Annotated in this window: 56 protein-coding genes, 1 tRNA gene and 1 pseudogene (2 of these 58 only partly in view); 29 read left to right on the top strand and 29 right to left on the bottom strand. The window is 64.0% G+C overall.

Annotation, left to right across the window (positions count from 1 at the left end):
- On the top strand, positions 1-569 hold the 3' portion of the coding sequence (locus EWF95_RS10585) for a M20/M25/M40 family metallo-hydrolase (protein ID WP_142444050.1). Its footprint begins 496 nt before the window's first position; only the last 569 of its 1,065 coding nucleotides appear in the window; its start codon lies beyond the left edge, outside the window; it ends in the stop codon at positions 567-569.
- Between the two features lie 24 nt (positions 570-593).
- On the opposite strand, the gene mce is transcribed toward EWF95_RS10585, so the two are convergent.
- The 4 genes from mce to EWF95_RS10565 form a co-directional block, all read right to left on the bottom strand.
- Positions 594-977 (bottom strand): methylmalonyl-CoA epimerase, encoded by a 384-nt coding sequence (gene mce / locus EWF95_RS10580; protein ID WP_142444049.1) that lies wholly within the window; start codon positions 975-977, stop codon positions 594-596.
- A gap of 88 nt (positions 978-1,065) precedes the next feature.
- The gene (locus EWF95_RS10575; RefSeq protein ID WP_142444048.1) at positions 1,066-2,103 is read right to left on the bottom strand and encodes a PAS domain-containing sensor histidine kinase; all 1,038 of its coding nucleotides are present in this window, start codon (positions 2,101-2,103) and stop codon (positions 1,066-1,068) included.
- Between the two features lie 406 nt (positions 2,104-2,509).
- Positions 2,510-3,643 carry a sensor histidine kinase gene (locus tag EWF95_RS10570; protein WP_142444047.1) on the bottom strand — a complete coding sequence of 378 codons (1,134 nt, stop codon included), beginning with the start codon at positions 3,641-3,643 and terminating at the stop codon, positions 2,510-2,512.
- Between the two features lie 70 nt (positions 3,644-3,713).
- Positions 3,714-5,390: an acyl-CoA mutase large subunit family protein gene (locus tag EWF95_RS10565; RefSeq protein ID WP_142444046.1), complete on the bottom strand. Its 1,677-nt coding sequence runs from the start codon at positions 5,388-5,390 to the stop codon at positions 3,714-3,716.
- A 97-nt stretch (positions 5,391-5,487) separates the two neighbouring features.
- Between EWF95_RS10565 and EWF95_RS10560 the strand changes: the two genes are divergently transcribed.
- The 6 genes from EWF95_RS10560 (at position 5,488) to EWF95_RS10535 (ending at position 8,765) form a co-directional block, all read left to right on the top strand.
- A complete protein-coding gene (locus EWF95_RS10560; protein ID WP_142444045.1) occupies positions 5,488-5,898 on the top strand; it encodes a nascent polypeptide-associated complex protein in 411 nt (136 codons plus the stop codon).
- Positions 5,895-6,620 carry a methyltransferase domain-containing protein gene (locus EWF95_RS10555; protein ID WP_142444044.1) on the top strand — a complete coding sequence of 242 codons (726 nt, stop codon included), beginning with the start codon at positions 5,895-5,897 and terminating at the stop codon, positions 6,618-6,620. The genes EWF95_RS10560 and EWF95_RS10555 overlap by 4 nt, the downstream gene beginning before the upstream one ends.
- Positions 6,621-6,682: 62 nt before the next feature.
- A complete protein-coding gene (locus EWF95_RS10550; protein WP_142444043.1) occupies positions 6,683-6,901 on the top strand; it encodes a hypothetical protein in 219 nt (72 codons plus the stop codon).
- A gap of 6 nt (positions 6,902-6,907) precedes the next feature.
- Entirely contained in the window at positions 6,908-7,351 is a 444-nt protein-coding gene (locus EWF95_RS10545) for a hypothetical protein (RefSeq protein WP_142444042.1), read from the top strand.
- 30 nt (positions 7,352-7,381) lie between these two features.
- On the top strand, positions 7,382-8,497 hold the full coding sequence (locus EWF95_RS10540; RefSeq protein ID WP_142444041.1) for an aminotransferase class V-fold PLP-dependent enzyme: 1,116 nt from the start codon (positions 7,382-7,384) through the stop codon (positions 8,495-8,497).
- On the top strand, positions 8,490-8,765 hold the full coding sequence (locus EWF95_RS10535; protein WP_142444040.1) for a hypothetical protein: 276 nt from the start codon (positions 8,490-8,492) through the stop codon (positions 8,763-8,765). The genes EWF95_RS10540 and EWF95_RS10535 overlap by 8 nt, the downstream gene beginning before the upstream one ends.
- Positions 8,766-8,784: 19 nt before the next feature.
- Here EWF95_RS10535 and EWF95_RS10530 read toward each other — a convergent pair whose 3' ends face one another.
- The 5 genes from EWF95_RS10530 to EWF95_RS10510 all read right to left on the bottom strand — a co-directional run bounded on the left by EWF95_RS10530 (position 8,785) and on the right by EWF95_RS10510 (position 17,904).
- The gene (locus EWF95_RS10530; RefSeq protein ID WP_142444039.1) at positions 8,785-11,835 is read right to left on the bottom strand and encodes an FAD-binding and (Fe-S)-binding domain-containing protein; all 3,051 of its coding nucleotides are present in this window, start codon (positions 11,833-11,835) and stop codon (positions 8,785-8,787) included.
- 69 nt (positions 11,836-11,904) lie between these two features.
- A complete protein-coding gene (locus tag EWF95_RS10525) occupies positions 11,905-13,644 on the bottom strand; it encodes an L-lactate permease (protein WP_142444038.1) in 1,740 nt (579 codons plus the stop codon).
- A 333-nt stretch (positions 13,645-13,977) separates the two neighbouring features.
- Positions 13,978-16,371 carry a sensor histidine kinase gene (locus tag EWF95_RS10520; RefSeq protein WP_142444037.1) on the bottom strand — a complete coding sequence of 798 codons (2,394 nt, stop codon included), beginning with the start codon at positions 16,369-16,371 and terminating at the stop codon, positions 13,978-13,980.
- A 122-nt stretch (positions 16,372-16,493) separates the two neighbouring features.
- A complete protein-coding gene (locus tag EWF95_RS10515; RefSeq protein WP_142444036.1) occupies positions 16,494-16,679 on the bottom strand; it encodes a hypothetical protein in 186 nt (61 codons plus the stop codon).
- 64 nt (positions 16,680-16,743) lie between these two features.
- The gene (locus tag EWF95_RS10510) at positions 16,744-17,904 is read right to left on the bottom strand and encodes a Gfo/Idh/MocA family protein (RefSeq protein WP_142444035.1); all 1,161 of its coding nucleotides are present in this window, start codon (positions 17,902-17,904) and stop codon (positions 16,744-16,746) included.
- Positions 17,905-18,093: 189 nt separating this feature from the next.
- On the opposite strand from EWF95_RS10510, the gene EWF95_RS10505 reads away from it, so the two are divergent.
- A complete protein-coding gene (locus EWF95_RS10505) occupies positions 18,094-19,734 on the top strand; it encodes a hypothetical protein (protein WP_142444034.1) in 1,641 nt (546 codons plus the stop codon).
- Positions 19,735-19,799: 65 nt separating this feature from the next.
- On the opposite strand, the gene EWF95_RS10500 is transcribed toward EWF95_RS10505, so the two are convergent.
- The 3 genes from EWF95_RS10500 to EWF95_RS10490 all read right to left on the bottom strand — a co-directional run bounded on the left by EWF95_RS10500 (position 19,800) and on the right by EWF95_RS10490 (position 25,242).
- Positions 19,800-20,873: a Gfo/Idh/MocA family protein gene (locus tag EWF95_RS10500; RefSeq protein ID WP_142444033.1), complete on the bottom strand. Its 1,074-nt coding sequence runs from the start codon at positions 20,871-20,873 to the stop codon at positions 19,800-19,802.
- Between the two features lie 48 nt (positions 20,874-20,921).
- Positions 20,922-23,468 (bottom strand): dihydropteroate synthase, encoded by a 2,547-nt coding sequence (gene folP, locus EWF95_RS10495; protein WP_142444032.1) that lies wholly within the window; start codon positions 23,466-23,468, stop codon positions 20,922-20,924.
- Positions 23,469-23,652: 184 nt separating this feature from the next.
- A complete protein-coding gene (locus tag EWF95_RS10490; protein WP_142444031.1) occupies positions 23,653-25,242 on the bottom strand; it encodes a GMC family oxidoreductase in 1,590 nt (529 codons plus the stop codon).
- A gap of 150 nt (positions 25,243-25,392) precedes the next feature.
- Between EWF95_RS10490 and EWF95_RS10485 the strand changes: the two genes are divergently transcribed.
- Positions 25,393-26,274, top strand: coding sequence for a helix-turn-helix transcriptional regulator (locus EWF95_RS10485; protein ID WP_142444030.1), 882 nt, complete (start codon positions 25,393-25,395; stop codon positions 26,272-26,274).
- A gap of 135 nt (positions 26,275-26,409) precedes the next feature.
- On the opposite strand, the gene EWF95_RS10480 is transcribed toward EWF95_RS10485, so the two are convergent.
- The 4 genes from EWF95_RS10480 to gnd all read right to left on the bottom strand — a co-directional run bounded on the left by EWF95_RS10480 (position 26,410) and on the right by gnd (position 28,973).
- Positions 26,410-26,901, bottom strand: a complete 492-nt coding sequence (locus EWF95_RS10480; protein WP_142444029.1) for a dihydrofolate reductase — start codon at positions 26,899-26,901, stop codon at positions 26,410-26,412.
- 44 nt (positions 26,902-26,945) lie between these two features.
- Positions 26,946-27,215: a helix-turn-helix domain-containing protein gene (locus EWF95_RS10475; protein ID WP_142444028.1), complete on the bottom strand. Its 270-nt coding sequence runs from the start codon at positions 27,213-27,215 to the stop codon at positions 26,946-26,948.
- Between the two features lie 159 nt (positions 27,216-27,374).
- Positions 27,375-27,956 (bottom strand): 2Fe-2S iron-sulfur cluster-binding protein, encoded by a 582-nt coding sequence (locus EWF95_RS10470; protein ID WP_142444027.1) that lies wholly within the window; start codon positions 27,954-27,956, stop codon positions 27,375-27,377.
- A 111-nt stretch (positions 27,957-28,067) separates the two neighbouring features.
- Positions 28,068-28,973: a phosphogluconate dehydrogenase (NAD(+)-dependent, decarboxylating) gene (gene gnd / locus EWF95_RS10465; RefSeq protein WP_142444026.1), complete on the bottom strand. Its 906-nt coding sequence runs from the start codon at positions 28,971-28,973 to the stop codon at positions 28,068-28,070.
- A gap of 142 nt (positions 28,974-29,115) precedes the next feature.
- Between gnd and EWF95_RS10460 the strand changes: the two genes are divergently transcribed.
- The 4 genes from EWF95_RS10460 (at position 29,116) to EWF95_RS10445 (ending at position 33,303) form a co-directional block, all read left to right on the top strand.
- A complete protein-coding gene (locus tag EWF95_RS10460; RefSeq protein WP_142444025.1) occupies positions 29,116-30,369 on the top strand; it encodes a DHH family phosphoesterase in 1,254 nt (417 codons plus the stop codon).
- A gap of 97 nt (positions 30,370-30,466) precedes the next feature.
- Complete coding sequence (locus tag EWF95_RS10455) at positions 30,467-30,853, top strand: hypothetical protein (protein ID WP_142444024.1); 387 nt, start codon at positions 30,467-30,469, stop codon at positions 30,851-30,853.
- A 79-nt stretch (positions 30,854-30,932) separates the two neighbouring features.
- Positions 30,933-32,030 carry a biotin synthase BioB gene (gene bioB / locus EWF95_RS10450; RefSeq protein WP_142444023.1) on the top strand — a complete coding sequence of 366 codons (1,098 nt, stop codon included), beginning with the start codon at positions 30,933-30,935 and terminating at the stop codon, positions 32,028-32,030.
- 133 nt (positions 32,031-32,163) lie between these two features.
- Entirely contained in the window at positions 32,164-33,303 is a 1,140-nt protein-coding gene (locus tag EWF95_RS10445; RefSeq protein WP_142444022.1) for a bactofilin family protein, read from the top strand.
- A gap of 5 nt (positions 33,304-33,308) precedes the next feature.
- On the opposite strand, the pseudogene EWF95_RS10440 reads toward EWF95_RS10445, so the two are convergent.
- The 4 genes and pseudogenes from EWF95_RS10440 to EWF95_RS10425 form a co-directional block, all read right to left on the bottom strand.
- Positions 33,309-34,094: pseudogene (locus EWF95_RS10440) on the bottom strand (enoyl-CoA hydratase/isomerase family protein); the annotation flags it as partial.
- An 87-nt stretch (positions 34,095-34,181) separates the two neighbouring features.
- Positions 34,182-34,814, bottom strand: a complete 633-nt coding sequence (gene msrA / locus EWF95_RS10435) for a peptide-methionine (S)-S-oxide reductase MsrA (protein WP_142444020.1) — start codon at positions 34,812-34,814, stop codon at positions 34,182-34,184.
- Between the two features lie 8 nt (positions 34,815-34,822).
- Positions 34,823-35,230: a peptide-methionine (R)-S-oxide reductase MsrB gene (gene msrB, locus EWF95_RS10430; RefSeq protein ID WP_142444019.1), complete on the bottom strand. Its 408-nt coding sequence runs from the start codon at positions 35,228-35,230 to the stop codon at positions 34,823-34,825.
- Between the two features lie 102 nt (positions 35,231-35,332).
- Positions 35,333-36,121: a helix-turn-helix transcriptional regulator gene (locus EWF95_RS10425; protein WP_142444018.1), complete on the bottom strand. Its 789-nt coding sequence runs from the start codon at positions 36,119-36,121 to the stop codon at positions 35,333-35,335.
- A gap of 412 nt (positions 36,122-36,533) precedes the next feature.
- Here EWF95_RS10425 and EWF95_RS10420 point away from each other — a divergent pair, with 412 nt between their 5' ends.
- Positions 36,534-37,151, top strand: coding sequence for a histidine phosphatase family protein (locus tag EWF95_RS10420; RefSeq protein WP_142444017.1), 618 nt, complete (start codon positions 36,534-36,536; stop codon positions 37,149-37,151).
- Positions 37,152-37,185: 34 nt separating this feature from the next.
- Here EWF95_RS10420 and EWF95_RS10415 read toward each other — a convergent pair whose 3' ends face one another.
- On the bottom strand, positions 37,186-37,629 hold the full coding sequence (locus EWF95_RS10415; RefSeq protein ID WP_142444016.1) for a hypothetical protein: 444 nt from the start codon (positions 37,627-37,629) through the stop codon (positions 37,186-37,188).
- 11 nt (positions 37,630-37,640) lie between these two features.
- The gene (locus EWF95_RS13600; protein WP_185911767.1) at positions 37,641-37,790 is read right to left on the bottom strand and encodes a hypothetical protein; all 150 of its coding nucleotides are present in this window, start codon (positions 37,788-37,790) and stop codon (positions 37,641-37,643) included.
- Positions 37,791-37,938: 148 nt separating this feature from the next.
- Here EWF95_RS13600 and sdhC point away from each other — a divergent pair, with 148 nt between their 5' ends.
- The 6 genes from sdhC to EWF95_RS10385 all read left to right on the top strand — a co-directional run bounded on the left by sdhC (position 37,939) and on the right by EWF95_RS10385 (position 44,216).
- A complete protein-coding gene (sdhC, locus tag EWF95_RS10410) occupies positions 37,939-38,331 on the top strand; it encodes a succinate dehydrogenase, cytochrome b556 subunit (protein WP_142444015.1) in 393 nt (130 codons plus the stop codon).
- Position 38,332: 1 nt separating this feature from the next.
- Complete coding sequence (locus tag EWF95_RS10405) at positions 38,333-38,704, top strand: succinate dehydrogenase (RefSeq protein ID WP_142444014.1); 372 nt, start codon at positions 38,333-38,335, stop codon at positions 38,702-38,704.
- 1 nt (position 38,705) lies between these two features.
- Entirely contained in the window at positions 38,706-39,605 is a 900-nt protein-coding gene (locus EWF95_RS10400; protein ID WP_142444013.1) for a succinate dehydrogenase/fumarate reductase iron-sulfur subunit, read from the top strand.
- 762 nt (positions 39,606-40,367) lie between these two features.
- Positions 40,368-42,209, top strand: coding sequence for an FAD-binding protein (locus EWF95_RS10395; protein ID WP_142444012.1), 1,842 nt, complete (start codon positions 40,368-40,370; stop codon positions 42,207-42,209).
- A gap of 81 nt (positions 42,210-42,290) precedes the next feature.
- Complete coding sequence (locus EWF95_RS10390; RefSeq protein WP_142444011.1) at positions 42,291-43,139, top strand: translation initiation factor eIF-2B; 849 nt, start codon at positions 42,291-42,293, stop codon at positions 43,137-43,139.
- An 81-nt stretch (positions 43,140-43,220) separates the two neighbouring features.
- Entirely contained in the window at positions 43,221-44,216 is a 996-nt protein-coding gene (locus EWF95_RS10385) for a PrsW family intramembrane metalloprotease (protein WP_142444010.1), read from the top strand.
- Between the two features lies 1 nt (position 44,217).
- On the opposite strand, the gene EWF95_RS10380 is transcribed toward EWF95_RS10385, so the two are convergent.
- Positions 44,218-44,568 carry a cell division protein SepF gene (locus tag EWF95_RS10380; protein ID WP_142444009.1) on the bottom strand — a complete coding sequence of 117 codons (351 nt, stop codon included), beginning with the start codon at positions 44,566-44,568 and terminating at the stop codon, positions 44,218-44,220.
- 110 nt (positions 44,569-44,678) lie between these two features.
- Between EWF95_RS10380 and EWF95_RS10375 the strand changes: the two genes are divergently transcribed.
- Positions 44,679-45,404, top strand: coding sequence for a DUF1028 domain-containing protein (locus EWF95_RS10375; RefSeq protein ID WP_142444008.1), 726 nt, complete (start codon positions 44,679-44,681; stop codon positions 45,402-45,404).
- 32 nt (positions 45,405-45,436) lie between these two features.
- On the opposite strand, the gene EWF95_RS10370 is transcribed toward EWF95_RS10375, so the two are convergent.
- Together EWF95_RS10370 and EWF95_RS10365 are read right to left on the bottom strand one after the other, a co-directional pair.
- Positions 45,437-45,916 carry an RNA-binding protein gene (locus EWF95_RS10370; protein WP_142444007.1) on the bottom strand — a complete coding sequence of 160 codons (480 nt, stop codon included), beginning with the start codon at positions 45,914-45,916 and terminating at the stop codon, positions 45,437-45,439.
- A gap of 125 nt (positions 45,917-46,041) precedes the next feature.
- Positions 46,042-46,368 (bottom strand): nuclear transport factor 2 family protein, encoded by a 327-nt coding sequence (locus EWF95_RS10365; protein ID WP_142444006.1) that lies wholly within the window; start codon positions 46,366-46,368, stop codon positions 46,042-46,044.
- Positions 46,369-46,465: 97 nt separating this feature from the next.
- Here EWF95_RS10365 and EWF95_RS10360 point away from each other — a divergent pair, with 97 nt between their 5' ends.
- On the top strand, positions 46,466-46,975 hold the full coding sequence (locus EWF95_RS10360) for a DUF367 family protein (protein ID WP_142444005.1): 510 nt from the start codon (positions 46,466-46,468) through the stop codon (positions 46,973-46,975).
- Here the strand turns inward: EWF95_RS10360 and EWF95_RS10355 are convergent.
- Positions 46,972-47,337, bottom strand: a complete 366-nt coding sequence (locus tag EWF95_RS10355) for a DUF5518 domain-containing protein (protein WP_142444004.1) — start codon at positions 47,335-47,337, stop codon at positions 46,972-46,974. The two genes, EWF95_RS10360 and EWF95_RS10355, sit on opposite strands and share 4 nt — an antisense overlap.
- Before the next feature lie 165 nt (positions 47,338-47,502).
- On the opposite strand from EWF95_RS10355, the gene EWF95_RS10350 reads away from it, so the two are divergent.
- The 3 genes from EWF95_RS10350 (at position 47,503) to EWF95_RS10340 (ending at position 51,875) form a co-directional block, all read left to right on the top strand.
- Positions 47,503-49,896 (top strand): heavy metal translocating P-type ATPase, encoded by a 2,394-nt coding sequence (locus tag EWF95_RS10350; protein ID WP_142444003.1) that lies wholly within the window; start codon positions 47,503-47,505, stop codon positions 49,894-49,896.
- A 197-nt stretch (positions 49,897-50,093) separates the two neighbouring features.
- Positions 50,094-50,582 carry an FKBP-type peptidyl-prolyl cis-trans isomerase gene (locus EWF95_RS10345; RefSeq protein ID WP_142444002.1) on the top strand — a complete coding sequence of 163 codons (489 nt, stop codon included), beginning with the start codon at positions 50,094-50,096 and terminating at the stop codon, positions 50,580-50,582.
- 69 nt (positions 50,583-50,651) lie between these two features.
- Positions 50,652-51,875 carry a HEAT repeat domain-containing protein gene (locus tag EWF95_RS10340; protein ID WP_142444001.1) on the top strand — a complete coding sequence of 408 codons (1,224 nt, stop codon included), beginning with the start codon at positions 50,652-50,654 and terminating at the stop codon, positions 51,873-51,875.
- A gap of 42 nt (positions 51,876-51,917) precedes the next feature.
- Here EWF95_RS10340 and EWF95_RS10335 read toward each other — a convergent pair whose 3' ends face one another.
- Both EWF95_RS10335 and EWF95_RS10330 read right to left on the bottom strand, forming a co-directional pair.
- Positions 51,918-52,157, bottom strand: a complete 240-nt coding sequence (locus EWF95_RS10335) for a hypothetical protein (protein WP_142444000.1) — start codon at positions 52,155-52,157, stop codon at positions 51,918-51,920.
- A gap of 165 nt (positions 52,158-52,322) precedes the next feature.
- Positions 52,323-52,394, bottom strand: a tRNA-Ala gene (locus EWF95_RS10330).
- Positions 52,395-52,645: 251 nt separating this feature from the next.
- Here EWF95_RS10330 and EWF95_RS10325 point away from each other — a divergent pair.
- From EWF95_RS10325 to EWF95_RS10310, 4 genes are read left to right on the top strand one after another with little or no spacing between them, the layout of a single operon-like run.
- Entirely contained in the window at positions 52,646-53,110 is a 465-nt protein-coding gene (locus EWF95_RS10325) for a 30S ribosomal protein S15 (protein WP_142443999.1), read from the top strand.
- A gap of 9 nt (positions 53,111-53,119) precedes the next feature.
- A complete protein-coding gene (locus tag EWF95_RS10320; RefSeq protein WP_142443998.1) occupies positions 53,120-54,361 on the top strand; it encodes an exonuclease RecJ in 1,242 nt (413 codons plus the stop codon).
- Positions 54,354-54,725: a KEOPS complex subunit Pcc1 gene (locus EWF95_RS13775; protein ID WP_142443997.1), complete on the top strand. Its 372-nt coding sequence runs from the start codon at positions 54,354-54,356 to the stop codon at positions 54,723-54,725. Before EWF95_RS10320 ends, EWF95_RS13775 begins: the two co-directional genes overlap by 8 nt.
- Positions 54,722-55,372: a 30S ribosomal protein S3ae gene (locus EWF95_RS10310; RefSeq protein ID WP_142443996.1), complete on the top strand. Its 651-nt coding sequence runs from the start codon at positions 54,722-54,724 to the stop codon at positions 55,370-55,372. Before EWF95_RS13775 ends, EWF95_RS10310 begins: the two co-directional genes overlap by 4 nt.
- A gap of 46 nt (positions 55,373-55,418) precedes the next feature.
- On the opposite strand, the gene EWF95_RS10305 is transcribed toward EWF95_RS10310, so the two are convergent.
- Positions 55,419-55,771: the 3' portion of a plastocyanin/azurin family copper-binding protein gene (locus EWF95_RS10305; RefSeq protein WP_142443995.1), read on the bottom strand. It continues 73 nt past the right edge of the window; the window shows 353 of its 426 coding nt (coding positions 74-426); its start codon lies beyond the right edge, outside the window — the gene reads right to left on this strand; it ends in the stop codon at positions 55,419-55,421.

Raw genomic sequence — 55,771 nt, 5'->3', positions numbered from 1 at the left:
TCCAAGGGAGCCGACTCACCGCCCGCGGGATGGACAACCGGATCGGCACCTGGAGCGCGGCCGAAGGGCTGCGCCGGGCGGTCGAGGCCGATGTCGACGCGACGATCTATGCGGTCAGCACGGTTCAGGAGGAGGTCGGCATCAAAGGTGCCCAGATGGTCGGCTTCGATCTCGATCCCGACGCCGCGATCGCTGTCGACGTGACGCATGCGACCGACAACCCCGACGTGCCGGGCGACAAGCAGGGGCCCGTCGAGTTGGGCGAGGGGCCGGTCGTCTCCCGCGGCAGCGCGAACCATCCCCGCGTCGTCGAGCTCGCCCGCGAGGCCGCCGAAGCCGACGATATCGAGGTTCAGCTACAGGCCACCGGCACCCGAACCGGCACCGACGCCGACGGCTTCTACACGAGCCGGGGCGGTATCCCCGCGCTCAACATCGGGCTGCCGAACCGGTATATGCACACGCCGGTTGAGGTGATCGACACCGAGGATCTCGATGCGGTCGCCGAGCTCCTCGGCGCGATCGCGGCCCGCGCCGGCGATATCGACTCTTTCGCGGTCGATATCTGAACTCGATCGGTTGGTGGGAGGGGGTCAGTCGGCGACAAACTCGATCAACACACCGCCGGTCGAGGCGGGATGGAGAAAGGCGACCTCATGGCCCCACGCGCCGGGGCGGGGCTCGTCGTCGATGCGGTCGATCCCCTGCTCGGCGGCCCGCGTGAGGGCGGCCTCGATATCGGCGGTGCTGAGCGCGAGGTGGTGGATCCCGGGGCCGTGGCTGTTGAGATAGCGCGCGATCGAGCCGTCATCGCGTGGTTCTAAGAGCTCAAAATAACCAGATTCGAGGTCGAGAAAGCGGATCTCCATCCCATCGAACCGCTCCTCGTGGACGATCGATGCGTCGAACAGCGCGGCGTAGCGATCGGCGAGCCCGGCGGCATCGTCGGTGGCGATCCCGGCGTGGTGGAACTCCATACGCGGCGTTGCGGCGATAGCTGCATAAAATCGGGCGGTCGACGGTGTGGCTGCGGAGCTGTCGACCCCGAGCTTACGCGCTGGTCAGTTACGCGCTGATCAGCGCCCGATCGAACTCAACACAGACCGTCGTGCCGCCGCTGGCTGGCGTCTCGATCGTTAGCTCTGCCCCGTAGCGATCCGTGATCCACCGCACCAACCAGAGGCCAAGCCCGCTGCCGTGGTGGAGTGGCGTAATATCCTGATTGCCGGTGACGACATCCCGTTCGGTCGCCGGGATTCCCGGCCCGTTGTCGGTGACGATCAGCTCAGCGGTGGCGTCGTCGACGACCGCGGCCGTCACCGTCACCGTTGGATCGGCGGCTGTGTTGTGTCTGGCCGCGTTGTCAACGAGGCTTTCGACGAGCACCCGGAGGCTGGCGTCGGCCGCAACGAGCAGGGCTGTCGGGCAGTCGGTCGTGATCGTTGTGTTCGGAAACTCCTCGCCACAGGCCGTGACGGTTCGGTCAACGATGCCTGTGATATCGATCGGCTCCAAGGTCGGTGACTCACCGAGAACGCGGTCGACGGTTTTGGCCTCCTCGCTGAGCCGGGCCAACCCCTGTGCGGTCTCGGTGATCGACGCGGCGGCTGCCTGGATCTCGTCGCTGTCGGCCGCCTCGCTGATCTTCTCGGCTTGGCCGGCGATCACGTTTACGTCGTTGCGGAGATTGTGTCTGAGGACGCGCTGGAGCACGTCGAGATGGCGTTCTCGACGGAGTTCGGCGGTCACATCGGTGTAGATGGCGAACCCGTGGCCGTCTTCGATCGGCACGCTCCGGTAGACGAACTGGCGGCGACCGTCGGCGGTCACCCGTTCGACGACCGCGGCGTTTGTCTCGCCGGCGGCCGTCTGTTGGTCAAACTGTTCGGCCTCCTCTCGGCGGTCAGTTGGAACGATAAGATCGTTGAGCGAGACGCCGCTCAGCGAGTCTGTGCCGTGGCCGAATGTCTCGGCGAACGTCGCGTTGGCCTGGATAATTACCGGATCGCTGTCGACCAGCTCGAACTCAACGACGGCCTCGTTGAGCTCGTTAAACAGTCGTTCGAAGCGGTTCGTGCCATCGGTTCGTGGATAGTTGTTCACTGTCTCCCTCCTCTCATTGTCATCATCTCGGCAACCATGTCGGCTGATTCGGGTCAGCCGTCTATTGCGACGCGCGGGTAATAAAACGACACTAATAGTGAGGAAACCGGTACGAATGTACTACTACTGCGAAAAAAGTTTGTTATTACTGAACAAAAATTCCGACAAGGGGATCCTCGTTTGGGTTTGTGGGGTTGGCCGCCCCCACAGCTGATCGGCCGACGGCTACTTCGGCCCTCTCTTTTGTTTGTGACCCGATATCATCGCTGCCGGCGGGGAGTAATCGATGATGTCGGCGGCATCTGTAGTGGTGGTGTTTGTGTGGCGAGAATCGGTGGCGACATCGGTGGGGCGAGGATCGGTGACGACATCGATAGGGCAAGGCTCACAGGTGCCGCCGGCATGATCACCCTCTCGTCGAGGTCACGATATCAGCCGACTCGGTGTCGGGCAGCTCGGAGCGAATGATCGTCCGCTGTTGGAGCTTCGCAAACCCTTGGTCGCCGTCCTCAAGCCCCTCGGCGGCCCGAAACCCGAGTGTCGCCCGCGTCCCCTGGGTGGCTGTGCGTTGTGTGATATCGAAGGTGGCATTGATGCTGTCGGTGATCCACTTCACAAGCCAGAGCCCGACCCCGCTGCTGTGGTTCAGTTTTGATTCGGTCGCCTCGGAGATCGCCTTAGCCTCGCCTTGGGGGATCCCTTGCCCGTTGTCGACAACCGTGAGATCGATCTTCGAGCCCTCTGCCCGCTCCTCGGTCGTGAGCGTGATCACGGTCTCCTCGTCGGCCGCTGTCGTGTGTTCGATGGCGTTTTCGATCAGCTCCGCGATGGCATCACGGACGAGGGAGTTGCCGGCGATGACGTAGTCGCCGACGTTGACGCGAAACGTGACAGCCGGATGGGCCGCGTGGTACTCCTCGATGACGCGGGCCGTTGTCTCGCGGAGATTCACCCGCCGGAGTCGGTTGTTCGAATCGGTGAGCCGGGCGTCGATCTCCCGCATCTTTTCGCCCAGCGACAGCAGCTTGTCGGCGACTGCCGCGACCTCGTCGATCGCCGACTGATCGGCGTGTTCACACTGCTGTCGGATAATCTCTAGATAGCCGCTGACGATCTCCATGTCGTTGCGGAGATTGTGTCTCAGGACGCGGGTTATCACCTCCCGCCGCTGGGCGGCGAAATGTTCGTGTGTCACGTTTCTCCCCGTAAAGATCGGCCCTGTCTCAGCCGTGAAATGGCCCGCCGGATAGACCGCAAACTCGAAGAGACACCACTCGTCGGCCGACAGCTGCACCCGTGCGGTCGTCTCTGTGGGGTCGCCGCCTTCGGCTGCGGCCTCGATGCAATCTGCGATCTCCGTGATATCCTCCCGGTAGACGCGTCTCGTGAGTTTCTCTTTGTTCTCGGCGACCGCCCGCAGCGGGGAGTCATCATCGGACGCACACAGGACGAGATCGCTGGTCTCAGTGACAACCTCGCCGGCCACGTCTGCTCGCTCCCTCACAAACAGCTCACACAACGTTTCGGCGTCACCGTCCATTGATCTGTATATCTGATCACCGACCGTCTAAAAAATTTGTCTGATCACAATCGTGGCCGGCACAGTGGTTTCAGACACCAGGCTGATACTCGCCGAACTCATCGCGGAACACGTCGCAGATCTCTTGGACTGTCGCGTAGGCCTTGACGGCCTCGATCACCGGCGGCAACACGTTGTCGTCGCCAGCGGCCGCCGCGGCCACCGCGTCGAGTGCGTCCGCAACGGCGTCGTCGTCGCGGTCGGCCTTGACCTCCTCCAGTTGGTCGATCTGTCGCTGTTCGTCCTCCTCGTCGACTGATTCGAGATCCATCTCGGGATCGTCGTCGACCTCGAACTCGTTGACGCCGACGATGACCCGCTCGCCGGCCTCGATCTCCTGTTGGCGCTCGAAGGCCACATCCTGGATCTCCTGTTGGATGTATCCCGCATCCACCGCGCGCAGCATCCCGCCGCGGTCGTCGATATCGTCGATGATTTCTCTGGCCTCGGCTTCGACCTCATCGGTCAGCGATTCGACGTAGTAGCTCCCGGCCAGCGGGTCGATGGTATCGGCGACGCCGGACTCGTGGGCGAGGATCTGCTGTGTCCGTAACGCTGTCCGCACCGACTGCTCGGTCGGCAACGAGAGGGCCTCGTCCTTGCCGTTCGTATGCAAGCTCTGGGTGCCGCCCAGCACGGCTGCAAGTGCCTGATAGCCGACGCGAACAACGTTGTTCTCGATCTGTTGGGCGGTCAGCGTCGACCCACCGGTCTGGGTGTGGAATTTGAGCTGTTTGGATTTCGAGTTCTCGGCACCGAACTGTTCGTCCATGATTCGCGCCCAAAGCCGACGAGCAGCCCGGAACTTTGCGACCTCCTCGAAGATGTTGTTGTGAGCGTTGAAAAAGAAGGAGAGCTGCGGGGCGAACTCGTCGACATCTTGACCCGCTTCGATGGCGGCCTCGACGTACTCGATCCCGTTGGCGAGCGTGAAGGCGATCTCTTGGGCCGCCGTCGAGCCAGCTTCGCGGATGTGGTAGCCGGAGATCGAGATCGTGTTGAAGTTCGGCACCTCTTCGGCTGCGAACCCGAAGGTGTCGGTGATGAGTCGCATCGAGGGTTCCGGGGGGTAGATGAAGAGATTGCGGGCGATGTACTCCTTCATGATGTCGTTCTGGATCGTCCCGCGCAGCTCCGCGCGGTCGACGCCCTGCTTGTCGCCGACGGCGATATACATCGCCAGCAGCACGACTGCGGGGGCGTTGATCGTCATGCTCGTCGAAACTTCGTCGAGCGGAATCCCCTCAAAGACGGTCTCGAAATCAGCGAGCGTATCGATGGCGACGCCGGCCTTGCCGACCTCGCCGGCCGCCATTGACGCGTCGGAGTCGTAGCCCATCTGCGTCGGAAGATCGAACGCCATCGACAATCCCGAGGAGCCCTGATCGATCAGGTAGTTGAATCGCTCGTTGGTCTCGCTGGCGGTACCCATCCCGGCGTACTGCCGCATCGTCCACAACCGCCCGCGGTGCATCGTCGAGTAGACGCCCCGTGTGTAGGGTTCCTCGCCCGGAAAGCCGATGTCCTCGGCGTAGTCGAGATCCGCGATGTCGTCAGGTGTGTAGAGCCGCTTGACCTGCTGGCCACCCGTATCAGTAGTAAACGTCTCCTCGCGCTCGCCGAACCGATCCAGCGTCGGGCCGGCCGTCTCGGCCTCCCACTCGGCTTTCGCCTCGCGGATCGCCTCCAAATCCTCCTCGTCGAACATGGCTGTGGCCGACGGTCGGCACCGTCAAAAGCGTGACTCCGCCGACGGCGCGTACCGCTTCGCCATGCTTTTGCTGCCGCCGGCTGAACGACGAGGTATGTTTGGAGGCGGCGGTATGAACCCACGGAAGATGCAACAGATGATGGAACAGATGGGGATCGACGTGACCGAGATCGACGCCGAGTCGGTCACGATCACGACGAGCGACGGCGACCAGCTTGTCTTTGACGCCCCGGAGATCACCCGGATGGACGCCCAGGGCACCCAGACCTACCAGATCGTCGGCGAGCCGACCCAACAGGAGGCGGCCGGCGCGGCTGGTGCGGTCGAAAGCGGCGACGCGGACGCTGCCGACGGCAGCGACGCCAGCGACGACGGTGACGACGAGATCCCGGAATCCGATATCAAGCTCGTCGCCTCCCAGACCGGTGTCTCGCCGAGCGAGGCCCGCGAAGCCCTCGAAGCCGAGGGCGGCGAACCCGCCGCAGCGATCAGCCGCCTGGAGTGATCCTCCTCGTTCACGGCGACCGAGAGTACCTCCGAGAGCCGGGCGACGAACTCCACACCGATCTCGGCGTCGTCGAGATCCCTGAAGACGTGGAGTCCGGCGACACCCTTGAGACCCATCTCGGCGAGGAATTCCGCGCCCGTGAGCTCCGCGGCCCGGATCTGTTCAATCATCTCGAACGCACCGGCGCGCCGATGATGCCCAGAGATATCGGCCTTGTCGTCGGCCACACCGGCGCGGCCGCCGGCGACCGCGTCCTCGACGCCGGCACCGGAACGGGCATCCTCGCCGCGTATCTCGGTCGCCTCGGAGCCGACGTGACGACCTACGAGCAGGACGCCGAGTTCGCCGATGTGGCCCGCGAGAACATGGACGTTGCTGGCGTCGCCGACACGGTCGATGTCCGCACCGGCGATATCACCGAGGAGATCGACGACCTCGCTGCTGGCGAGCCGTTCGATCTGCTCACCCTCGACACCGCGGACGCCCCTGAAGTCGTTGCCGACGCGGCGGAGTTGCTCGCCTACGGCGGCTACGTGGTGGTCTATTCTCCCTTCGTCGAGAACGCTCGTGCGAGTGCTGAGGCCGCCGAGGCCGCCGGGTTCGCCGATATCGAGACGGTCGAAACGATTCAGCGCGAGTTGCAGATCGACGACCGCGGCACCCGGCCGTCGACGGCCGGCGTCGGTCACACCGGGTATCTCACGTTTGCGCGGAAATAGGGCCGAAATTCAAGCGGGTCGGCGGTAGGTTCTTCCGGCTTCCGACCATCAATACGGACACAATGTCAACTGACTCCGACACCGAGATCGACGAGACACAGACCTGGCCCGAACTCGCCATCGGGCTCTACGAACGGCTGACCGGCCGCGGGGCCGAGATCACCTACGAGTTCGAGGATATGGAGGTCGATGTCCCCGACAAGGTCGGCGAGGACGCCGACCACGCCCGCTGGCGGCTCGACGGCACCCTCACCGTGCGGACGAGCCAACACGACGACTGACACGCCGTGAGCGACCCCGACTCGACGGCCGACACCCCCCGCGATTCAGCCCCCCGCCAACTCGTTGTCGGCGTTGACCTCACCCTCCACTCGCCGGCCGGTGAGATCACCGTCCAAACAGCCGACGGCCGACTCGTCGTCGACGCCGACAGCCTCGCCGCCGTCCGCGCGCTGTACGGCCTCCGTGGCAACGTTCGCGCGACGGCCAGCAACTGGCTACCGAAACTTGATGCCATCGCCGACGAGACGCCGCTGGTGTTCAACTCTCCCGCAGAGATCCGCGTTCGCGGCCGGCCGGTCGCCCGCTACACGCCCGGTCGTGCGTCCAGCCGTCTCGGCCGACTGCTATCGATCGGCCCGATTCAGCCCGCTCCGGGTGGCCTGCTGGGCGCGATCGGTAGCGACCTCCGTGAGCGAATCGGTCGCTGGATCGGCTCGCGCGGCCTGTAGGCATAAACCGACGGCGGCCAATTGCGGGGTATGACGCCACGCGAACTCCGGGCCGACGTGCCGGCCTTCGACGACGCGGCCTATCTCAACTTCGGCGCGCATGGCCCCAGCCCGCGCTCGGTTGTCGAGGCCGCCAGCGACTGCCTCGCCGACCACGAGTACGACTCCGGGAAGAACGACCCCTACGAGGTCGCCTTCGGCGCGGCCGACCGCGCCCGCGAGCGGATCGCCGAGCTGATCGGTGCTGACCCCGAGGAGGTCGCGCTCACCGAGAGTACGACCGACGGGATCAACCGTATCGCCAACGCGGTCGAGTTCGAACCCGGCGATGTCGTTGTCCGCACCGACCTCGAACACCCGGCCGGAATTCTGCCGTGGCAACAACTCAAACGCGAGGGCGTCGAGGTGCGCATCCTCGAAACCGAACAGGGTCGGGTCGACCGCGACGCCTACACCGACGCGGTCGCCGACGCCCGACTGGTTTGTTTCAGCGCGCTGACGTGGACGCACGGCACGCGACTCCCGGTCGGCGATCTCGTCGATATCGCCGACGATGCCGGCGCGTTCACGCTCGTCGACGCGGTGCAGGTGCCGGGCCAGCAAGAAATAGACGTTCACGAGTGGGGCGCGGACGCCGTCGCCGCGGCCGGCCACAAGTGGCTGCTCGGGCCGTGGGGCGCGGGCTTTCTCTACGTCGACCGCGAGACCGCTGAGTCGCTCGTCCCGAGTGCCGTTGGCTACCGGAGCGTGACCGATCCGACGGCTGACGATCTCGACTACGCGCCCGGCGCGACACGCTTCGAGGTCGGCACCACCTCGCCCGCGCCACACGCCGGCCTGATCGAGGCTATCGACCGCATCGAAGCCATCGGAATCGACGAAATCGAATCCCGGATCGAAACGCTGACCGACCGACTGAAGGCGGGGATCGACGACGAGCGGCTGTTGAGTCCGGCCGACTGCGAGTCCGGGCTGGTGACGGTCGCGGTCGACGATCCCGAGGCCGTTGTCGAGCGATGTGCGGAGCAAAACGTCGTCATCCGGTCGCTGCCGTATCCCGAGGCCGTGCGCGTCTCGGTGCACGCGGTCTCGACGGCCGACGAAATCAATTCGGTGCTGGACTGCATTGGAGTCGACAATGAGTGACGAAACCCGTGTCTGGCTCGTCGAACGCACCTACTCCGACGACGAGCAAAACCTGATCATCCTCACGTACGCGACGCCCGACGGCCGACAGGACTTCCGGAAGGAGCGCGCGCTGACGAGTTTTAGCGGCGACCACCGCGAGACGAAGGTCAGTCTCGCGGTCGATCCCGACAATCTCAGCAGCGTTGACGACGCCGACACGCGGGATCGCTATGCGACAGAGGCGACGCGGATGGCCGACGAATACGAGCCAGACGACACGCTGTAGCGGACAGTCGCAGTTCGGGCTACTCGACGAGCGCGTCCGCCACTTTCTCGATTGGGTGCGGCGGTTTGCCGTCGTACCGGTCGGTGTCGCCGAGTTGCGAGCGACAGGAGGTGCCCGGTGCGACGACCGTCTCGGCCGGCGCGTCGTCGACAGCATCGAACAGCAGCCGCCCGATCGCTTGGCTCATCGAGTAATGTTCGGCCTCGTAGCCGAAGGAGCCGGCCATCCCACAGCAGGTGGTGTCGAGCACGTCGACCGCGTACCCTGCCCGCCGAAGGACGCCGACCGCGTGGTGTTCTCGGCTGGCGGCGGTCTGATGGCAGTGGCCGTGGTATGACAGCGTTTCGTCGCCATCGGTGTCGATAGCGTCGTCCAGCCGGAAGGTGTCGATATACTCCAGCACGCTGTAGGTGTTGTCGGCGACCGCTTCGACATCCTCGCCGGAAAGCAGGTCGAGATAGTCCTCCTGATACATCACCGCGTCGCTGGGTTCGACGCTGACGAGATCCCAGCCGTCAGCGACTCGATCGGCTAACACTTCGACGTTGGCCTCGGCGGTCGCCTGCGACTGATCGAGCAACCCTTTCGAGTGCGCCGGGCGGCCACTGTCAGTGACTTCATCCGCGATTGCGACGTGGGTGCCGGCGGCTTCGAGTACTCGAACCGCGGCTTTGCCGACCTCGGGCTGAGTGTAGTTGGTGTACGGATCAGCGATCAGCAACGCCTTCCGGTCGGCCTCGCGTTCGCTGACGGCCGGCGTCCGACTGCGATCCCACTGCTGGAGGCTAGTGCGGCTGAACGTCGGCAACTCGCGTTCGCGGGCGATGCCGAGCGTCTTCTCGGCGAGAACCCCCGAACCGGGGAGTTTCGTCGCCCAGTTCGACACCGGCGCGAACGTACTGCCGAGACTGTACAGCGTTTCGACGTTGGCGAAGAGTTTGTCGCGGAGCCCGACGCCCTCGCGCTGGTGGCGTTCGTGGGCGACCTCGGTTTTCAGCTTCGCCATATCGACGCCGCTGGGGCAGTCTCGCTTGCAGCCCTTACAGCCGATACAGAGATCCAGCACCTCGTGGCTGAACTCTTCGCTGAACACGTCGTCCGGGAGCTCACCGCTCATCGCCCGGCGGAGCATGTTTGCCCGCCCGCGAGTCGAGGTGATCTCCTCGTTTTCGGTCGCCCGATAGGTCGGACACATCACCGAGCCCGTCGTGTCTTGGTGGCCGGTACAGCCCGCACAGCCGTGACAGAGTTCGGCCATCCCCTGAAAACCGTTTTCGTTGTCCCAGTTCAGCGTCGGCTCGAAGCCGGCGTCGAACTCGTAATCGGCGTCGTATCGGAGATTCTCGGTCGGGTCAGCGTCGCCGCTGACGTTGCCGGGGTTGAGAAGGTCATCGGGGTCGAAGGCAGCTTTGAGTCGCTGGAACAGTGACCAGATTTCGCTCCCGTAGAGTTTCCTGTTCCATGTCGTTCGCGCACGCCCGTCGCCGTGTTCGCCCGAGACCGAGCCGCCGTACTCGATGACGAGGTCGGTCACGTCGTCGCAGATCTCGTGCATCGTTTCGATTCCCTCGTCGGCTTTGAGATCGAGCAGCGGACGGATGTGGAGCACGCCCGGCCCGGCGTGGGCGTAATACGATGCAAAGGTGTCGTACTCCTCGAAGAGCGTCTGGATGTCGGCGACGTACTCCGGGAGGTTCTCAGCGGGGACGGCGGTGTCCTCGATGAACGGCCAGTGTTTCGCGTCACTCGTCCGCGACAGCAAAATCGGGAGGCCAGCCTTCCGCATCTTCCAGAATTTGGTCTGGCGGTCGGCGTCGTAGGCCTCCAAGGCGTCGACGGCGTGGGTGTCGTCCGTTGTTCGGCCACCGGCTCCCTCGCTCGGTTCGACCGCCGCATCGACACCCGGTAGGCGGTCAGCCAGCAGGTCGGCGACCTTCCGTTTTCCGTCGGCCATCGAGTCAGCGTAGAACTCGACGAGCAGCGTCGAATCTGTGCAGTCAGGGAGGATATCGACCACGTCGGCGAACTCCGGGCGGTCGGCGGCGAGATCGAGGAACACATCATCCATCACTTCGACGGCTGCGGGGTCGTGTTCCAAGATCGGAGCCACGTCCTCCATCGCGTCGAGTACGTCGTCGTAGGTCAGCATCACGACCGCGGTTTCGTTGGGGATCGGCTCCAGGGAGACGGTGGCTTCGGTGACGATCCCAAGCGTCCCTTCGCTACCGGCCAGCAGCCGGCCGACGTTGACCGCGCCGTGTTCCTCGGCATCCTCGATGAGTTTGTCGAGGTTGTAGCCCGAGACGTTGCGCATGAGATCCGGATAGCGGGCCTCGATCTCCTCGCGGTGGTTGCGGAGGATGTCGCTGACGACGGCGTAGACCTGGTCTTCGATGCTCGGCTCATCGGCTCCCGCAGCGGCCTCAGCGCGTTCGTGGAGTTCGTTGAGGGACATCCAGTCGAACGTCGCCACCGTGCCGTCAGCAAGGACGGCCTCGCAGGCTTCGAGATAGCCGTCGGCCTTCTCGTATTTCAGCGAGTGTGCGCCCGTCGAGTTGTTGCCGATACAGCCACCGAGCACGCTCTTGTCGCCCCACGCGGGATCAGGGGCGTACTTCAGGCCGTGGGGTTCCAGTTTGTCGTTCAGTCGCGCGAGGGTGATACCCGGCTTGGCGGTCGCGGTTTCGGCGTCAGGGTCGATGTCAACGACGGCGTCCATCTCCTTTTTGAAATCAAGGACAACCGCCTCGTTGACCGTTTGGCCGGCGAGGCTGGTGCCGCCGCCGCGCGGGAGGACTGGGATGTCGTTGTCGGCACAGTACGCCATGACAGCCTGCACGTCGGCCGTGGAGGTCGGGACGACGACGCCGATCGGGAGTTGTTGGTACGCGCTGGCGTCGGTCGCATACAGATTTCGCGTGTAGCTGTCGAAGCGCACCTCGCCGTCGACACGGGCTTTGAGGTCGGTGACGAGCCCCGGGTCTTCGATCTCGTCGCTCCGGTAGTCGTAATCGGTTCGCGGATCGGCGGCCGGATCGAGTGCGTCGTCGGGTGGAATTGGTTTGCTCATGATAGATGTTGGGTAGCGGTTGGGATAGCTGATGAATGAATCTGTGGTTGAGGGGGTCGCTCCGGGCGGTCAGAACAGCGTCGGGAACAGGACGTACACCCCCAGCGTCGTCAGCAGCCCGCCGCCGATGAGATAGTAGACGAGCGGAACGAGATTCAGCCGAATCACGCGGCCGACCGCACCGACCATGCCGACGGTCGCCAGCGCGGCGATCACGTTGTGAATGGCGACGATGTTCCCGATCGCGCCGCCGATCGATTGGGCGGCGACGAGGATCGTCGTCGGTAGCCCCAGCGTGGTTGCAACCTCGAATTGGAAGGCGGTGAAGGTGATGTTGCTGACCGTGATCGAGCCGGCGACGAACGCGCCGATCATCCCGACCGTCGGCGCGATCATGGGGTAGGCGGCCCCGAACGTCGCGGCCGTTCCCTCCGCGAGGACGACGATCATGCTGCCATCGACCGGTGCGGTTCCGTGGGCATCGGTGTCGAGCATGATCTCGACCATGGCGATGACGAACATCAACACGACCGCGGGGGAGACGATCTTCCCGCCGGCCTCCCGCCACGCGCTGACGACCTGCCCGCGATCCATCCCGAACAGCGGGATCGCCAGCAGCGCGCTCACCAGCAGCCACGTTCCGGGAACGTACGCCCAGCTGATTGCTCCCTCCAACCCGGTATCAAAGATGTCCCAGCTGATCGCAAGGATCGGCCCCTGTTGGAGGAACGACGCGACCGGATCGATAACGCGGGTAGCGATCAACAGTCCCGCGAGGATGATGTACGGCGACCACGCCCGCAGCAACCCCATCGAATGGCTGTCGGCGGACGCGTCGGCGATACCCTCGTCGTCGACCGTGTTGGTGGTGGCTGCGTCGGCAGTGGCCGTTTCCCCGCCGGGTTCGATATCGCCGACCCAGTGGTCGGGCCAGTCGTCACGCGGCGGGAACGCCCAGTCGTCGCTCGGTTCGAGATAGCCGGCGTTCAGCAGCCCGACGACGACCGCGCCGCCGATCATCGGGGCGAACAATGAGGGCAGCTCTGGCCCGATGAAGACGGCTGTCGCAACGTAGGGGATCGCAAAGGCGACGCCGGCGACGAGCGTCAGCGGAAGCACGCTTCGAACCGGCGCGAGCGTTCGCTCCTCGCCAAAGAAGTAGACGACCATCCCGACGGCGAGTGTCGGCATCAGAGCCCCGAGCAGTCCGTTGAAGATCGCGGCATAGATCGCTGCCTCCGCGGCGTACTGGGCGACCGTCAGTCCGGTGCCGTCGGCGATCTGGCCCTCGACGGCTGACAGCGGCTGTTGGTAGCCGACGAGGATCGGGGTGCCGACCGCGCCGAAGACGGTGGCGACCGCATGGCCGATCAGGGCCGTCACGACCGCCGCCAACGCCGGGAAGCCGAGCGCGAGCAACAGCGGCGCGACGACGGCCGGCGGCGTCCCGAAGCCGGCGACACCCTCTAAAAACGTCGCCAAAAAGAACGCCAGCAACACGATCTGTACCCGGCGGTCGTCGCTGATCTCAGCGAAGCTGGCGTTGATCCGGTCGACCGCGCCCGATCGCATGAGCGTGTACAACAACACCAGCGCGCCGAAGACGATCCAGAGGATCTCGATGGCGGCCATCACCCCCGAGACGCTCGCCGCCGCCACAAACAGCGGCGGCATCTCCCAGACGAGCAGGGCGATCCCGACGGCGGCCAGCCACGCGATCGGCATCACCCGCGTTGCCGACCACAGCGCGCCGACCAACAGGACGGCAATGATGACCAGCGGCGTCACCGCCAGCAGCGTCGTCGTCATCCGCCTGTCGCTCCCGTTGTGGAGCCATCCCCGGATCGCTGATAGGGTGTCCCCGGTCGATCACCGCGGTCTACGCTGTGGAGTCCTCCGGTGATGCATGCTCTGTGCCGCCTGCTCGCTCGGGAATACAGCCCCGTCATGTGGTAGAAGTTATCATATATTTACATAAAGGCTGTTCGTGAGTACCATCGCTGTGGGATCGTCGATAGTTATTTGTAGCTAAACCATAATTTATAATGCTACAATACGTTATCTACCTAAGAAATCTTTGTGTGGCTACTCGCCTTCGACGGTGTCAGCGTCGATATCCTCGGTACCCCACCTTTCGACACCTCACGTCTCGGTTCCGTCCGATTGTGCGCGATGGAGGCTGATCCGGGCGGTCGTCCCGTTTTTTGCCTCGAAGGACAGCCGCCCATCGGAGTAGGCGACGATCCGGTCGATCAGCCACAGCCCGACGCCGCTTGCGTGGTTGAGCGCTGATTCCTCGGCCTGATCGATGACCGCGAGCTCGTTTCGGGGAATCCCCGGCCCGTCGTCGGCGACGGTGATCACGGCCTGTTCGTCGTCGGTCGTGGCTGTCACCCGGATCGTGCCGCCGTCGGCAACGCCGTGGTCGATCGCGTTCTCGATGAGGTGGGCGATCGCTGTCGACAGCTTCGGGTGGGCGACGACGCTTGGTGTGGGATCGATGTCGACGGCGATCTCGACGCTGTCCGGCGGCTCCGGGGCTGCCGCGATGGCATCCTCGATGACGCGTTCGACCGACACCTCTTGGCGTTGTCCGCGGCTCTGGACGACCGACCGCATCGTCCGGGCGTTTTCGGCGGTCGCTTCGAGCCGCTCGGCGTGGGCCAACATCTGCTCGGTCAGCGAGTCGTCATCGCAGGTTTCGGCGATCTGTTGGATCCGGGATTTGATCACGCTGAGATCCGTCCGGAGATTGTGCCGCAGGACACGATCGATCACCGCCTCCAGCAGGCGGAGCTCCCGTCGGTTTTCGATCAGCTCGATCGAGGTTTCGAGACTCGAAGCGAGCGTTTCGGCGATCTTTCGGTCGGCGACGGTGATATTCTGGGGGCGCATCGCCGCCGGGATCAACACGCCAAAGTCGCCGATCGGTGTGATGACCTCAGACCGGATCACGCTGTCGGCGTTGTAGACTTCCGGGTGGTCTTGCACGTCCGACACCAGCCGCGTTTCGCCCGCGGCGAACGCCTCCCACGCGATGCTGTTGCCGGGCTCGAAGGTCGGATGCTCGCCGATGATCTCGGCGGCGCGCCCGGTTGAACCGATCGGGATGAGCTGTTCGGTGGCGGGATCGGACGCCCAGATCCCCGCCGTCGGAAAGTTGGTCGCCGTCGGCAGCCTGTCGACGACCGTCTCAACCATCTCCGAGACGGTGTCGGCCCTGACGGCGTCCTGCATGATCGACTGGATCGCCTCCAGACTCGCCGCCCGCTCCGTTCGCGTCAGCGCGATGCGGCCGAACGCCGCCAGCAGCTGGCCCACTTGGAGCGCGGTGTCGTCGAAGGCCGCGGGCTGATCGTCGCCGATGATGACCACGCCGTGGTCGCCCAGCGGGAGCAACAGCGCGCTCTCGACGGCTCCATCCGCACACCGAAGCGATCGATCGGCCGCCGACAGCGATTCGATCTGAGTGTGTGTCCCGCCGTAGGTTTCCCATAGGATCTCCCCGTCGCTGTCGGTCGAAAACACCGGCTCGTCGGCGGTTGTCGCCGCCGGCTGTAGCGTGTCGGTCGCCCGATCGTAGCGGTGGATCTCCGCGACCGTCGCATCGAGCACCGAGACGGCTGTCTCGACCGTTCGCTCGCGGGCTGTCGCCTGATCGCCGCTGGTGAGGATCGCCTCCGATCGCTCGTAGAGCGATTCCAACAGCCGCCGCTGGTGTCGCTCCTCGGTGATATCGACATAGAGGAGAAACACCTCCTGTCCGGCCGCGGTGGTGACCGGCACGCCTCGGAGGAGAAACTCACCCGCACCGGTCGTCGTCCGCCGCCGCACCGCCTCGGTCACAGGGTGGCCGTCGCGGAGTCGGGCCTCAATCTCGCGTGTCAGCTCGGTGTCGCTGTCGGCGGTCGGCTCGGTCGGCTCGACCCCCGGCTCCGCGGCCGTCGCCGAGCCGAAGGTTTTGGTGAACGGCTCGTTGCTGCGGCTGATCTCACAGCCGGTTTCGGTGATGACGACGCTGACCATCGGCTCGGTGATCGTGGTGAAAAGCCCCTCAAACCGGCGGCGGGCGTCGCTCAGCGTTGTCTTGACCTGTTTGGTGGTACACGCCGTTGCCAGCTGCTCGTTGAGCGGTGCCAACCCGTTCCGTACCGACTCATCGAGCGGCTCGCCACGACGACCGAGTAGCAACACGCCGAAGTCGGGAAGCTCGAACAGGTGGTAGTGGCCGTCGTTGTCGTCGTCGTCGTCGACCGCCCCGACTATCGGCAGCGGCTCGCGGCTCGCGTTGTCGTCGGTCGCCCACCCCCGCAGCCGGCGTTCGGCAGCTGCATACAGCGGATCGTCCGTGCCGACCGCCCCGCCGAGTCGCCGATACTCGCCTGCCTCGTTTCGCTCAAACACCGCGCCAACCGAACACGACAGCTCATCAAGATATGCCGACAGCGCTGTCGACGCCGTCGCTTCGAGCGTCTCCGCTGGGGTGATCGCAAGCGACAGCTCATACAGCGTTTCGATCCGTTCGGTTGGTTCCATGTTCAGTGCTTCGCAGTTCGCTGTTCGGTGCGTCCCAGTTCCCTATTCAGTGCTTCGCAGTTCGCTGTTCAGTCTTCCCACCACGTTGCTCACGCGGCCGGTGACGTGTGGTCGTGCGGTCGCTACCGCCACGTCCATTTGCGGCCACGAACGGCGCGGACGGCGATAAAGCCGATGACGACCATCGAAACGAAGGTGATCGCGCTTTGGCCGTCAAGAAAATCCATGCCGACCAGCACGGCCGCCATGATCGCACCCATGCCGACGGTGAGAACGAGTTCAAGGCCGTTGACGCTACTCTCTGCCATACCGAGGTGGATACGGCCGATTCGAAAAGCCGTTTCGGTTACCGGCCTGTGCTGTGGCGATCCGTTACTCACCCGCTGTGGGATCGGTGTCGTCGACCGCAACCCAGCTCCCGCGGTCGGCAGCCCCCTCGATGGCGTCGAGCACGCGCTGGACGGCGTAGCCGTCGGCGAATGACGCGAACGACGCGGGTGTCCCGTCGACGACGGCGGCCAGGAACTCGCTGCTCTCGTGGACGAAGGTGTGTTCCCAGCCGAGGACGTGGCCCGGCGGCCACCAGTTGCCGGCGTAGGGGTCGCTCTCGTCGGTGATGAGAACGGTCTCGTAGCCGCGGCTGTCGCCGGTCAGCACTTCAAGTTCATTGAGCCGCTCTAAGGAAAACCGAAGACTCCCCTCGGTGCCGTGGATCTCGATGGTGTGGTCGTTCTTGTGGCCGGCGGCAACGCGGGAGGCCTCGAACGTCCCGACTGCACCGCTCTCGAAGGTCGCCTGCGCCGAAAAGGCGTCGTCGACGGTGACCGGTCGGTACTCCTCGACCGTTTCGCCATCATCGTCGTACACCGGTCGCTCGTCGGTAAACGTCTGAAGTTGGCCGGCGACGCGTTCGATCCGGCCGGCGTGATCGCCGACGAGAAACCGCGCGAGGTCGACGGTGTGGGCACCGAGATCGCCCAGCGCGCCCGACCCCGCGCTGTCGGCGTCCATCCGCCACGTCCACGGCGCGTCGGGGTCGACAAGCCAGTCCTGTAGGTAGCGACCGCGGAACTGCCGAATATCGCCGAGGTCGCCGCGGTCGATCAGCCGCTTTGCGTACTGGATCGCGGGCACGAACCGGTAGTTGAACCCACAGCAGGCGGGCACAGCCGCGTCGGCTGCGGCCTCGACCATCGCCTCGGCGTCGGCCAGCGTCGCCGCCAGCGGCTTCTCACAGAGCATCGCCGTGTCGGATTCCAGCGCGGCGATCGAGGGCTCGGCGTGGAGATGGTTCGGCGCGAGATTGTAGAGCACGTCCACGTCGTCGACGACGGCGCGCCAGTCGGTCGCGGTGTGGGCGAAGCCGAGTCTGTCGGCGGCCTCGCCCAACGCGGCCTCGTCGCGGCCGACGAGCGTGTGCCGCTCGACGGCGGGTGCGTCGGGGAAAAACATCGGCAGTCGTGCGAGGGCGTTGGCGTGGGCCCGCCCCATGAACCCGTAGCCGATCATCCCGACCGAGAGTGGGTCAGTCATAGCGTCCTCCGTGGTCGGGCTTCTGGACTCTCAGAAGTGTATTGCATACCGCACTCAACAACGGGGTGTCGAATAATGATTGGCCTCCGATCGACACAGTCGGGACAGCCCCCAATCCGTTCGAATATGCGAGTTTAGTGGTAGTACCACTCATATTGAAGTATTGTTACGATAAGGGCCTCCCAACAGATGCAGCTATCCGAACTGATCGACAGAAATTGGAACACCCACGAGCGGAAACGATTTATCAAAGACACGACGAAGGCGAAAACCGACGATTTTGATCCGGCTGAATTCAACCACGATGGGTTCTCTGACCGGGAGCAGTACTTGCAGGAGTTTGTTCCGGGACTTGCCGATGAAACACGAGTAAACCAAGAACTCAACAATTTCACGCCACCACGTCTCAGCTCCATCAATGATTCTCCGTACCAAGCACTCGTCATCAGATACGGAATTCTTCGAAAACTCATCGAACAGCCCGATTACAGCATGGAGAAGGGTCAGTTGCTGGATGCAGTTCAGGACTGGCAACTCGATCTCATCGACACGTACGACACCGATTCGTATCCCGAGAACGACGATCTTCTTCATCTGGCTGAAGCCGCCGTCGAGTACAAAAATCAGATCGATGATTCGGAGATCCACATGGTATACAGCTACTTTGAGCTTCACAACCAAGCCAGCGAAAACAAACACGAATACTACACCTGGCTTGACTTCTTCGAGCGGCTGTCTGCGATTGGTCGGTTTCCGAAAGTATCACGATCTGATCGACCGGAACACGCACGCGACACAATCGAGAAAGGGATCTGGTCGTTGCAGGAACAGGCACTCGTCTACGAAGTCAAAACCGAGGATATCGACGAACTGGTCGGGATACCCGAAGATTACATCGATACGATTCGGGACTGGCTCTACTACGAGATGTCCGACGAAAACTACTTCCAGATGCTTGAGACCCTGGAACCGTTTGACCGCCAATCACTGCTTGTTGAGGCGCGTGATGTCTTCGATGTCGAGGGGAAGAACTACGGCCGAAACGAGAACCGCCGCGAGAACATCGTCGCTGCCGGTGTCTACCCCAGTGAGTTGCTGAAGCAGATCGTGCCGAAAGAAGACCTGAAGAAAATCGTCGATCAGTATGGTCTTGATGCCCACAAACGTAAGACGGATGAGATGGTGTCGGCGATTATCGAGTATTTCGAGCAGTCACAGAAATCGGTGGGTAGTGACGAATCAGCGGCCGAACTGTATCTGGAAGCCTACGAGCAAATCGCCGACGGTTCAGTTACGCAGATTCCACCACAGCTTCAGGATCTGGTCGACGGCGACGATCCATCCGAGAAGCTCGACGTGTTGTTCGAGAATGCGACAGCAGAAATCTTCACCGAGGTTTTCAATATAGAAGGGACGAACCAGTTGGGCCAACAGGCAAGCGGCGTCGTGGCCGACGGTGAAATAGAACAAGACGGCCGCTGGCTGCTGTGGGACAACAAACGGCGACAGGGGAAGTTCAAACTCGGAAGCGACGCACGCAGCAAAATCAAGAACTACATCGACACGAAAGACAAACAGCACGATGTCGAATGGTTCCTGATCGTTGCGCCTGATTTCACCGAACAAGCAGTCGAAAACGCCGAACAACTGGAGATGATGGTCGAGAAAGACGTACGATTGGTTCGGGCTGCGGATTTCAAGGAACTGGCTGAACTGTGGCAGGAAGAATATGCGAAACCTGATCGAGAACTACCCCTGTCTGTATTCCTCGGTTCTGAGATTTTTGAGGTCGATAAGGCTACAAGACTACTCGATACCGAATTTTCGTAGTCGGTGTAGCATCATTCCACAAACAGCGCGCAAATATTGATCACCGAGTAGCGGTCATAAGCGGTTTACTCATCGCTCTCACTCAACTCGACGGCCCGCCCGCGGTCGGCCGACCGGTAGACCGCATCGATCACGCGCTGGACGGCCAGCCCCTGTTCGACCGTGTTGCGATCTGGATCGCTGTCGTCGGCAACGTGATCGAGAAAGTAATCGAGTTCGGCGGCGTGGCTGTTGCGATCGGGGGTTTCAACTGCTGTTTCGGTGAAATGCTGTCCGCCCGTGGTGTGGGTCTCGTAGAGCGTCAATTCCTCGCTTTTGCGGTCGTAGACCGCGCCGGCGTCGCTGCCACGGATGACGTACTCGTCGGTGCGCGGGCGGTTGGTCGCCCAGGCGACCTCCAGAGAGATGGTCGCGCCGTCGGTCGTTCGGAGGAACGCCGACGCGGAATCCTCCACGTCGAACGCTTCGGGGCCTTCGTCGTCGCCCCACATATGCATGTAGCTGTACTCCTCGCGGGTGCCGAACTCCGCGCGCGTCGTCGCCGACACCTCGACGACATCGGGAAAGTCGAGCACGCAGAGCGCGAGGTCGATCGCGTGGACGCCGATATCGATGAGCGCGCCGCCGCCCGCCGTCTCGCGGTCGGTGAACCACGACCCGCGGCCGGGGATGCCACGACGGCGGACGTAGTTGGCCTCGATGTGGCTGATCTCGCCGAACCGGCCCTCGTCCCGGTAGGCGGTCAGCACATCGACCGGTGCGGCAAACCGGTAGTTGAAGCCGACCATGCAGAATCCCGCCGAGTCGGCGGCGGCCGCGGCGATCCGTTCCGCGCTGTCGAGGCTGTGGGCCAGCGGCTTCTCGACGAGCACGTCCACCCCGGCATCGAGGGCAGTGGTGGCGTACCTCTCGTGGTAGCGGTTCGGCGTTGTGACCAGCAAGGCGTCGATGTCGTCGATGATGGCCGCGAGGTCGTCGTGGGTCGGCACCGACCACTCCTCGCTGAACTCCCGGCGAGCCCCCGCATCGATGTCGACGCCGCCGACCAGGTCGGCGTTGCGGTCGGCCAGCCGCTCGGCGTGATGGCCCGCGATCCCGCCAAGGCCGACGATTCCGACGCTGACTGTTTCGGTTGTCATTGGCGTCTACCGGGGGGCGACGGCCGATAAAGCTGTGGCTCGCAGGTGTTACCGGCCGACCGATCCGGGATCGTCAAGTGCGGCAGCCACGTCGACGGCGTCGCGGTTTTCGGCCACGTCGTGAACGCGGACGATGTCGGCGCCGCGCTCGGCGGCCAGCGCGGTTGCCGCGACCGTTGCCTCCAGCCGGTCGGCGGGCGCGCTGTCGATCTCGCCGAACATGGATTTGCGGGAGTGACCGATCAACACCGGACAGCCCAACGCCGCAAACTCGCCGAGCCGATCCAACAGCTCGAAGCTCTCGGCGCTCGTTTTGCCGAATCCGAGCCCGGGATCAACGATGATCCGCTCGCGGGGGATGCCGGCCTTTTCGGCGAGCAACAGCCGTTCGTTGAGTACGCCGAGGACATCCTCGACCACGTCGTCGTAATCGATCTCCTTCCCCGAAACGACCGGCGCGTCGATCGAGTGCATGAGGATCACCGGCACCTCCCGATCGGCGACCAACTCCCGCATCGCCGAATCGTCGAGGCCGGTCACGTCGTTGACGATGTCGGCACCCGCGTTGAGGGCCGCCTCGGCAACTTCGGGTTTCCGGGTGTCGATCGAGATCGACACATCGAGATCGGCGATCGCCTCGATGACGGGGACGACGCGGTCGATCTCCGCGTCGACGCTCACCGGCTCCGCGCCGGGGCGGGTGCTCTCACCGCCGATATCGATGATGTCCGCGCCCTCTTCGACGAGGGTTTCGGCCCCCTCGATCGCCGCCTCGCGGTCGAAGAAGTCGCCGCCGTCGTAGAAGCTGTCCGGCGTGACGTTGAGAACCCCCATCACTGCGGTTCCGTCCTCCCACGGTCTGCGTGGTTCGGCTGGCTCCGAACTGGCATCGCCGGATTCGGTCAGGCCCAACCGCTCGCGGAGATCGGCCGCGATCGCAGGGAGGCCGACGCCACACTCCTCTAACTCCGTTGTCAACGCACGGAACTCCGCGAGCGTCCCTGAAAGGACGATCTCGTGGCGTTCACCCGGCGTCGTGACGCCCGAGGACACACAGTCGCCGCCGAGAGCCGGGAACCGCTCGCGGAGGACAGCCGCCTGTCTGTCGTCGACTCGCGTCGCAATTGTTCGGTGGACGGTGTCCTCGCGGCTGGCTTCGATGTCTGTGGCTGTCACGTGAATTCCGTTCAGTACTTCGGTCGCCGTTTCGGTGTCGTCGACGCGCTTGGGAATATCGAGCCGCGTCACGGCCGACCGCGCCTCGCCGACCGCGAACAGCGATCCGGTGACGAGCAGGCAGTCGTTCGGGCCGACCCGATTTTTTGCCTCGCTGATGGCGTCGGCGACTGCCTCGCCCGCGGTTACCGAGTCGATCCCCTCGTTTTCGAAACAGCGGGCGAGGACGGCCGGATCCTCGGCGCGATCGAGGTTCGGCCGACAGGTCACAACCGAGTCGTGTGTCGGCAACGCGGCGACCATCTCGGCGTGGGATTTGTCGTGCATCGCGCCGAAGACAACGTGGAGGTCGTCGTACTCGAAGGTCGACAGCGTCTCGGCGACCCGCGCGATGGCGTCGGCGTTGTGCGCGCCGTCAAAGATCGTGAGCGGCCCGGTTTCGAGCACCTCGAACCGCCCCGGCCAGTGGGCGTTGCGGAGCCCCCGCTGGAGGGTGTCGGTGTCGAGGCTGGCTGGTGTGTCGTCGGCTCCGCGATCAAAGGAATCGACGACCTGCCCGGCCAGCGTCGTGGCGATGCCGGCGTTGAGTGCTTGGTGCTCGCCGAGCAGCGCGAGCCGAGCGGAGAGATCCAGCCCGTTGGCGAACGCTGCGGGGTGGCTGACGCCGCTGTCGTCGGTATCGGCTCCCGGCATCATCACCGAGATCTGCGATTCGGTCGTCGTCACGCGGCCGTCGTAGCTGACGGTCACATCTGTTGACCCGTCGGTGCCGACCGTCAACACGTCGCCGGCGTCGGCGGCGAGTGCGTCGAGGGCATCGCCACCCGCGCCGGTCACCAGCGGGGTTCCGTCGCTGGGGGCGACCTTCGCTTTCGTCGTTGCGATCTCCTCGATCGTATCGCCCAAGACGCTCGTATGCTCCAGCGAGACGGTCGTCACACAGCTGGCGACGGGATCGACGACGCTAGTCGCGTCGAACTCGCCGCCGAGACCGACTTCGAGGACGGCGACATCCACGTCTTGGCGGTCGAAATACCAGATACCGAGCAGCGTGATGACCTCAAAAAAGGTGAGCGGCTCGCCGTCGGCCGCCCGATCGATCAGCCACGGTTTGACCCGCTCGACGAACTCGGTGATCGCGCGGTCGGTGATCGGCCGGCCGTCGACCTGGATCCGCTCGTTCAGCGTTTCGAGGTGTGGCGAGGTGTAGAGCCCGACCGATAGCCCGGCCTCCCGCAGCACGGACTCGGTCAGCTTCGCCGTGCTGCCCTTCCCGTTGGAGCCGGCGACCTGCACGAACCGGATGTCGCCGCCGGGATCGTCGAGCTCCGACCGCAACGCCGCGGCCGACTCGATGCCCGGCCGCACCTGAAACCGGCGGAGGTCGAAGAGGAAGTCCACCGCCTCGTGATACTCCATACTCGGGTATGCCATCGCCGCCGCTTATGGGTAACGAACAGCTACAGCCGACGGGAGCGTGTGGTTGCACACCATCAACGCAAATGACGATCCTGTGTGGGCGAGTGGGCACGGGACGCCCAAGCGGCGAGGACGACTGAGCCGCCCGAGATGCTGCCGAGGCCGGTCGGTCGGGGGTCTCCACCTACGCATCCAGAATGTAGTCGGCCGCCTTCTCGGCGATCATCGTCGTCGGCGCGTCCGTGTTCCCGCTGGTGACCGTCGGCATGATCGAGGCGTCGACGACCCGGAGCCCATTCACGCCGTGGACGGCGAGCCGGTCGTCGACGACCGCCATATCGCCGTTGCCCATTTTGCAGGTGCCAACGGGGTGATACAGTGAGTGGGCCGTCTCGCGGATGTGCTCGATCAGTTCATCCTCGGAGTCAACGTCGGCTCCCGGCGAGACCTCTTGCCCGCGGTAGTCGTCGAACGGCTCGGCACCCAGGATCTCACGAACCAGTTTGAGCCCCTCAAGCAGCACCTCCAGATCAGCCTCTTCGCTCAGATAGCCCGGATCGATCCGCGGCTCGTCGAGGGGATCGGCCGACCGGAGGGTGATCCGCCCGCGGCTCTCCGGCCGCAGACACAGCGCGCCGAGCCAGAAGCCGTGGCCCTCGGGGTTGTCGAACCCGTGGTTGACCGAGTAGGAGGGGCCGAAATGGAGCTGAATATCCGGCCGGTCGTTGTCGTCGACAACCGACGCGAAGCCGCCGGCTTCGGCCACGTTTGAGGTCAACGGCCCGCGGTTCAACAGGAGATATTTCACCAGGTTCCACAGCGAGTCCGCCCCCTCCAGCGAGATTGGCTCCTCGCAGGCGTAGTTGACCTTTACATGCAGGTGATCCTGTAGATTCTGCCCGACGCCGGGAAGCTCATGGACAACCGAGATCCCGTGTTCTGTGAGGTGATCGGCCGGCCCGATCCCCGACAGCAAGAGCAGCTGCGGCGAGTTGATGACACCCGCCGACAGAATCACCTCCTCGGTGGCATCGACCGACTCCGGTGAGTTGGTTCCGTCCTGAACGTACTCCACGCCGACCGCCTCGCGGCCGTCGAACCTGACACGGGTCACCTGCGCGCCCGTGGTTGCGGTGAGGTTCGGCCGATCCAGCACGGGTTTGAGATAGGCGTCGGCTGCGCTGTGCCGCCCGCCATCTTTCTGTGTTACCTGATAGTAGCCGACGCCCGACTGCTCGCCCGCGTTGAAATCCTCGTTGTGCGGGAGGCCGACCGCTTGCCCAGCCTCGATAAACGCCTCGCTGAGCTCGTTCGGCGATCTCAGATCGGCAACGTGTCGCGGGCCGTCGGTGCCGTGGTACTCCGAGGGGCCGCGTTCGTTGTGTTCGGCGCGCTTGAAGTACGGCAGCACGTCCTCGTAGGCCCAGCCGTCGTTGCCCGCTGCGGCCCAGCCGTCGTAGTCGGCGGGCTGCCCGCGGGCGTAGATCATCGCGTTGATCGAACTCGACCCACCGAGGGTCTTCCCGCGGGGCCAGTAGCACTCCCGGTCGTTCAACTCGGGCTGTGGGGCGGTCTCGTAGGCCCAGTCGACATCCGATTTGAACAGTTCGAAGAACGCTGCTGGGATGCCGATCTCCTGTTTCTCGTCTGGGCTGCCGGCCTCCAGCAACAACACCTCGCTCCCGTCAGCCGAGAGCCGGTTGGCGAGCACACAGCCCGCCGACCCCGCGCCGACGATCACGTAATCGTAGGTTTCGCCGTCTGAGTCTGCCATGCTATCTCGCACCGAAACCAGCCTGTTAAACCCCACAGTATCGCCGGAACGACCGCTAAACCGATCGGTGAGCGGTCAACCAACAGGCGATCACTCCGTTTGTCGTGGAATCTGATAAGTTAAGTGCGCCCTCACCGAGACGTAAGCCGAATGCCGTCACAGTCGCCAAACGGGTTTGTCATCACCTCGTCGGTACGGACAGAGATCGTCCTCCGGGTCGCCGAGGGGCCCCAGCCGACCGACACGCTGTTAGCCGAGATCGACGCGAGCGATTCGGCGGTCTACGACGCGCTGTCGACGCTCCGGGAGCGCGGACTCCTCGTCGAGAGCGACGACGGCTGGGATCTCACCGCCCACGGTGCTTTGGTCGCCGACAGCATTTCGGCGTGGCAGGCCGCCGAGGGGTTTCTCACAACCGATCCGGCGTTCTGGAAACGCCACCGGCTCGACGTGCTTCCCACCGAGTTTCGCCGTCGACTCCCGGAGATCGGCGACTACGAGATCATCCGTGACTCCCCGCAAGACCCTAACCGCTCGGAGGATGCTGCGATCAACGTCCTCGAATCGGCCGACCACTGCGAGCTGACGACGCCGTACTACTCCCGTCGCCATCAGGAGGCCATCCCGACACACCCGGAGACGCGCCTGCTGGTGACCCGGGAGGCGATCGATATCAGCTTCCAGCGGTACAAGGACGGTCACCGCGATGAGCTCAACGTGTTGACCCCGGCGAGCATCCGGCTGACTGACTGTCAGTTCGCCTCGGTTGTCACCGACGAGATGCTCAAGTTCGAACTGCCGACGGCTGGCGGGGCGACGACCCAACATGACGGCGCGACTGCGGATCGACACGACGGATCGGGCACAGCCGAGCCGCGCTCGGACGGATCGGTCACCGACACCACGGCCATCTTGCTCTCGGAGACCGACGCGGCGGTTGAGTTCGGCCGCGATCTCTTCGAGGCACTCTGGGCGGAGTCGGATCCGCTCGGCCCGTATATCGAACGCCACTTTCCTGAGCTGTGGGAGTGACAAGCGGTTATTTCTCTGTGTCGCCGCTCTCGGAGTGTCTCACTCCGTGGTGTCTCACTCCGCGAGCTCTTAGCACACTCACCTGCCGGCATCCCATCGAACAGCACGGTGTTGCTCAGGTTGTCGATCCCCGACCTACCTGTCTGTCGTGTCGACGCGAACCCACTCCTCCAGCCGAAAGCGGTCGTACTCGGTCGTCGATTCCAGCCGCCAGTCCGCGTCGTCCCAGGCGGGATAGAACGCATCGCCCTCGTACTCGCCGGCGACCCGGCTCAACACCATCCGGTCGATGTGTGGTTGAAACAGCGCGTAGATCCCCCCGCCACCGATCACGTAGGCCGTTTCCGCACCCAACGACTCGGCGACGGCAACGGCGTCGTCGACGCCGCCCGCGTGGTGAGCAGTCGGCACGTCAAATCCGTGCTCACTCCGGCTGAGGACGATCTGGGCCGCTCCTGGCAGATCGTCCAGCATCGACTCGAAGGTCACACGACCCAGGATGACGGGATCGTCTGCGATCCGCTCGCGGTACTGCTGTTTGTCGGCCGGGATCGACGGCCACGGCAGCTCGCCATCGTCGCCGATTACGCGGTTGTCGGCGATAGCGGCGACTGAGACAAGTTCCATGGCTGAGGTAGGCGGGGCGATGAAAAAACGGTTGGCGTCTCGGCTCAGCTCGGTTCGTTGATCGCAACCGCCGCCGTGGTGTCGTCCGTGGCCAGCGAGTAGAGCCGCTTGCGGGCGTCCTGGATGTGGAGTCGCTCTTCGATGAGCCCCTCATCAGTGAGCGTCGTCAGCGCGTAGCGAACGGTGCGAGAGGGCAGCAGCGATTCGGCTGCAAGGTCACCCTGTGTCAACGGCCCCTCGTATTCGAGCGTTTTGTAGACCAGCTTCGCGCTCGGCGGCATCTCTTCGAGAGCGGAGCGGGTGGCGTCGTCCATACCCGAAGGCTGCGATGCCGGCAATTAAACACCACGGGGTTGTGCGCCGCTCGCGGTCGACCGTGCGTGTCGCCACCGCCGGCGCGCTGTGGCTGTCGACTGTGACACCAGCAGAAAACAACGAACGTTGCTCAGAATCCGCACAGCGTCGTTCGGTCGCTACGGCGCTTCGCCGGTTTCGAGCGTGAAGTCCGCAATGGGGTAGGCCACACAGGTCAGGGTGTAGCCCTCCTCCATCTCCTCGTCGGTGAACGTTTCCTGCTCGTAGTGGATCACGTGATCCTCGGCAGGGCCGTCGGGAATGAAGCCCGCACAGGAGACACACTGGCCCTGTCGGCAGGCATACGGGAGATCGAACCCTTCGTCCTCGGCCTTGTCGAGGATCGTCTCGTTGCTGGCGACCTCGATCGTTTCGCCCTGTTTGACGAGTTCGATATCGTGGTACTCGACCTCGTCTTCGGGCATGTCCGCGGGGCTCTGTTCTTCCGGCTCGGCCTCTTCGAGTTCGCCGCCGTCGCCACCCTCGCCGCCGCCCTCGATGGCGACCGCGCCGCCACCGCCGCCGATCGATCGGTTCATCGGCTCGGGGAAGCTGGTCTCCGGCACCGCCGCTGCGCGCTTCTCAAGGATCTCCTGGGAGATATCGGGATTTGACTCCCACTCGGTTCCTTTGGCAAAGTGCAGCACGACGAACATCCCCGTCAGGGCTGCAGCGATGCCGAACGCCACAAGATCAACCATATTGAGGCGTTAGGAATCGGGGGTTAATTACCTTACGAGGTTCCGCCCCGTGTGTCGGTATGCGATGCGGCGGGTCTATGCGACGTGGCGGGTCTATGCGACGCGGCGGGCCTACTCGTTGCGCGCGATGTGATGTCGCCCGAAGCCGTACCGCAGCCGGTTGGCCAGCCGCCGGGAGAATCGCCCTTCGTTGCGGCTGTCGAACCGCTCGGCGAGTGCCTGGTAGATCAGCGGGATCGGCACCTCTTGTTCGAGTGACTCCTCGACGGTCCACGTGCCCGTCGAGCCGCCGGCGATGTGGTCGGCGACATCGCCCAGCGGATCCTCGGGGGTGCCCTCCTCGCGGAAGGCCTCCTCACAGAGCTCCAACAGCCACGACCGGATCACCGCGCCGTTGTTCCAGGTTCGCGCAATGGTCTCCATATCGAGGTCGTAGCGACCGTTGGCCAGCAGCTCAAAGCCCTCCCCGTAGGTTTGCATCAGCGCGTACTCGACGCCGTTGTGCACCATCTTGACGTAGTGGCCTGCTCCCGACTCGCCCATCCGGTCGTGGCCGTCGGGGCCGGTAGCGACAGCGTCGAAGACGGGCGTCATCTCGTCGTAGGCCCACGCGGGCCCGCCGATCATCAGCGAGAAGCCTACTTCTGCGCCCGCGGGCCCGCCGCTGGTGCCGCAGTCGAGGTAGGCTGCCGAACAGGCTTCGGCGCGCTCGACCGATCGCTGAAACTTGGAGTTGCCGCCGTCGACGACGATATCCTCGTCGTTGAGGTGGGGATCGAGATCGTCGAGTGTCGCATCGACCGCCTTGCCGGCTGGCACCATCAGCCAGATCCGTTTCTCCGCGCCGAGTTGCTCGACAAAGTCGCCGATCGAGTCGGCGGGTGTCGCCCCCGCGTCGGCCGCCGTTGCGACCGCGTCGTCGTCGAGATCGAAGGCGACCACGTCGTGGCCGCCGTCGAGTGTGCGATCAACAACGATCTGTCCCATCCGACCAAGGCCGATCACGCCGAGTTGCATGCGCGAGGGAAGGCGATGGGGGGTGGTAGTGGTTGTGATGTCATCGTCGACACAGAGTGGTTGTGATGATCCTCAACACGGGGTGGGTGTGATATCGTCCGCAACACGGGGGAGTTTTGGGCGTTGCCGACGACGGCGACCCATGGACGACGATCTCATCGACAGCAGCGAACTCCCCATCGACCGCCGGTCGCTCCTGCCGGGGACGGGCTTTTTCTATCCTGACTCCCTCGACGAGGGCCGAAGCGAGGAGCGCGCGAAAGCCGCCCTTGCGGACGCGGAGGCGGTTGTTGTCACCGACTCCGACGCTGACGGGCTGGGCTGTGTCGCGTTGATCCGGGAAGCCTACGACGCCGCCTGCGACGTGGAGCCGTTTCTGGAGACGATCGAGAGCCGACTCGACGACGACAGCGACGATGGCGGCGTCATCGACGACGAGCCGGAACTGCCGGAGTCGACGGTCGGCCTCATCGCGGCCGGCCCGCACTCGCTGACCAAATCGCTCGAATACGTCGCCGCCTACGGCGACAGTGGGATCGACGTCTTCGTCTGTGATATCTCCCCCGATGCCTACGAGTCGGTCGCTGATCCACTGGGAACGGTCGTCGAGCAGAGCGAGCGCGTTTCGTGGTACGACCACCACCAGTGGCCGGAGGATGCGGCCGCCGGCGTCCGCGATGCGGGCGTCGATCTCGTCGTCGGCGACTCAGATGAGGAGTGCAGTACGGACGTGACGCTGCGCTCGCTGGACTACGAGTTCGACGATCGGTTCACCGAGTTGGCCGCGGTGACGCGCGATCACGATCTGTGGATCAACGACGATCCCCGAAGCAAGGATCTCGCAGATTACGCCTTCTGGACCGATCCCGCCGAGTATGCGGCTGTCGTCGGGGCCTACGGCGCGTCGCTGCCCGAGGTTGTCGAGGCCTACATCGCCGACCGCCGCGTCGAAAAGGAGCAGTTGATCGAGAAAGCGGCCGATCGGGCCTCCTACAAATCGATCGGCCCCTGGACGGTCGGCGTCACCTACGGCCGCTGTTCACAAAACGAGGTCGCCGACGAGCTTCAGGCGGCGGGTGCTGATGCGGCGATCATCGTCAAACCCTCCGGCAGCGCGAGCATCCGCGGCGGCGAAACCTTCGAGTCCGCCCACCTGGTCGCCCGCCAGGTCAACGGCGGCGGCCACCCGAAGGCGGCGGGCTGTAAACCCGAGATCTACGACGATATGATGGATTATGCCTACCACTGGACGACCGAGGGTGAGCCAGCCAAACGGGTGATCCTGCAGGCGTTCCGCCGGGTTGCCGAGGAGCACGCTGCGGCGGACAGCGACGAGGAGACTGTTAATACTGACAGCGAAGCAGCCGACAGCGACGTCGACGAGGCGACCGAATAGCGATCAGCTAGCAACCAAAACGTGTCGCTGATGCTAAAAATCGATAGCAAGCGGCAGGTTTGTTAAGTGTCTCGCCGCCCTACTTCGTGTCGCACTGATGGTAGCCCAACTACCTGATCCTGACGACTACGAGTGGGAGTTCGAAACGCGCGGCAGCGTGGGCATCTGGTTCATGAAGGGGTGGCAGGGGTTCGCCGACGAGGATCTCGAAGCCGCCAGCAACCACTACCGCGAGCGTGGGAAACAGGACGACATCGAGGCGACGATCGCTGTCTTCGGTGACGGCACCAACCTCGCCAAGGAAACCCAGGAGTATATGGGCGAAGCGTGGTCGGAAAACGGCCGGTACACCGGCGTCGACAAGGTCGGCTTTGTCTCCGACGGGATCGCCGCCATGGCGGTGAAATCCCACATGGAGATCCCGGATGCCGAGATCGAGAGCTTCGACCGTCTCGACACCGCTGTCGAGTGGGCCCAGAGCTAACACCGTCCGCCGCCGATCACACGCGACCGGGCAGCCGCTGTCCCCGACACTTATTACATCGTAAACGACACAGCTGAGTGTGGTTTACGAGACCGACAACCGGACGATCGCCGACGCCGTCGACCGCGTCCTTGAGGGTGAGACCATCGACCGCACCGACGCCATCGCGCTGTTGGCCCAGCCGGTCGAGGAGCTCGCGGCGGCGGCCGACACGGTGCGGGCGCGCCTCGGCGACGGCACCGTCGACGCCTGCAGCATCGTCAACGCCAAGGCCGGCAACTGCGCCGAGGACTGCGGGTTTTGCGCCCAATCTGCGCATTTCGATACCGGCATCGAAACGCACGGCTTTCTCGATCCCGAGGAGATTCTGGCGGCCGCCAAACGCGCCGAAGCCGACGGTGCCCAGCGGTTCGGCATCGTCGTCGCCGAGAAGGGCGTGAGCAAGGAGCAACGCCCCGAAGAGTGGGCGGAAGTCCTTCGGGCGGTTCGGCTCGTCCGCGATGAAACCGATGTGGAGATCGACGCCAGCCTCGGGCTGTTGACACAGGAGGAGGCCAACATTCTCGCCGAGGAGGGGCTTAATCACTACAACCATAACATCGAGACCTCCCCGCGGTACTTCGATGAGATCGTCTCAACTCACGATTTCGAGGATCGCCTGAAGACCTTGCGGCGCGCGAAGAACGCAGGGATGGATCTCTGTGCCGGTGTTATCCTCGGCATGGGCGAAACGCCAGCGGATCGCGTTGATGCCGCCCTCGAACTCCGGAAAATAGGCGTCTCATCGCTGCCGGTCAACATCCTCAATCCGATCGAGGGCACACCGCTCGGCGACCGCGAGTCGGCGGCGATCTCGAAAACCGATCTGATCAAGACGATCGCTGTCTACCGGCTCCTCCATCCGACCGCCCGCGTTCGCCTGACGGGTGGCCGCGAGGTCAACCTCGCCGAGGACGAACAGCACTGGCCGTTCGAGGCCGGCGCGGACGGGCTGCTGACCGGCGATTATCTCACGACCGGCGGACAGGACGCTGCGACCGATATCGAGGTGATCGAGGACGCCGGTCTTGAACCGAACACCGCGGTCAACGAGTTCGATCCCGAGCGCGTCAAACGAGCCGCGGGTTCCGACACCGATGCCGTGGGTGACGCGATCGAGTCGAGCGCCGACGACTGAGAGCTATCGCGACCGGTGTGGGCTCAGTTTGGGATGTTCCAGCCTGATCGATCAGTCGGTATGACCTCTTTACTCGGCTCTGTGTCCGGAAAAGCTGCTCATTCCTTTAGGTGCACACAGCGATGACACCGGCATGTCACTCTCTGTCGGCAAGAGATCCGGGCGGATCTTCGTTGGGAGTCTCGTTATCGTCCTCCTGGTTTCCGTGGTTACCGGGCCCGCAGCAGCCCAAGCCGTGCAGGGTGCTGCGGGGGCGGTCGTCATCGAGGAAGACGAGCGGGTCTCCAGCGTCGAGGCTTTCGCGGGAAGTATCATCGTCGAGGGAACCGTTACGGGTGATGTCTCCGGGCTGGCCGGGACGATCCGCGTCACCGAGGGCGGCCGGGTCGGTGGCTCGGTTTCCGGGGCGGCCGGGAATGTTCGCATCGATGGCACCGTCGGCGGCGACGTGAGTGCCGGTGCTGGGGATATCCGCGTGACCGATACCGCAACGATCAGCGGTGATGTCGCCGTCGGTGGGGGATCGATCCTGATCGACGGCCGGATCGACGGCGACGTACAGGCTGGCGGTGAGTCGGTCACACTGGGGCCGAACGCAGCGATCGGTGGCGAGCTGCGCTACGATGCCGCCCAGTTCACCCGCGATCCGGCGGCGACCGTCGCGGGTGGCGTCGTAAACGACCGGAATCTCGGCAGCGGAACCACAACAACCGTCCTGCCGAGCGGCGCGGCGACGGTGTACGGCCTGCTGGCGAATCTCGTGTTGGGCGCTATCTTGCTGCTCGTCTTCCCGGCGTTTTCGGCCCGGGTTGCCGGCCGGGTCGCCACCTCTCCCGGGAAAACCGGCGGCGTTGGCCTTCTGACACTGTTCGGCACACCGATCGCGCTCGTCTTGATCGCGGTGACGATCATCGGTATTCCTCTCGCGGTGCTCGGCGCGGTGGCGTTCGGCCTCGGGATCTGGGTCGCCGTCGTCTACGGCCAGTACGCTGTCGGGGCATGGGTGCTCCGGCAGACCGGTCGTGACGATCGGTGGGTCGCACTTGTCGGCGGGCTCGTTGGGTTCGCTGTCCTCGGGCTGATCCCGATCCTCGGTGGCGTCCTTGAGCTGATCGCGCTGCTGTTGGGGCTTGGCGCGCTCACGTTAGGGCTCCGTGACTCGTTCCGGAGCCGGCGACAGCCAGGGCCAAGCGACCGGCAGACGACCTTCGAGGGCGAATTTTCGCAGGGCGAAGGCGGTCGAACAACGGAGGGAGCTGTAGACAACTCCTGAGCTGGCTACCGACCGGTAAACTCCGGTTCCTCGTCGTTACCGAACGCGTTGACGCCTTCGGTGAAGTCCGTCGTATCGAGTAGCTGCCCGAAGGCGTGGGCCTCGATTTCGAGGCCGGCATCGGTATCGTCGCGGCCGGCTCGCATCGCGCGCTTGGTGTATTTTTGGGCGATCGGTGGCCCGGCAGCCAGCTGCTCGGCGAGCTCCATCGCCGCCGATCCAAACGCCTCGTCGCCATCGAGAACGCGGGCCAGAAAGCCATAGTCGGCCATCTCGCTAGCGGGGTAGCGGTCGCCGGTGAAGATGATCTCCTTGGCTCGGCTCTCGCCGATGAGCGTCGACAGCCGCTGGGTGCCGCCCCACCCCGGCAGCAGGCCGAGGTTGTGCTCGGGCTGACCGAACGTCGAGCCCGCGGTGGCGATCCGGAGATCGGCGGCCGTCGCCAACTCCATGCCGCCGCCGAGACAGAAGCCATCGATGGCGGCGACAACGGGGGTATCGCATGCGTCCAGTTTGCCGAAGGTCTGTTGGCCGGTGCGGGCGAGTTCGACGCCGTCGGTGGCGGTCATCCCGTCGGCGGCCAACGCCGAGAGCTCAGCCCCAGCCGAGAACGCGCGCTCGCCCGCCCCGGAGAGGAGAAGACAGCGAACGTCGCTGTCGGCGTCGAGGGTGTCGATCGCGGTCGACAATTCCTCCAAGAGCGTCGGCGTGATCGTGTTCAGATCATCCGGGCGGTCGAGGATGATACGGGCGACATCGTCGGTTCGCTCGGTTCGAAGCGTTTCGAACTCGCCGGCGATCGCGTCGCTGTCGTCGCTGTTTGATTCCATACCCAACCTACTGGCGGGCGGCGATTCAACGTTCCGCCTCGGCGACGATCAGGTGCTGTGGACGCTTCGATTCGACGCGATGCCGAGATCGTGATCATCGCTAATCTCGTGGCCGACAACATGACCGTTGAGTTTCGCGGCCGCCGGCGACTCCCGGATCGCCTCGTCGTCGTAGCCGGCGTCCTCGAAGCTGTTCATGATCGACCGCTTGTTTCGGAGATTGTACTTCTGGTGGTAGTCTTCGGCCGGGTAGAACCGCGAGAACTGCTCGATCCGGGTTGCGATCCCATCGGCCGTGTAGCCATTGGCATCGAGGTAGTCGGTCAGCGTCTCACGCTGGTCGGCCGATGCGATGAACACGATGTTCTGATACTGCGTTTTCCGCGTCTGTTGATTCGGGTCGTGGCTCCGAAAGACAAGATCGAGCAGCTCGGCGAAGGAGCGCGTTTCGGGATCGTAGTCGACCTGGAACGCTTCGGTGTGATCGCCGAGATCGTGGTACGTCGGGTCGGTTTTCGTCCCGCCGGCGTAGCCAACACGGGTGCGGACGACGCCGTCGAGCGCGCCGAACTGGGCGTCGGGGCCCCAGAAACAGCCCAGCGCGAACGTCGCCGTCTCAGTGGCCTCGGAGCTCGGGGCGTCACGGTCGTAGGCCTCGATGGTGGCTGCTGTGGGGGCCATCGCGGTCGCTACTCGTCCTCGAAATCGAGTGCGAGCCCGTTGATACAGTAGCGTTTCCCGGTCGGATCCGGGCCGTCGTCGAAGACGTGGCCGAGATGGCCCTCGCAGTTGCTACAGACGACTTCCGTTCGGGTGCGCCCGAGGCTGTGATCCGCACGTGTTTCGACAGCATCGCTGTCGGCTGGATCGTAGAAGCTCGGCCAGCCGGTGCCGGATTCGAACTTTTCGTTCGTGGTGAACAGATCCTGGCCGCAGCCGGCACACCGGAAGACGCCGTCGTCGCTGATCTCCAACAGCGGCGACGAGCCACGCGGTTCCGTGCCGGCCTCGCGGAGGATCTCGTACTCCTCGGCTGAGAGCGCTTCCTTCCACTCGTCGTCGCTTTTCGGGGGTTGGCCTTCGGGCTGATTGCTCATACCTACAGCAGGGGCTACAGCGGTATAGTTCTCGTGGCGATGTCCACTCGGCTCGCACATCCTCCATGCCCACCGCGGCGTCGACGGCTGCGTCGACCCTCGTTATACCTCTGGTATGTCGTCGGGCGTGATCTCTTCGGCTGCCTCGGCGATCGACGCATACCGGTCGGTTGCCCACTCGACGGCGGCCGGTGTTTCGGTGACGATGACGCCATGAACGCCTCGGTCGGCGTACACGATGAGGCCGATGTGATCCGGGCTGTCGCCGATCCAGAAGCCGAATTCGGTGTCGACCGGCGCGCGATACACCGAAAACAGCTCTCGCTGAAGGCGGTCGGCAACCGTCTCAGGATCGAGCGTCGACAGCCGTTCAAACACGGACTCCGCGAGGGTCATCTCCAGGGTGGTGTCGTTGTTGGCGGCTATCCGGAATACCCGATCCGTGTATCCTGACAACGCCCGTGGTGCAACACCCCGAATTCGGTCGGCGGCGGCGATCCGGTCGAGAAACTCGGTGAGTACCGCATCGGGCACCGGCTCTTCGGCCGGATAGCTGTCGGCACCCTCAAGCACCGCTGTCGGCACCTCGTGATCGCCCGACAGCGGCGACAACACCTGTCCAGCGGCGTGGATCGATCGGATCGAGCTGACGCTGTCGGCGTACACGTCGGCGGTGGCCTCGCCGGCAACTGTCGGCTGCCAGACGCCGTTGTGATAGGTGACCAGATCCGCCCCTTCGAGCTCTCTGACGACCGTATCCAGCGTCGACCGCGGCATCGACAGCGTGTCGACGAGCTCGCGTTTCTCCTGGGGCTCCTCGACGATCGCCTGCAGGCAATCCCACCGTCGGTTGACAGTGTAAAGCAGCTCGTGGGGGCTCTGATCCGACATTTGTTCGTTGGTTGTATCCGTATTCGTGTAGGGGAATATACTTTCGGTAGGGGTACACGTCTTCGGAAGACCTAGAAAAGATTCGAACGAGGGACTGTAGGTGGCATAATATGGGTGGGTGTCGAACCCGTAGCTGTCCACCACTGACCCCTCGGCCCTCTCCACCTGTCCGTTCCACCGTGGTCTGTCTCGCCCACGCCTCGGCCCTCCACTGACGGCTACCAGTCGTCTCTCCGAGCGGGTCGTGTGGTGGAAGTCCACCTCCTACCGTTTCAGCGTCGCTGATCGGGATTATTTCATCGACAACATTGTATCATCGACAACATCGTTTATCGACAGCGCAGGGTCGACAGCTGTCCAGTCGTATGGCCCGGCCACCACAGCTATAGGTCGCTGTCCCGAGACCCCAGCTATGACCGATACCGTGTGGGTTGTTCGGCACGGCCAACGGCAGGATACGGTCGATCCGGACTGGGAGCTGACCGCGGCGCGGCGACACGACCCGGGGCTGACCGAGCTGGGTCGCTGGCAGGCCTGGCGGTGCGGTCGCTTCTTCGCCGACAGCGACATCGACTTCGAGGCGATCTACTGTTCGCCGTTTCTCCGGGCGGTGCAGACTACCGCCGAGATCTGTGGGGTGATTGGAGGAACGGCGTGGCTGGAGCCGGGGCTCGGCGAACACCGCAACAGTGAGTGGTTCGACAGCGAGCCCGAAACGCTCTCGTTCGAGACGCTGGCGAACTACTTCGATCCGATCCGCGACGACCACGAGCCCTTTGTCGTCCCCGAGTTCCCGGAAACTCACGATGAGGCCGAAGCGCGCGCCGGTGAGACCGCCCGCCGGATCGCCGACGCCCACGAGGGTCGGGTGCTCATGGTCGGCCACGGACTCACCATCGGCGGCGTCGTCCGCGGCCTCGTCGGCTCGACCGAGGGTGTCGACGCGCCACTCTGTGGGCTCACGCGGATCGACCGCGTTGCTGACGGCTGGGAGCTCGGATTTTCGGGCAAAACTGACCACCTCGACTAACAGCAGCAGCAGTTTGTGCTCGACGGTACCGGTCTCAGTCGAGCAGGTCACGGAGATCGGCCGCATCTACTGCGTTCATCCTGTCGAGATACGCCTCCACGTCATGAACTGTTTCCAGCGATGTTGCCTCCTGTAGTTTTGCCTCAGCTGCTGGACTGTATGTGGCGAGATCAGTTTGATTATACTCGTGATCGTCGTCGATATAGAACAGGTAGATGAGATGATACTCGGCGTCGCCACGCGGTATTTCGTCGACAACTTTGGTGTAGAGTCTGATCTGGTCACCGACAGCGTAGATGTCAAGCAGTCCGATCCGCTCGTAGCGTAGCGAGCTTGGTTTTGCGTCGCTTTCGAGAATAGAACACAGTCGCTTGATGATCTGTTCTTGTTCACTTTGCTCAAGTGAACGCAGATTCGACGCCGCTTCTCCCGCAAAAATGGCCCGAGTCTCCTCGTCGGTTAGTGGAATTTCGCTCACGGGAACCGCAGTTAGGAATCTAGAATCGATTCGAGATCAGCTTTGCTCGCGGTGTTCTCCTCGGAAATATCCTCAATACCACGGAGCACACCCGCCGGGATGACGGGGTCATCTTCTTCAGATCCCGTTTCAGTGTCGTCATCGGCAGGTTTCAAGCTCATTACTCAGTTTTAGCCCAGCCAGCAGTATAAAACTTCGTTCACCAACAGATCGCCGGGTCGAGCTTCACCGGTGTAACTGATATGATCTGTGCGCTGAACAGTCGACGACGTAACTTCTATACCAGCGCGGGACGCACCCACACACGATATGAGTCAGTCGTACAATCGCGGCACAATCGAGAGCTTCGGCCGGTGGCGGGAGTTCTCCGCCGGGATGTGGGCGTGGATCTTCCACAAGTTCACCGGCTGGGTGCTCGTTGGCTATCTCTTCACCCACATTGCCGTCCTCAGCACCGCCATGGAGGGCGCGGAGATGTACACAAACACGATCGTCACGCTCGAAGGGCTGTTGTTGGTTCGGATCCTTGAGGTCGGGTTGTTGGCGGTCGCGGTCTTCCATATCCTCAACGGCCTCCGACTGCTGTTGGTCGATCTCGGGGTTGGACTCGAATCACAGGACAAGAGCTTCTACGCGTCGGTGATCCTGACCGGAGCGATCACGGTCGCCTCGGTGCCGACGTTCATCGCGGGGGCGTTCTAACATGGCCGAACACTACTCCTCGTTCACGAAAGGCGGGCGGCTCTGGCTGTGGCAGCGGATCACGGCGGCGTTTCTCGTTGTCGTGTTAGCCTTCCATTTCTTCCTGCTGCATTTCGTCTACCACGCCGACGAGGTCACCTTTGGGCTGAGCTCAGCGCGCATGCAGACATGGACGTACTACTCGCTGATGGTGTTGTTCCTCATCACGGCGACGTTCCACGGCGTCAACGGCGTCTACAACGCCCTCATCAACCAAGGGTTGACAGGGACGAAACGCCAAGTTGTGAAGGGAACACTGATCGTCGCCAGCGTGATCCTCCTCGTTCAGGGGATCCGCACCGCAAACGCCTGGGCAGGCATCGGGGTATTCTAACATGAGCACGCAACCACCACAACAGCAGTCCGAGGAACCGGCCGCCGAACAGTCCGCCGACGCGGAGTCGACGCCGGCGGCCCAACAGCGACGCGAGGACAAGAAGGCGGCCGACCGCGACGCGCGGGACGAACGACAGGCCGAGAAGGACGCCAACGAAGCGAAGGCCAACGAGGATACGCGGGAGATCAAGGTTTTCCGCTACGATCCCGAGGTCGAAGAGAAACAGGAGCCGCGGTTCGACACCTTCCATGTCCCCTTCACGAAGGGGATGACCGTCCTCGACGCCGTCATCTACGCCCGGGATCAGTTCGATCCCTCGCTCACCTTCCGACACTCCTGTCGGCAGGCGGTCTGTGGCTCGGATGCCTTCTTCATCAACGGCCAGCAGCGACTCGGCTGCAAAACCCAGATCTCGGAGCTTGAGGAGCCGATCCGGATCGAACCCCTCCCGCATCAGGATGTTGTCAAGGATCTCGTCGTCGACATGGATCACTTCTACGAGGAGATGGAGGCGGTCGATCCCTACTTCGATCCCGACGAGACACCCGATGGCGAGCTTGAAGAGCAACGACAGTCACGCCAAAACCGCGAGAAGGTGAAGATGTCGACACGGTGTATCTGGTGTGGGGCGTGTTTCTCCTCGTGTAACATCGCCGCCGGCGACAACGAGTATCTCGGCCCGGCCGCGCTCAACAAGGCCTACCGGTTTGCGATGGACGAACGCGAGGGCGACCAGAAGACCCAGGATCGCCTCGAAACGATCGAACAGGAACACGGCGTCTGGCGGTGTCAGACCCAGTTCTCCTGTACGAACGTCTGCCCGAAAGATATCCCACTGACCGAGCACATCCAGGAGCTGAAACGCGAAGCCGTCAAGAAGAATCTGAAGTTCTGGTAGCTGTCAGCGATACGTTTCTTCACATTCCGCACTTACCGCTGGTGGGCTGTGAGCCGAACGACGGCGGCACCCCCGGGAATCCCCGGTAGTCCCGCCGCCGACTGGTACAATGAATCCTGTCGGCCGGCCGCTGCAAATGCAAGCGACCATCTATCCAGCTGTTCGCCATGAAGTAAACGTTGTCGGGATTACCGCGGCAAACTAGTTTTTATTTTCTTTGATGAATGTTAGTTAGTGACTGAACGATAAGCTGTCGTGTCACGCTGAGATCTAGCACTGATGGAAACTGTCGCTTCGAAAGGCGGGACGGCGGTGGATATGGATCGACCCGCCTGAGGGAGTCGGTACAATAAACGGTCTCGGGCATGGCCGTGGCGGGTGGCACACGACCACTTGATCGAAGCCTCGAAAGCTACTAAAAGATTCTGCAACGTATTAGCTCACTATTTTAATAGTAGAATATAATTTTCGCATCTATGTGGTATATTCATTCTAATACAGGGTTTATGCTGTGGCATAGACAGATTACCGATCGCTGATTGACGGTGCTTCACGCTCGCTCAGTGCTGGGTTCCAACGCGGCAGCATCCCCGTCGAATCCGAATGTTTTACTCCGTGCCTCCCGTTGCCATAGCTATGGTTGGGAGCACCATCGCTCGGCCGCCGACAGTCGGGGCTGGCTCGACGAGACGGCCGCAGCCGAGCCCGTGCTCCCGAGACTGCTGGTAACGCTCAACGTATCCAGACCAACACTACTCAACTATGTACGAACACGATGTCGTCGTCGTCGGCGCGGGCGGGGCCGGACTCCGGGCTGCCATCGCCGCCGACGAGGCCGGTGCGGATGTCGCTATCGTCTCGAAACTCCACCCGGTGCGGAGCCACACGGGCGCGGCCGAAGGCGGGATCAACGCCGCCCTCCGGGATGCCGACTCCTGGGAGGATCACGCCTACGACACGATGAAGGGGTCGGACTATCTCGGCGACGCCCCTGCGATCGAAACGCTCTGTCAGAACAGCCCCTACGAGGTGATTCAGCTCGAACACTGGGGGATGGCCTTCTCCCGTGAGGACGATGGCCGCGTCTCCCAGCGACCGTTCGGTGGGCTCTCGTTCCCCCGCACCACCTACGCCGGTGCCGAAACCGGCCACCACCTGTTGCATACGATGTACGAGCAGGTCGTCAAGCGAGGTATCGAAGTCTACGACGAGTGGCACGTCCTTGATCTCGCGGTCACCGACGAGGAACGCCCGGAGGATCGCCACTGCCACGGCGTCGTCGGCTACGACGTGGCGACAGGCGAAGTCTCTGGCTTCAAGGCCCGCGACGGCGTCATCCTTGCGACCGGCGGCCCCGGCCAAGCGTTCGACCACACGACCAACGCCGTCTCCTGTACCGGCGACGGCCAAGCGATGGCCTACCGCGCTGGCGTCCCGCTTGAGGACATGGAGTTCATCCAGTTCCACCCCACCACCCTCCCGTCGACCGGTGTTCTCATCTCCGAGGGTGTTCGTGGTGAGGGTGGCATCCTCTACAACAAGGACGGCGAGCGGTTCATGTTCGAACACGGGTACGCCAACAACGACGGCGAGCTGGCTTCCCGTGACGTGGTCTCGCGCGCCGAGTTGACCGAGGTCAACGAGGGACGCGGGATCGAAGACGAGTACGTCCACCTCGACATGCGCCATCTCGGCGAGGAGCGCATCATCGACCGCCTCGAAAACATCCTCCACCTTGCGGAGGACTTCGAGGGTGCCGACGGGCTTGAGGAGCCGATGCCGGTCAAACCCGGCCAACATTACGCGATGGGCGGGATCGAAACCGACGAGAACGGCGAAACCTGCGTCGGCGGACTCTACGCCGCCGGCGAGTGTGCCTGTGCGTCAGTTCACGGCGCGAACCGTCTCGGCGGCAACGCCCTTCCCGAGCTGATCGTCTTCGGCAAGCGCGCCGGCTACCACGCCGCCGGCAAGGAGATGGAGCCCGCCGAGATCGAAACCGGCCAGCGCGGCGAGTTCGAGCGAGCAACTGTTGACAGCCCAGTCGAGCTCGGCGATCCGGGGTCGCCGGGCGACGCCGTTGCCGACGGCGGGGCTGTCGCCGCCGGCGGATCGGCCGACGCCGATTCCGTGCTTGACAGCACTGTCGAGCAATCTCGCCAACGGATCGACGAGCTGTTGGAGAGCGACGGCATCCACCACTCGGCGGTGCGGGCCGATGTCCAGGAGACGATGACCGCGAAGGTCAACGTCTTCCGGGAGGAAAATGGCCTGAAGGAGGCCCTCCGGGAGATCCGCCAGGCACGAGAGGAGTACGAGAACGTGGCTGTCTCCGATCCCTCTCAGACGTTCAACACCGATCTGTTGCAGACGATCGAGACCCGCAATCTGTTGGATCTCGCCGAGGCGATCACCGTCGGCGCGCTTGCCCGCGATGAGTTCCGCGGCGCACACTGGCGGGCCGAACACCAAGAGCGGAAGGACGACGAGTGGCTGAAACACACGCTGCTGTCGTGGAACGATGGCTCCCCGGAGCTGTGGTACCGGCCGGTCATCCTTGAGGGCGAGGAGAAGACCTACGAGCCGAAAACCCGGAGCTACTGAGCACGTCCCCGGCGGCGACCAGCAGCCTGCCGGACGGCGACCTGCCGCAACACATTTTGCCCGAGGCGAATACGTTGAGGTATGATTAACGAGACCGTCGAGGAGATACAGGGGATGCACTCCCACAGCTCCTCGACAATCGCCATCAAGGCGACCGAAGCGCTGTCGGAGCTGCTCGACCGCGAGTACGCCTCCGTCGACGAGTTCGAACTCGACCTCCAGCGCAACGCCGGCGCGCTCCGGCGGGCCAACCCCTCGCATGCCTCCCTCCACAACGCGGTGCGGGCGGTCGAACGCTCGGTTGTCGATGTCACCGACACCGTCGCCGACGCCAAGGAGCTCACCCGCGAGACGATCGACCGCGTCGTCGACGACATCGAGACCGGCAAGCGGCGGGCTGCCGAACACGCCGCCGACACCTTCGAGGACGGCGAGACGTTCATGACGCACGATTTCTCCTCGACCGCGCTGGCCGCGGTCGAAACCGCCGCCCAGGAGGGCCTCTATCTTGATGCCTACGTGATGGAAGCCCGGCCGCGATACATCGGCCGCGGGACAGCGCGGATGCTGTCGGCGATCGATCGCGTTGAGCCGCACCTGATCGTCGACAACGCGATGGGCCATTTCCTCCAGGAGTGTGACCGCGTCGTCATCGGTCTAGACTGTATTGTCGACGACACGCTGTACAATCGCGTCGGCACCTTCCCGCTGGCGGCGACAGCCAACCAGCTGGATGTGCCGGTCGTCGCCGTCGGCTCCGGCGCGAAGGTGATCGAGGAGGGGTTCGTGTTTGAAAACCAGTACCGGGATCCCTCCGAGGTGATGCTTGAGCCTGTCGAAGGGATCACCATCGAGAACCCGGCCTACGACGCGACGCCGGTCGAGCTGATCGATACACTGATCACCGATACCGGGGTTCACGACATCTGAACCGCGGACGGCCCACCACCGACTGCCAGCAAGCACTGTGCCAACCGAGGCATCCTTACGACCACACCACCCACACACCGTATGGACGACACAGAAGAGCCCGTGGCGGCCGCCGCCGAGGAGTCACGGGATCTCTATGAGATCGCCTCCTGGGAGGAACGCACCTCGATCGACGGGGCGGCGGTCGCCCTCTACTGGCTGCTGACGCGGGCGGCGAAATGGGTCGTCGTCCTCCTTGCGCTCGGTATCCTCGCCGGGATCGGCGGGCTGGCCGCCCTCAGCGATCCCGCTGTCGGGATGTTGACGCTGTTGTCGGTGGTGCCGGCCGCCGGGCTGGCCGTCTATGTCTATCGCTCGGATGTGACCGCCGCCGAGCCGCTGTCGTTGCTGGTGACGACGTTTCTGCTCTCGATCTTGTTTGCGACCTTTGCGGCGGTGTTCAACTCGACGGCCCAACAGTTCTTTGAGCCGCTTGGGGTGTTGGGGATGCCGCTGTTTTTCTTCCTGATTGTTGGCCCCGGCGAGGAAACGGTCAAGCTGCTTGCGGTGCGGCTGTACGCCTACACCGATCTTCGGTTCGATGCCGTCATCGATGGGGCGGTGTACGGTGCGGTCGCGGGCCTCGGCTTTGCGACGATCGAAAACGCGCTGTATATCATCCGGCAGCTCTCCGAAACCGGCGAGCTGGCCGAGCTGACCGTCGGGCTGAGCGCGGTCGCTGCCGGCGGCGACATCACCGCGGTGCGTGCGCTGGCGGGGCCGGGCCACGTCATCTACTCCTCGATCGCGGGCTACTATCTCGGCTTAGCAAAGTTCAATCCCGCAAACAAGGGCCCGATCGTCGTCAAGGGCCTCCTGCTTGCGGCCGTCATTCACGCGACCTACAACTCGACGGTGAGCATCGGCTCCTACGTCGTTACCTCGATCACCGGGCTGCCGGGGCTCGGTGGGTTTCTGGTCTACGTCATCATCTTCGACAGCATCTTCGGGCTGTTCCTGCTGCGGAAGCTCTGGCGATACCAACGGCACTACCGGGAGACAAACGGCGCGGAGGCTGCCAAGGCGGTCGAACAGTAACCTACAGCTTTTCGCGGTCGATCCCGATCCCGGTCGGCGTGACGATCAGCTGGTCGTCACCCTTCTGGACGATGTCGCCGTCAACCTCGCGGGTGACCTGTCGGAGCTCGTCGATGATGTGTTCGATCGTCCGGTCGCTCGTGCTGTGGCGGGTGATATCCGCGAGTACGAGATCGCCGTCGTAGATGGCGTCTTTGATATCGATCACGTCGTGTTTGTCGCTGATCTCGGCGATTCTGACTGACATTCCCGCGCTCTCGGCAGCCCCTGAGACATCGTTCATATCGAGCTCGACGTACTCCGACGCCGACTGCCCGTTCTCGCTACCGAGGATCTTGCTCATGATACCCATAGGGTATCGGAGCCGGCGTTCAACAATAGTTCTTACGTCAGACAGGCACCTGACACCTCACGAAAATCCCCGATCTGTGGGGTTTTGTCGCTGTAGCCCAAGCCATCGGTATGACAGTCAGTCTCTGCGTGCGGGAGCCCTACCAGGTCGACGGCGACCGTCGGTTCCGATTCGGGGTCGCCGCGGCCGCCGCGGTGCCGGGGATCGGCGCGCTCGCACCCGTTGTCTCCGCCGACGGCGCGGCCGCGATGGGCGGCCATATCGACGATAGCCTCGGCGACCGCCTGACTCGCTATCTCGCTGATGGCGTTGCCATCGACGACGCGGTCGAGGTGCTGCTCGGTGCTGCGGACGTGTCGGTGCGGCGCGGCCGACAGCTCCACGGTGTCGGTCGCTCGTCGAGTGTGACCGCCACCGGCCGCGACTGCGTGGCGGCCGCCGACCGCGATGGCGATCACTACACTGTCGCCGGAACGCACCTGCCGAGCGAGACAGCCCTCGATGCGATCGCCGATCGATACACCGGGGCTGCCTTCGGAGAGGAGCCGCTGGCCGAGCGGTTGATCGACGCGCTCTCGGCCGCGACCGACAGCGGGATCGACACCCGCCGCGCTGATGGCGACGCCGACAACGATGGGCCGCTCACGGTTGGCAGCGCGGCCGTTCGTGTTGTCACCACCGAGTCGACCGACGACCGCCGGTTCTACAACGATCTCCGGGTCGACGCCAGCGAGTCGCCGATCGCCGATCTCGAAACGACGTACAACGCCGCGCTGTTGGGGTATGAACAAACGGTCGACGCCTACGCTGAGCCGGACGATCCTGACGTTCTCTAACAGCGAGGGCTGTATCGCGGCGGCCCTTTCACTTAGACGGAAAACTCATAGAGGTCGTCGCCGACGTGGTGGATCGAGCTGACGACCTTCCCGGAGTCGCCGAGCATGTCGTCGCTGTCGGTCTGTGCCCGGCCGATGGCGAGTACCTTCCCGTGTGTTTCTTCGGCGATGGCGACCAGATCGCCCGCGGTGATCCCGTCGTCGACCTCGACGATCCCCGGCCGCATCACGTCCGCGCCGTTGGAGACGAACTCGATCGCGCCGGCGTCGACGGTCACGAGCCCGCGCTGTGGCGGGAACTCGTTGGCCCCCTCGACGGTGAGAAACGGCTCGTCGTCAACGTAGGCGACCAGCTTCTCGCCGTCAACGAGGACGATATCGAATTCGGTGCCGTCGAGCTCGACGAGTTCGAAGGTGTCGCCCTCGATGTCGACCCCGAGGGAGTCCGCCAGCGACGCGGTGAGGTCGTCGATCGCATCACTGCGGAGGTGGTGTCTGGAGCTAACCTGCATGCGCGGCCGGAGGTGGTCGGGGCGAATAAATCGCCCGTTTCGGTTATACTGTTTACTGTAGACGGTTACCGCCTCGACCGCCCACCGGTCGGCGGTCGAGCGGTAACTTCCTACAACAAACCGTATCAGACGTAGGTTGTCAGGTGGGTGATCCGGCCGTCGGAACCGAATTTGAACACGTCGATGAACGCAAACAGCTCGTTGCCGTCGCTGTCTCGGAGCGTGCCGCTGGCCGCCCGCCCACCCCTGGAGGCACAGATGGTCGTGATATCGTGGCGGGTATCGGTCACCGGTCGCTCCGAGCGCATGAACTCCAGGAACGCCGCCCGGCCATCGAAGGTGCGGTCAGGCCGCCGCTGGACGAACTCGGGATGCAGCAGCGATTCCAGCTCCGCGTACGCAGCGTCGTCGAGCCGCCGGTAGTAGGCTCGCACGCGACTGTCTCGATCCATACGCCCCCTTCGTGCGGCAGCCTCAGATCAGTGCCGGTTTTGTGACGCCCCGCGAACACGGTGTTTTTGCTGATCGCCGCCAAACCGACAGCCAGTCGTGGAGCTACATATCCGGTATGCGGGCGACGATGACCCCGAGAAATGCACCGCCCGCAAGCTGGCAAAATTCGATCTGGCGACGCTTCACCGAAGCCACAGCGAGACGCCGTACGGCGTCGTGCTCAACCCCCACGCCGAGCAGGCGCTCTCGCCGGCCGACCGCCCGGCCGACGGCGGCGCGCTCGTCGCCCTCGATTGCTCGTGGGAATCCGCCGGCGAAGCCCGCTTCTCGCTGGCCGGCGACCACCGCGCGCTGCCTTACCTTGTCGCCGCCAACCCCGTCAACTTCGGGCGACCGATGGAGCTGACGACGGTCGAAGCCCTCGCGGCCGCGCTCGTCATCTTCGGTGAGCCCGAGCAGGCCGAGGCGATCCTGAGCAAGTTCACCTGGGGGGAGACCTTTCTCGAACTCAACGCCGAACCTCTCCAACGGTACGCCGACTGCGCTGATTCCAGCGAGGTCGTCGCCGTCCAACAGGAGTATCTTGACCGCGGCGACGCCGATTAGTCGGCTATGAGCGCGCCGACCGCGCCGGCGATCGCGCTGTCGATCGCCAGCAGCAGCGCGATACCCCCGCCGACGAGGAGGATGCCACCGAATCCGACCGCCCCGCCGAAGGGGCCGCCGACGGCGACGCCAAGCACGCCAACGACAAGCGCAAAGACGGTAGCGACCGCGATACCCCCGATCGCGCCGGCCAGCAGGCCATGCCACGCGCCGCTGGTGAGCCCGCCGCCGGCGACGTAGCCGGCCGCAAAGCCGCCGATGAGGCCCGCGCCGATGTGGCCGATCACGGGGAGGGCTGTCGCCAGCGCGCCCGCAACGAACAGCACGACGAAGCCGATACCGACCGCACGCCAGTTTGTCATACCGTCTGGAGGCGGTCGACTCTCAAAAGCACGCGGTTCCGTCGGTGTCCGACCGTTCCTGTGCCCTTAGTTGTTAACGCTGCCACCGTGACAACCAATCTTTCTAGTAACAATCGCGCTATTTAGCAGTTGAGTTAATAATCATCGAGCGACTACCCCCACATAATGAGCGACCACACGTCGGATTCAGAGCCGTCGGGGCCACCGGATTCGGCCAAGCGCGATTTGGATACCGCCGACAGCGACCGCGCGACCCTCTCGCTGTCGGTGCCGTCGATGGACTGTGCCTCCTGTGCCACCAAGGTTGAGTCGAGCGTTGCGAAACTCGACGGCGTTACCGACATCGACCCCCGAACGGCCTCGGGGACGCTTGTCGTCGGCTACGATCCCGACCGAACCGATCCCGAGGCGATCCGCAAACGGGTCGCCGCCGCCGGCTACGAGATCGAAGACGGCGACGAACCACACGATTCGACGGCGGTCTGGACGAGCAGCCGAGCGATCAAAACCGCTGTCGGCGGTACCCTTCTGCTCGTCGGGATCAGCCTCGAATGGGCCGTCCCGGAACTGAATCCGACGCTGACGACGGTGCTCGGTACTGACATCGGCCTCGACTGGGTCGCCTACGTCGTTGCCGCCGCGGTGCCGGGGACGACGATCCTGCGGAACGGCTACTACTCCGCCCGGAATCTGAGCCTCGATATCGACCTGCTGATGACCGCCGGGATCCTCGGCGCGATCGCGGTCAACCTCCCGTTCGAGGCGGCGACGCTGGCGGTGCTGTTCAGCATCGCCGAGTTGCTGGAAACATATTCGATGGATCGAGCCCGCGGATCGCTCCGTGAGTTGATGGCACTCTCACCCGAAACGGCGACTGTCCGGCGGGATGGCGAGGAGCAGGTCGTTGCCGCCGAGGCCGTCGAAGTCGGCGACCGCGTGATCGTCCGCCCCGGCGAGAAGATCCCTGTCGACGGCGTCATCCGCGAGGGCGACAGCGCGATCGACGAGTCGCCGATCACCGGCGAAAGCGTCCCTGCCGACAAGGGAGCGGGCGACGAGGTGTATGCGGGCAGTCTCACCGAGGCTGGCTACATCGAGATCGAGGCGACGGCGGCGGCCAGCGATTCGACGATCGCCCGCGTGATCGATCTCGTTGAGGCCGCCGAGGGCGAGCAGACCGACACCGAGCAGTTTGTCGACCGCTTTGCGGCGGTCTACACGCCGATCGTCGTCGCCGCCGCGTTGCTAACGATGACCGTCCCGCCGCTCGTTGTGGGTGGCCCATTCACCGAGTGGTTCGTCCGCGGGCTGACGCTGCTCGTGATCGCCTGCCCCTGTGCCTTTGTCATCTCGACGCCCGTCTCGGTCGTCTCCGGGCTGACGAGCGCGGCACGCAACGGGGTTCTCATCAAGGGTGGCACCCACCTCGAAGCGATGGGCGATGTCGAAGCCGTTGCGCTCGATAAGACGGGAACGCTGACGACCGGTGACCTCGGCGTCACCGATGTTCTTCCGCTCAACGGCAACACCGAAGCCGACGTGTTGGCCTGTGCAGCCGCCTTAGAGGGCCGTAGCGAACACCCGATCGCCGACGCGATCGTCGACCGCGCCGCGGACGCAACGGACGGCACCGACAACCGCTCGGTCGAGGGGTTCGAGGCCTTGACCGGTGAGGGTGTCCGCGCGGAGCTCGACGGCGTCACCCACTACGCCGGCAAGCCCTCGCTGTTCACCGAGCTTGGCTTCGATCTCGACCACGCGCATCTGGAAACCGACGGCGGGCTGACGACCGGCGTCACTGACGCTGACGACGACAGCGATCTCGGCGACGACACGGGATCGCCCATCGACCCCGACGAGATCGCCGACTGCGAACACGGCCAGTACGTCGATCTGCTCGGCGAGACGATCCCGCGGCTCCAACAGGCGGGCAAAACGGTCGTGCTCATCGGCACCGACGAGCGGTTGGAAGGGGTGATCGCAATCGCCGACACCGTTCGTCCGGAGGCTGAGTGGGCGATCGAGCGACTCAGAGCCAACGGGATCGAGCAGATCGTCATGCTCACCGGCGACAACGAGCGCACCGCCCGGGCGATCGGCGAGGCCGTCGGCGTCGACGAGGTACGTGCCGGACTCATGCCCGAGGAGAAGGTCGACGCCGTCAAAGAACTGTGTGAGGCACACCCGGGCGGCGTGGCGATGGTCGGCGACGGGATCAACGACGCCCCCGCGTTGGCGACGGCGACCGTCGGGATCGCCATGGGCGCGGCCGGTACCGACACCGCACTGGAGACCGCAGACATCGCGTTGATGGCCGACGATCTGACACGGCTGCCGTACCTGCATAGCCTCGCGGAGACGGCCGACGGGGTGATCCGCCAGAATATCTGGTCGAGTCTCGGCGTCAAGCTGCTGTTGGCGATCGCCGCGCCGTTTGGCTACGTCTCGGTGCTTGGCGCGATCGTCATCGGCGACATGGGGATGAGCCTCGGGGTGACCGGCAACGCGATGCGGCTGGCCGGGTTACAGCCCGAAGAGCCTCCGACGACCACCGACTAACTCGCCAGCGTCAGCTTGATACATCTCATCACCAACCCATCACCAGTCCACTACTAGCCCATCGCTAGCCCACCACCAGTCCATCATTACCCCACCGCCAGTCCATCATTACCCCACTGCCAGCCCACTACCAGCCCACTAGCCCCCCGAGTGGTACCAACCGCAAGTGCTATTCCGGTTGGTGATGTATATGTAGTATGACAATCGAAGCCGGCGACAAGGTCGTCATCGAGTATGTCGGTCGTACCGACGAGGGAACTGTCTTCGATACCTCACGCGAGGCTGTCGCCACCGAATCCGGGCTGGCTGAGGCCCAACCCGACCGTGAGTTCTCCCCGCTGACGGTCTCTGTCGGAGCCGGCGAGGTTATCACCGGGATCGAGGAGGCACTGCCGGGATTGGCCGAGGGCGACACCGAATCGATCGAAGTCCCACCGGAGCGGGGGTACGGTGAGTGGTCGGAGGAGCATGTCCAGGAATATTCGACCGACGAACTCACAGCCACCCTCGGCGGCCAACGCCCGGAGGTCGGCCAGTACGTCGAAACCGAACAGGGCGCGGCCGCGGAGATCACCGCTGTTGACGACGATATCTCGAAGGTGGATTTCAACCCGCCGCTGGCCGGTGAGACACTCCACTTCGAGATCGAGGTGCTGGCTGTCAACGAACAGTCAACAACTGAGTGACACCTTCTACATCGCTGATCAGTTATTGAGCCACTATATTTTTGATTCTGCTCCGCATAGCGTGTGTCAATGGTAGACGAACCTCCCTCGGAGCTGTTCGATCATTTTTACGCGCTTTCGAGCCGGGGAGCCTATGATGAACTCATCCGCTATCTCCGAAACCACGAGGAGGAGGATGTTCGGTACGGTGCGGCCGGTGTGCTCGCCGAATCGGTCGGGGGATTCACCGAACAGATCACCCCCGCCAGACGCAAAGCACTCGTTGATTCCGTGCGCAACGATCCCAGCGATGCGGTGCGGGCAAACGTCGTCAAAACGCTTCTCGCTATCGATGAGTCGATCGCCGACAATATTATCACCCGACTGGAGATGGCACCCGAATCGACGCCGACGGAGACGCCGTACCCGCTGATCTTGACGAAATGGCACGAGCGACAGTGGCCCGAACTCCGCTATCTCGCTGTCGTCGGCTTCGAACGCGTTGGCAGCCCCACCACGACCGAAAAGCTCCGGACGACGATCCAACGGGAGACGGATCTGCGTGTGCTCCGCCGCGCAATCGAGGCCAGCGGGGCGGTCGGCGATGAGACGTTTGTCACGCCGATCAAGAGCTATCTGCGGATCGACGACGACAACAGGTATCAGTCGGCCGACGACGACCGGATCCGTCGAACCAAGCAGGCCGCCGTTGAGGCGTTGGTCTCCATCGGCACCGACGGTGCCCACGAGGCGTTGCTCACGGCCTCTCGGGGGACGGATACCGAACTCAAAGCCTGCGCGATCAGCGAGATCGGCCGTCTTGCGCCCGATGAGGCGGTCGATCTGATCGTCGACGAACTGGACGACGATGCCGACGAGGCGGTGCGCCAAGAGGCCGCCGAGGGGTTGATCACCACCTTCACCGAATCCGATTTCGAGGAGGGCCACACGGTTCGCCAGCAGGCCCTTGCCGAGATGGGCGAGGATGTCGACGCCGCCGTCTCGGATGAGTTTGCATCGATCGTCGATGACTCCCCGCACAAACCGGAGCAACGCAACGCAGCCTGGCTGTTGGGCCAACTCGAAACCGCGACCGAGGACACCGTTGACAGCTTGCTGTCGGCGTTAACCCACGAGGATGACTATCTCAGAATCATCGCGGCAGCGGGGTTAACGACGCTTGATCCCGCACTCGTCGATCAGAAGCTCACGGCCTTTCTTGACTCTGTTGAGGAAGATTCCACGGCCCACGATCTTGCCTCGATGATCCAGTCACGGCTGGATAACGGTTCGGAGAAGGCTATCTGGGGCTGAAACGCCCGCTGCAAAAACATGTGCTCCTCCTCGCGGTGCAACTCAGGGAGCGATCTCTTCATCGGTCAGCATATAGTAGGTTGTGCCGCTATCAAAGCCGAACGACTCCAACACACCCCAGTCAGCCATCGTCTCTATCGCGTCGCTGATCGTTTCTTGTGGCGGCGCGTCATCGCCGAACAGTTCCTCACAGACGCGGCTCACCTCCTCGACTGAGAAGCCAGCCTGCTCGTTTGACACCTGGAGGACGCCCGCCCACACCCGGTCACGATCTGTGCCCACAATCGATAATTGCGGTGTTGTAATAAAAATCCTGTCGCTACGCCGCACTGAAACAACTAGATTCGGTGTGTGGACTCGGCGGGACTCCCGCGAGCGACCGTAGGGAGCGAGTGGAAGTACGCCGAGTCACTGAACGAGTTCGAGCGCAGCGAGAACGAAGTGAAGTGGACTCGGCGGGATTTGAACCCGCGGCCTTCCCCGTGCCAGGGGGATGATCTACCGCTGATCTACGAGCCCGCAACGCAACCTGTCGTTTTCCGGTTTTGGTATTAAGACCTTCGACTCTGGGTAATGAGCCTATCGGCGAATAGAAAGCCCTTAACGCCCACAGCGGAGAAGAGTCGGTGGGAACAGCACAGTCGTAACTCTGACTCGCCCACACGGGCTTGGGATTGCGACAGTGCGCCACCAGCCCCCGGCGACCAGTCTGTCGTCTCGGGGCTGTGTGGACACGTCGTTTCTGCGGCCTGTGCCGTTCCAACCTAACAATGGCACGAATGCATACCCGTCGCCGCGGCTCATCCGGATCGGATCGCCCGGCGGCAGACGAACCAGCCGAATGGAGCGATGTCGACGCCGATGCCATCGAGGATCGCGTCGTTGAACTCGCCGAACAGGGACACGACCCCAGCGTCATCGGGATGAAACTCCGCGATGAGGGCGTCAAAGGGACGCCGATCCCGAACGTCAAACTCGCCACCGGCAAGAAGGTCGGCGAGATTCTCGAGGACAACGACGCCGCCCCGGAGCTCCCCGAGGATCTCCGGCGACTCATGGAGCGCGCAATCAACCTCCGTGAGCATCTCGAAGAAAACGGCCAAGACCACCAGAACAAACGCGCACTCCAGAACACGGAGTCGAAGATCCGTCGCCTCGCCAACTACTACCGCGGCGACGAGATCGACGCCGACTTCAACTACAGCTACGAGCAAGCGAAAGAACTCCTCGAATAAGGATTCACGATGTCGGACTCCCGGACTGACGCCGCAGCCGCTCCCGATCCCGACGCCGCCAGCAGGGTGGCCTCGGCGGTAGCGGCCGCGCCGTTCGTCCGGCTCTTCGGTCACGCCGACGGCGACGCACTCGCCGCCTGCGGGCTGCTCGCGGTCGCACTCCGCGATCGGGAGATCCCGTTCCGCGTCCACGTCTCAGCGGATCCAGCCGGCGACATTGTCGACGGCGAGGAGAGCGACGGCGAGCCTGACGGCAGCCAAACACTCGTGGTCGGCCGCGGCCAGCGCGGCCCGGCTGACCTCGCGGTGCCGGCCCGCGACGACCGCCAGCCGGCGAGCGTCACGGCCGCGGCGATCAGCCGCGAACTCGGCGTTGATCCCGACCCGGTACTCGCGTTGGCGGGTGTCATCGCCGCCGGTGAAACTCCCGGCGGAGCCGGAGGTGACGACCTCCTCGCGGCGGCCGAGTCGGCCGCCCTCGTTGAGCGTCGACCCGGCGTTGTGGTGCCGACCGCCGATCTCGCAGCCGATCTCGCCCACTCGACGCGGCTCGACGCGCCCTTCTCGGGTGATGTCGACGCCGCGGGCGAACTCCTCGCCGACCTTGGCATCCCGACCGATTCGGACGCCGAGACCGACGACGAGACGCGAACGCAACTCGCCTCCGCTGTCGCCGTCGCAACCGCGACCGCAGACCCGGCCGCCCCACAGGCTGCCGATTCGGTCGAGGCCGCACTCCGGCCGTACGCGACGCCGACCGCACCCTTCGCTACGCTTGGCGGCTACGCTGACGTGTTGTCAGCACTCGCCCGCGAGGCACCGGGGGTGGCGGTATCACTCGCGTTCGGCGCGCCGGGAGCCGTCAGCGAGGCACTGGCGACCTGGCGCGATCACGCCGCCGCGGCACATGCCGCACTCGACGCGCCGACGACGGGTCGCTACGATGGCGTCTACGTCCTCCGCGTCGAGACGGATCAGCCGTCGGTGTTGCCGACGGTCGCACGCCTCGCACGGGAGTTCCGCTCGCCGGAGCCCGTCGCGCTCGTCGTCAGCGAGTCGATCGACGGCCGCCGGCGGGCAGCCCTCGCGGCACCCGAGCCACGCGGGCTCGACGACGCAACGGCGACCGTCGCCCGCGAGTTCGATGGCGACGCTGGCGGGACGCCGACGCACGCAACACTCGCTGTCGACGACAGCGTTGCCGACGGTGAGTTGATCGCCGCGATCAGGGAGGCACTCGCTGATGACTGACGCCACGACTCACACCGCGGTCGTCTGCAGCGCGACCGTGACAACGTCGTACGCGACACCGACGCGCGCCGAGCGCGTCGCCCGCGCGGTCGACCCCGACAACACCGCGTCGATGACGACGCGGGTCAAGGAAGCGACCGTCACGACCGAGATCGACCGCGACACCACCGGCGGCTTGCAGTCGACCGTCGACGACTACGTCGTCAACCTTGGCGTCGCCGAGGCGGTACTCGACGCCGTCGACACGGCCGACGCTGGTGACGACGCGACCGACACCGCCGCCGCCGACGCGGATTCCGACATCGCCCCGACCGAGGACAGCACCGCAGCCGAACCTACGACAGATAACACAACCCAATCATGAGCGAACGATCAGTTTCACAGCAACAGGACGGAAAACGATGGTACACTGTACAGGCCCCCGAGCAGTTCGATCGGGCCGAACTCGGTGAGACCATCGCCGAAGAGCCACAGCAGGTCGTCGGCCGCACCATCGAGACGACTCTCGGCGACATCACGGATGACGCCGGATCAGACAACACCAAACTCACGTTCAAGATCGACGACGTGGGCTCGGATACGGCCTACACCGAGTTTATCAAACACGAGCTGACGCGGGATTACCTGCGCAGCCTCGTGCGCCGCGGAGCCTCGAAAACCGAGGCCAACATCACGGTCGTCACGACCGACGACTACCGCGTGAAGATCCAGCCGGTCGCCTTCACGACGAAGAAGGCCGACAACAGCCAAGAGCACGCCATCCGGCGTGTCATGATCGACCTCGTCGAGGAGGCCGCCGAGGAGCGAACCTTCGAGGAGCTGGCCGACAGTGCCATCGAGGGTCGCCTCTCATCGGCGATCTACGGCGAAGCAAAACAGATCTACCCGCTTCGCCGCGTCGAGGTCACGAAGCTCGAACTCGAAGCCCGCCCCGAAGAGCTGGCCGAAGAGGAAGCCACGGCCGTCGATGTCGACGAAGACGACATCGCCGAAGACGTGGCCGACGACTAAGCCGGCAGTCGGATTTTTGCTTTTTCTCGCCCGTCCAGCACCGCAGCTACGCCTCGACGATGATCGTCCCGACCATCCCGCCTTCCTCGTGTGGAAGACAGACGTAGCTGTACTGGCCGGGGCTCTCGAAGGTGTGCTCAAAGGTGTCGTCAGTTTCCAGCCGGCCGCCGCTCGTCTCCTGCCACGCCTCGCGGGCGGCCGCCTCGCTCTCGTAGCCACCGCTCGCAAAGAAGGCCGCTTCGTCGGGGAGCGTATCCTCGTAGGCTGTCACCGTGTGGCCGCGCGTCGAGGTGTTCCGCCAGACGACGGTGGTGCCGGGTTCGACTCGTAGCGTTTCGGGTGCAAACGCTTGTGTCCGCATGCCGACGTCGTACTCGCTCGCGGCGAACACGCTGGCAC

The organism is Halonotius roseus (assembly GCF_006861655.1).
GTDB classification, from domain to species: domain Archaea; phylum Halobacteriota; class Halobacteria; order Halobacteriales; family Haloferacaceae; genus Halonotius; species Halonotius roseus.
The sequence above is the reverse complement of the archived record's forward strand: the minus strand, read 5'-3'. Positions and strand labels throughout refer to the sequence as shown.

Excerpts from the sequence above, each read along its gene's own strand:
- mce (WP_142444049.1), bottom strand. The coding sequence starts at position 977 with ATGGAGTTCCACCACGCCGGGATCGCCACCGACGATGCCGCCGGGCTC.
- EWF95_RS10570 (WP_142444047.1), bottom strand. The coding sequence starts at position 3,643 with ATGGACGGTGACGCCGAAACGTTGTGTGAGCTGTTTGTGAGGGAGCGA.
- EWF95_RS10565 (WP_142444046.1), bottom strand. The coding sequence starts at position 5,390 with ATGTTCGACGAGGAGGATTTGGAGGCGATCCGCGAGGCGAAAGCCGAG.
- EWF95_RS10560 (WP_142444045.1), top strand. The coding sequence starts at position 5,488 with ATGTTTGGAGGCGGCGGTATGAACCCACGGAAGATGCAACAGATGATG.
- EWF95_RS10550 (WP_142444043.1), top strand. The coding sequence starts at position 6,683 with ATGTCAACTGACTCCGACACCGAGATCGACGAGACACAGACCTGGCCC.
- EWF95_RS10540 (WP_142444041.1), top strand. The coding sequence starts at position 7,382 with ATGACGCCACGCGAACTCCGGGCCGACGTGCCGGCCTTCGACGACGCG.
- EWF95_RS10535 (WP_142444040.1), top strand. The coding sequence starts at position 8,490 with ATGAGTGACGAAACCCGTGTCTGGCTCGTCGAACGCACCTACTCCGAC.
- EWF95_RS10530 (WP_142444039.1), bottom strand. The coding sequence starts at position 11,835 with ATGAGCAAACCAATTCCACCCGACGACGCACTCGATCCGGCCGCCGAT.
- EWF95_RS10525 (WP_142444038.1), bottom strand. The coding sequence starts at position 13,644 with ATGACGACGACGCTGCTGGCGGTGACGCCGCTGGTCATCATTGCCGTC.
- EWF95_RS10520 (WP_142444037.1), bottom strand. The coding sequence starts at position 16,371 with ATGGAACCAACCGAACGGATCGAAACGCTGTATGAGCTGTCGCTTGCG.
- EWF95_RS10515 (WP_142444036.1), bottom strand. The coding sequence starts at position 16,679 with ATGGCAGAGAGTAGCGTCAACGGCCTTGAACTCGTTCTCACCGTCGGC.
- EWF95_RS10510 (WP_142444035.1), bottom strand. The coding sequence starts at position 17,904 with ATGACTGACCCACTCTCGGTCGGGATGATCGGCTACGGGTTCATGGGG.
- EWF95_RS10505 (WP_142444034.1), top strand. The coding sequence starts at position 18,094 with ATGCAGCTATCCGAACTGATCGACAGAAATTGGAACACCCACGAGCGG.
- EWF95_RS10500 (WP_142444033.1), bottom strand. The coding sequence starts at position 20,873 with ATGACAACCGAAACAGTCAGCGTCGGAATCGTCGGCCTTGGCGGGATC.
- folP (WP_142444032.1), bottom strand. The coding sequence starts at position 23,468 with ATGGAGTATCACGAGGCGGTGGACTTCCTCTTCGACCTCCGCCGGTTT.
- EWF95_RS10490 (WP_142444031.1), bottom strand. The coding sequence starts at position 25,242 with ATGGCAGACTCAGACGGCGAAACCTACGATTACGTGATCGTCGGCGCG.
- EWF95_RS10485 (WP_142444030.1), top strand. The coding sequence starts at position 25,393 with ATGCCGTCACAGTCGCCAAACGGGTTTGTCATCACCTCGTCGGTACGG.
- EWF95_RS10480 (WP_142444029.1), bottom strand. The coding sequence starts at position 26,901 with ATGGAACTTGTCTCAGTCGCCGCTATCGCCGACAACCGCGTAATCGGC.
- EWF95_RS10475 (WP_142444028.1), bottom strand. The coding sequence starts at position 27,215 with ATGGACGACGCCACCCGCTCCGCTCTCGAAGAGATGCCGCCGAGCGCG.
- EWF95_RS10470 (WP_142444027.1), bottom strand. The coding sequence starts at position 27,956 with ATGGTTGATCTTGTGGCGTTCGGCATCGCTGCAGCCCTGACGGGGATG.
- gnd (WP_142444026.1), bottom strand. The coding sequence starts at position 28,973 with ATGCAACTCGGCGTGATCGGCCTTGGTCGGATGGGACAGATCGTTGTT.
- EWF95_RS10460 (WP_142444025.1), top strand. The coding sequence starts at position 29,116 with ATGGACGACGATCTCATCGACAGCAGCGAACTCCCCATCGACCGCCGG.
- EWF95_RS10455 (WP_142444024.1), top strand. The coding sequence starts at position 30,467 with ATGGTAGCCCAACTACCTGATCCTGACGACTACGAGTGGGAGTTCGAA.
- EWF95_RS10445 (WP_142444022.1), top strand. The coding sequence starts at position 32,164 with ATGTCACTCTCTGTCGGCAAGAGATCCGGGCGGATCTTCGTTGGGAGT.
- msrA (WP_142444020.1), bottom strand. The coding sequence starts at position 34,814 with ATGGCCCCCACAGCAGCCACCATCGAGGCCTACGACCGTGACGCCCCG.
- msrB (WP_142444019.1), bottom strand. The coding sequence starts at position 35,230 with ATGAGCAATCAGCCCGAAGGCCAACCCCCGAAAAGCGACGACGAGTGG.
- EWF95_RS10425 (WP_142444018.1), bottom strand. The coding sequence starts at position 36,121 with ATGTCGGATCAGAGCCCCCACGAGCTGCTTTACACTGTCAACCGACGG.
- EWF95_RS10420 (WP_142444017.1), top strand. The coding sequence starts at position 36,534 with ATGACCGATACCGTGTGGGTTGTTCGGCACGGCCAACGGCAGGATACG.
- EWF95_RS13600 (WP_185911767.1), bottom strand. The coding sequence starts at position 37,790 with ATGAGCTTGAAACCTGCCGATGACGACACTGAAACGGGATCTGAAGAA.
- sdhC (WP_142444015.1), top strand. The coding sequence starts at position 37,939 with ATGAGTCAGTCGTACAATCGCGGCACAATCGAGAGCTTCGGCCGGTGG.
- EWF95_RS10405 (WP_142444014.1), top strand. The coding sequence starts at position 38,333 with ATGGCCGAACACTACTCCTCGTTCACGAAAGGCGGGCGGCTCTGGCTG.
- EWF95_RS10400 (WP_142444013.1), top strand. The coding sequence starts at position 38,706 with ATGAGCACGCAACCACCACAACAGCAGTCCGAGGAACCGGCCGCCGAA.
- EWF95_RS10395 (WP_142444012.1), top strand. The coding sequence starts at position 40,368 with ATGTACGAACACGATGTCGTCGTCGTCGGCGCGGGCGGGGCCGGACTC.
- EWF95_RS10390 (WP_142444011.1), top strand. The coding sequence starts at position 42,291 with ATGATTAACGAGACCGTCGAGGAGATACAGGGGATGCACTCCCACAGC.
- EWF95_RS10385 (WP_142444010.1), top strand. The coding sequence starts at position 43,221 with ATGGACGACACAGAAGAGCCCGTGGCGGCCGCCGCCGAGGAGTCACGG.
- EWF95_RS10380 (WP_142444009.1), bottom strand. The coding sequence starts at position 44,568 with ATGGGTATCATGAGCAAGATCCTCGGTAGCGAGAACGGGCAGTCGGCG.
- EWF95_RS10375 (WP_142444008.1), top strand. The coding sequence starts at position 44,679 with ATGACAGTCAGTCTCTGCGTGCGGGAGCCCTACCAGGTCGACGGCGAC.
- EWF95_RS10370 (WP_142444007.1), bottom strand. The coding sequence starts at position 45,916 with ATGCAGGTTAGCTCCAGACACCACCTCCGCAGTGATGCGATCGACGAC.
- EWF95_RS10365 (WP_142444006.1), bottom strand. The coding sequence starts at position 46,368 with ATGGATCGAGACAGTCGCGTGCGAGCCTACTACCGGCGGCTCGACGAC.
- EWF95_RS10355 (WP_142444004.1), bottom strand. The coding sequence starts at position 47,337 with ATGACAAACTGGCGTGCGGTCGGTATCGGCTTCGTCGTGCTGTTCGTT.
- EWF95_RS10350 (WP_142444003.1), top strand. The coding sequence starts at position 47,503 with ATGAGCGACCACACGTCGGATTCAGAGCCGTCGGGGCCACCGGATTCG.
- EWF95_RS10345 (WP_142444002.1), top strand. The coding sequence starts at position 50,094 with ATGACAATCGAAGCCGGCGACAAGGTCGTCATCGAGTATGTCGGTCGT.
- EWF95_RS10340 (WP_142444001.1), top strand. The coding sequence starts at position 50,652 with ATGGTAGACGAACCTCCCTCGGAGCTGTTCGATCATTTTTACGCGCTT.
- EWF95_RS10325 (WP_142443999.1), top strand. The coding sequence starts at position 52,646 with ATGGCACGAATGCATACCCGTCGCCGCGGCTCATCCGGATCGGATCGC.
- EWF95_RS10320 (WP_142443998.1), top strand. The coding sequence starts at position 53,120 with ATGTCGGACTCCCGGACTGACGCCGCAGCCGCTCCCGATCCCGACGCC.
- EWF95_RS13775 (WP_142443997.1), top strand. The coding sequence starts at position 54,354 with ATGACTGACGCCACGACTCACACCGCGGTCGTCTGCAGCGCGACCGTG.
- EWF95_RS10310 (WP_142443996.1), top strand. The coding sequence starts at position 54,722 with ATGAGCGAACGATCAGTTTCACAGCAACAGGACGGAAAACGATGGTAC.